The organism is Lentimicrobium sp. S6 (genome assembly GCF_013166635.1).
In the GTDB taxonomy this organism is placed as follows: Bacteria; Bacteroidota; Bacteroidia; order Bacteroidales; family UBA12170; genus UBA12170.
The window spans coordinates 1-57,671 of record NZ_JABKBZ010000029.1 but is presented as its reverse complement, the minus strand read 5'-3'; the positions used below and the strand labels follow the sequence as shown (position 1 = coordinate 57,671).

Here is a 57,671-nt window from a genome sequence, read left to right as displayed (position 1 = left end):
GATAGGGGCTGTTTGCCACATATCCAATGCTTTACCTTCGGCAACACCTTCTACTATGTCAACTAAAACTACTTCTTTTACAATGTCTTTATGAGCTATCACGTTGGCAGCAGTAGCTCCAACGTTTCCTGCCCCAATTACGGTTATTCTTTCCATTATTGTGGTTTTTATTAATGTTTATTATCAGGTTTTGGAGGGCAAATATATATAAAATAAAACTATGCTTGCATGGAATTTATTCGAGAAAGTCGAATTTTGAATATAATTAAGGAATTTTAAAGGTTATATATTTAAGCTGCATTATGCTAGTTGATTAAGTGCTTTTCTCTTCATCGAAATTGTTTCAGTAAAAGGAATTACATTTGCCAAAAATGATGATATGACTTGGATAGAAGGACTTATTTTGATTGGCTCAGGAATAGCAGTAGGTTTTGTAAATACTTTGGCCGGAGGAGGTTCCGCCATTAGTCTGTCAGTATTGATGATGATGGGCTTATCCCCGGCGATGGCCAATGGTACCAATAGGATTGCCATTATCATGCAAAATATAGCCGCAACAAGTAGCTTTAAAAAGCAGAAAGTTCTTGATTCAAAAAAGTCTCTTTTATTATCTATTCCTGCAATTATGGGTTCCTTTTTTGGCGCTTGGTTGGCAGTGGATATCCAGAAGGATATTTTTGAGAAAGCCATTGGGATTATTCTATTAGTCATGCTCTTTTTTATGTTCTATAAACCCAAAAGCTGGGTTAAAGAAAACACCGAATTGGTAAATAAACCACTAACTTGGAAACAATATGTTTTGTTCTTTTTTATAGGAGTCTATGGAGGATTTATTCAAGTAGGAGTGGGTTATTTTCTTTTGGCTGCTTTAGTTTGGGGAGCGGGTTACGAGTTGGTAAAAGCCAATGCTGCCAAGGTTCTAATTGTTGGAATGTATATGGTATTTTCTTTGGTGGTCTATATATATCACGATTTAATCAATTATGCTATGGGTTTCACCTTAGCTATTGGAACTGTGACTGGAGCTTTGTTAGCTAGTAAGCTAGCGGTAAAAAAAGGAGCCGGTTATATTCGTTGGTTTATCCTCGTGATTATCATTTTCACCAGTTTGCATTTGTTTGGAGTGATTGATTTGAGTTTTGTGAAGTAGGATGTTGATCAAATATCGATACCACAGCTGTTGATGATAATAGAGTTAGTCCTTTGTAATATTCACCTAGTATATATTTAAAAATTAGTTAGTTTTGTATGAGAATTTATACATATGGGAAAATCAGATATCAGGTGGATTCAAAGATTTGATAATTATACCAAAGCATTCACTCAATTAGAAAAAGCTGTACACTTAGCAAGTGAAAGGACCTTAAGTGAGCTTGAAGAACAAGGTTTGATACAAGCATTTGAATTTACTCATGAATTGGCCTGGAAAACGCTAAAAGATTTCTTGAATTACCAAGGAAATCATGAGATTTATGGGTCGAAAGATGCCACCCGTCAGGCTTTTAAATATGAGCTGATTGAGGCTGGAGATATTTGGATGGATATGATAAAAAGTCGAAATAATTCATCGCATACCTATAATGAAGTAGTTGCAGAAGAGATTTTAACATCAGTTATATCTGATTATTACTCTGAATTTAAAAAGCTTAAAGATAAACTGGAACAGATAAAATCTAAAGAAATTATTTAATGAAATTTGGATTAAAGAAAGATACTATTGATCTTATATGTAGTGTATTTGAAAAACACACTCCACTTGAAAAGGTAATTGTTTATGGCTCCCGAGCTAAGGGGAATTATCGCAATGGTTCAGATATTGATTTAAGCTGCTTTGGATATGATTTAACTCTTACTATTTTACATCAAATCGAGAATGATATTGACGATTTATTGCTTCCTTATTCTTTCGATATTTCTATTTTTTCTCATATCTCAAATGAGAGTCTTAAGGAGCACATAGAGAGGGTTGGACAGGTCTTCTATGAAGCAAAGAGAAACTAAATTTGTTTGTAGACTAATAGTACAAATAGTCTTTTCTTCTTATTGAACCAAAGTTTCTATCATTTCCAGTTCGCTCATAAATAAGTTCCGAAAGTTCTTTCTCGGATAGCGTTAATTTTTGTCGCGCTTGTAAGCGTTCCCATTCTTTTATCCGTTTTTCGATAAGTTCGAACTTACGTGTTTGCATTGCAAAGTAATTTTATGCAAATGAAATGCTTTCTTTACGAGTGTCGCCATTTTGAGCAATTAAGTAACAAGCATAACGAGTAAGCATTATGTCTTGAATTTCACGCTGAGTACCCGAGCCAATGGAGACCATTTTCCCGACGTCGGCAAAATGGTCTGATATACTGTTTTCGCTAGCTTCGCAAGCGGTCTTAGCTTTGATAATTGGTTTAATGAAATATCCCATTTCGAATAACCTAACAGATGCTGTAAATCGCGTGCGAACCAAAATTCTATGCCATTTTCGGTAGTGTGTGAATGGTCCTCAAAGTTATTTGATAGGGATTGTATGTTCTCGTTTTTCATAATCCTAATCTATTCATTATTTATATAGGGCATTGCTGCACCTTCATATTCTTCAATGGCTTTTTCTTCAGCTATTTTGGCTAGACCTAATAAATGCTAGGATTGTTTTTTTTGTGAAACTATCTTCAACAAATTCCTAAAACTTCTCATCATATTTAGTCCATAATTTATCGCCCAATTTCCAGGCATCATCCACTACTTTATTACCCCATTTATTGGTATAGTCTGTTAAGAATTCGCTACACTTTTCTGGAGATTTTTGATAGATCTTAAGGGCTTCTGCTTCAAAGCTGTTTTGATTTTGGAAGAGTTCTTCTTGCATAGGAACCCATACTTCATCAATATCATGGCGCATATCTCCCCAACGTTGAGAAGCTAAAGTGCCCATTCTATTAAAGGCCCACCAAGCCGATTCATGGGTGTATCCATTGGGGCGACCCGGAGTTTTATAACTTTTTGGCAAGTCAGTAGTTCCGGCATAAACAGGAATATAAATAGAGGAGGCTATATTATCCATGGCAAGCCATTCTACTCCGCCAATCATATTGGGTAACCAACTTCGGCACTGAATAATAGTTCCATACATGGTATACCAACGCGCAATGGTTCTTTCTCCTAACCATCCCCAGCCACCGTTTACTTTGTGAAGTTTGTTGGCATCATAGGGCATAAAAGGATTGGCTAAAGGGGATTTTACCATTTTGCCACTATCGTCAGCAACTAGCATATTTTTGCACATATCAAATGGAGTATCCTCATAATAATCCTTGAAGATTTCAACCATCTTTTCTAAAGAAACCAATGTGTCTGGTTTTATAGAGAAAGGAAAATCTTGTCCATTAGGATCTAATTTTAGCGAAGGGGCTGCCAACTCAAATACTCTCCACTCTCGTCTACGAGAAGCTAGAGATAATCTGCTCTTCGGAGCATAAACATAGTTGAATTTGAAGGGTTTAGACTCCTCCCAATACCCTTTTTCTTTGGCTAAGCTGAAAATGTTCTCACTGGCGATAAAGTCTTTGGTATTCTCTATATCAATTTCTTTTATTGTGGAAGCATTGGCGTTTACTGAAATATGATCGTCTGGAACTCTTTGAGCTACCCAAACCGCACCTGTTTTTCCTTTTCCAGGACCAACAATTTCCAAATGCCAAACTTCTTGAGGATCGGCAATGGTTAAACATTCTCCCACATCGTTCCAACCATATTTGTCTAATAAAGCTCCTCCTACAGTGATGGCCTGACGAGCAGTGGTGCATCTTTCCAGCATAATGATACAAAGTCTCTGACAATCGATTAACCCTTCATCACTTTGTAATTCGTCTCTACCGCCAAAAGTAGATTCTCCAATGGCCAATTGGTGTTCGTTCATACTAGCGTAAGCAGTATTTACATACTGATAGGTAGATTTAGCCGCAGGAATACTGCCTATTTCTTTATGTGCATAAGTGGGCATATTGAAAGAATCACAAGCCACTCTTTTATACATCTTCATTTCTTTTTGCGGATTCTTCTTTTGCGCAGGTTTAATATCCACCCATGAGCGTGTTCTGTGACTATCATCGGTATGAGAAGTCATTACTGAACCATCAAAACTGGCCAATTTCCCTACAGTTACTGAAGTACATCCTTCGGGGACTCCTCCTTTCCAATCGCTTTTATCGGCAGTTTGTGCCATTAACAATCCCGTAATAATGCTTAAAAAGGATAATAGTATCGTTCTCATGATTTGATTTTTTTTCTTGAATGGCCAAAGTTAATCTTTTTGATATAACCAATGATTTGGGGAGTATAAAAAAAGCGAAGCCTTTTGAAGCTAAGGATTTTTCAATTTAATAAGATTCCATTAATGACTCAGTTCTTTTAATTTCATAATGGTTTTCCAATTACGAGCGGTTGCTTTTACCTTAAGCTTTCTTTCTATTAATGAATGGGTCATTTTGGTCTCATGATATTTCCTTTCGCAATATAAATAGACGCATTTATCTATGATTTTAAGCTGGTCAGGGGAGAAGTCCATGCTTGATAACTCCTCTTTCAATTCTGGGGAGGGTGATTCAGAGAGAAAAGTTATAAATAGCTTATCAGTATTGCTTTCTTCATTAAGGAAGGGATTAGCTTTTATAGCCATTTCCCATTCTTCTGAGGTTCTAATAAGCACCGGTACTTCATGACCAAAAGTTTCTTTAATACTATTTTCGAGCAGCTTCTCAAGCTCTGTGGAACTCATTTTCTGATTCGACTCATATACCACATTACCACTTTGTATATAGCTCTTTACCTGGCTAAAACCCAGCTGCTCATACATCTTTCTAAGCTCAGCCATGATGATTTTTCTATGGCCTCCCACATTGATTCCTCTGAGTATGGATATATAAGTTGTCATCTCATGATTTATTCAATACGAATACCGTAACCCTGAAGTAATCCAGTGATATGTTCTAAGGAAAACCGGGCTCCTTTAATTCTATTGTGGTCGGGGCTAATTAAATAGTTTGTTGCGGATCTGAAATCTGCTTTCATGAGATTGGTATTCTCAAATACGGCACCACTCAATTCGCAATTGGGGAATTTAGATTCCTGCAACTGACAGCTGGTGAAATCCACTTCTTGTAGGCTACAATTTGTGAATTTTGTCTTGGTAATTTTGAGAGCATAAAAAGAGGAAAGATTAAGTGTGCAATTGGTAAATTGAAATTGCATAAGAAAAGCATTACAATCATCGAATAAAAGCCCAATCATTTTACAATCTTGGAAATGTACCCCTTGAATACTGGTGTTTAGTAGTTTAACATTGCTCAAGTCACAGCTTTTAAACTCGCAGCTTTCAAATTTTGCTTCGCTTAAATCCATATTCGAAAATTGACAGGAATCAAAAACACAGGATTCGAACTCCATCTTTTGTAGGTTTTTTTCAGTGAAATTTTCTCCTTTAAAACGAACTTGGCTATAATACTCTTCTTGCATTTTTACTCTTTTGACAGTATGTATACGATCACATCTCTTGCTGGAATGGTTAGGTCTAAAACGAACTCTGTATCTATCATTCCATCCTTTTCCCAAATGGGTTGAACGCTGTAAAGGCCTTCAAAATCCTTGATCGATATTTTTTTCCAATCTAATAGGAATTCTTTCTCACGATTTTCAAGGTTCAGCAAACATATTGCTATTTGTCCTTTGGCCAATGGTTTCTGCCATATTTCGAAATTCCCTTCATCATAAATTTTAAAACCCTGCTGACCCAGACGATCTTGATTGATAGCAATCATGTCTTTTTGCATGAGAATTGCTGCAATTTCAGGTGACATATTTTTTAAATCGTTCCCACAAATAAGTGGAGCTGCCAACATACACCACATGGTGAAATGTGCTTTTGCTTCATTAATACTCAATCCTGGATTTCCGACTTCTAGCATATCCGGATCGTTCCAATGACCGGGTCCCGCATATTTTTCTAAGCCATTTTGGTGCTCTAAAATTTCTGTCCATCCCAATTGATTTCCCCATCTGTTTCCATCCCAACGGTCGGTAATATCTAAAGTTGTTCTCCATAAATGACCTACAGTGTCGGCCCACAGCCAAGGTTTTGCATGTCCCCATTCACATAGGCTAAAAACAATAGGTCGACCCGCGTTATATAGTGCATCACGCATTAAAGTATACGATTCCACAGGGTCTTGACCTTCTGTATTACACCAATCGTATTTTAGATAATCTACGCCCCAATTGGCATAGGTTTGGGCATCTATTTCTTCGAAGGATTTGCTGCCTGGCCTTCCGCCACAAGTATGTGTACCGGCATCGGAATAGATGCCAAATTTTAGGCCTTTCGCATGAATATAATCGGCAAGATGTTTAATTCCTGATGGAAATTTCGCGGAATCAACTATGATAACACCATACTTATCTCTGGCTATTTGCCAACAATCGTCAATCACAATATATTCATAGCCCAGTTCATTCATTCCGGTGGAAACCATGGCATCGGCCATATCCATAATCACCTGCTCGTTTACGCTATCGCATTCGAAAAAGTTCCAGCTATTCCAACCCATGGGTGGGGTTTGTGCCATGTTGTCAAATTTTTGTGCAAAGCTATTTAAGCTGAGGAGGGCAAAAAGGAGGAGCAAGTATCTCATGTTTTCAATTTTATATCTTGTGTGATTTTCACTTCAGGCTTCCTACTTCGAACTTCAAGCCTCTTTCTTTATTTAATCAACGCCAAAGTTACCAAATAAGCACAATGGTCAGATGCAATCGTATCACAAATAGTTTCGCTTTTAAGTACTCTCCATTGATGAGCAGGCTGGTACATGATATAATCTATTTTTTCCTGAGGAGATGTGGCAGGATAAGTGGCTAAGGTTTCTGTGGAATGATAACTTGCAGTCCAAATATGTTCTAAAGTATTGATGCTTTTGCTATTTGGAGTGTCGTTTAAGTCTCCTGCTAAAATGCTAGGGTATCTGGTATTTGTATATATGCGATTGATTTCTATTGCTTGCAAAATTCTATCCGTATCTTCTTTTAAATGATCTAAATGTGTAGCAATAAAGGAAATGGTATCGCCAGTTGGAAGGATGATAATGGCTTCTAAAGCAGCTCTTGGTTCGTTGCCATCGGAACAAGGGAGTGCATGATTGATAGTTTTTAGAAAGCTATGTTTCGATAATAAACCCTCCCCATATTCGCCACCATCGTATTCCATGGCTTTGCCAAATATGCCTTGCACCTCACACCTCCAAGCTAGTTCTGTTACTAAATCAAGATTATGGGCTCGATTGGTTTTAAAGTCGACTTCTTGCAAGGCCACAAAATCGGCACCCGATTCATTGATCACTTTAGCAATTTTATCTAGGTCGAAATCATGATTCATGGTTTCTCCATGATAAATATTAAAGGTCAATACTCTAATAACAATGGCTTGCTCATTTGGGTTTTTTGCTATCAATGACAGCATCATGCATAATAATAGGAGTGTAAAACTAAATCGTAAAGGTTTCATTTTAAGTCTCCTCCATTTGAATGAGTTTATTCAGTATGGCATAGATAGTTAAGCCAGAAACGGTTTTGATTCCGAGTTTTTTGGTGATATTCTTGCGGTGGGTGATGACCGTATGGGCGCTGATAAATAAATCGTCGGCAATTTCTTTATTGGTTTTGCCTAAAGCAATTTCTCTCACGATATCTTTTTCTCGATCACTTAAACCAGAATCCTCAGAACCATTGTCTTTTGTATTTTCCGATAAGGCAATATTGCGTTTGATGTTTTTGATGATGTTCTGTTCCTCATCATTTAAATATAGAATATCTGTTTGAAAAGCCTCATCAGAAAGCTCCTCTGGTTTGAGATCGATGATGCGGATGACCTTACAAGAATCTTTTCGGTGAAAGGAAATGTGTAAGTTTGGAATGAAGCTTGAATGGGCATAAACCAAGCTGGGTTCCTGGGTTTTTATCCATTTATTTAGTTCCTCAATAGTTCCGGTACTCAAGATTTTCTTTTGGGTACAAAGTTCTCGAAACAAAGACTCTAATCCTTTGCGTGTGATAAAAGCAGGTAGGGCTAGAATAATCATATTAGCAGCTTTTTAAGAGTTCATTTTCCATTACAGAAATCATAGGGACTAAAACCATATTCTCTATTCTACTGTGGTCGTTTAAGTCGTTTTCCAGCTTAAATAGCGCATTTAAAACCTGATTTCTCAAGTAGCTATCTTTACTTTCTGGAAGATATTTGATGAGGATATTTTTTAAATCGAAAAGTTTGGATTCGATATCAGAGTGCTCCTCCGCGTAGCTATCTATGGGTTCTTTTTGTATTTGTTTTTTTAATTCAGGTTTAAGATTTCCCTCGTTTCTTGCTTGATTCACTTTCAAGGCATAAGGATATATGGATTGCTCTTCGTGCTTGATATGGGTATAGAATTCATTTTTATACTCCTCAAAGAAGTTTTTCACCAATAGGAACTGTTTTTGATTGATGTCGGAATGTTGAATTAAGGCATTAATTCTATTCTCTATTTCTGGAATTATCCGCTCCAAATAGTATTGATGGGTCGCTTTTAAATAGTTGACTACCTGTTCTACCGATACACTATCCAGCTTCATGGCTTTATTGATATCATGATCGAGAAAAGCATTGACTATCATCAAAAAGAAGTCGATATTTACTCCTTTATCCTCACAAAGCTGTTCTATGCTTTGGTCGCCAAATCCCAAATGAATACCCAGACGATTGATGACTGGCAATAAGAGGTGATTATGGTGAATGGCATCTGCCATCTTCATATTTCTAGTGATAAACATAGCTATTGATTTTATGCAAAGATAGTTTATTTGGAAATGTACCCCATTGAATGGTCATTCGATAACAGTGCTTTTTATTTTTTCTGCCTATTAGCACCTGTTTTTCTGGTGGTGATTAATAACATTGGCATAGTATGGGGCTAAAAAACCGCTATTGCTAACACACCAAAACCACAGTTCATATAAAAACCAACTTCTAAATAAATGAAGAACTAAGTGTTTTCATAACAGTTCATCATAAATTATTATTCATATATTAGCAGCACGCAAATAAAACAAATATGAAAACTCATTTGTCTATCCTTTCTATCCTCACAGATTAATTTTAGATAGTGAGTTTTCTATTACTGATTTTGCTTAAAAACATCATCAAAATGCGTTGAGAGTGTATAAGTGTTGTTATTCCTACTATTTGGGCTGATAAGAACACTTTTTAAATTAAGATAAAGTAGAAATAAAAGCAATGGTCTGTACACAGGCGTTGTGCGTCAGCTGAGAACCGAAGTACTAAATATTAAACACTGAGAAAAACAATATACTATATCGTGTTGACTTTATCTGGATTAGGGATTCCATTAAATATCTTTGGGATTTTTAATACAATGGTCAGCCTAAAATATGAAATTGATAATCCTGAAGATTGTATTTCATTAGTAACAGGAGTTGACTTATGTGAATCAATAACAACAATGAAAATTTGGATTCTGACTTGTGCTCTTCTGTTTACTGTTCTATTGATTTTCAAGAAACGGATATTAAAAAGAAATAACTCAAACCCAAAGCAATGAAAAAACTATTGATTCTTTTACTTACATTAATTTCTGGTATAACGTTCGGACAAGATAAATACAACTATGTGAGTTTCGATAAATTAACAGAAATAGAGGAGACTGAATATGTGATTGCTTCAATTCAGAATCGCGGAAAAATTGAGACTAAAAGCAAATATTTACTTTTCATTAATACAATTGATGGTAAAACGCAACAGATTGACTTGCCAAAAGATTCCTATATCATGTCGATTGAGCAAATACTGATTAAAGAGCTTGATGTTAACAAGATTGTTCTTGTTGCAAAGACAGTTAATCTTGATGGAGACAAAGAAATTGATTGGAGTGACCCTCAGCAGATTATTATACTTTCAACTGATGGGAAAGAAAAAACGCAATTGACTGATATTAGTTTCTTTGTTCGAACTTGGACAACTAATAAAATGACTGGCACAATAACAGTAACGGGACATTATGATTCAAACTCAAATGGAAAGTACGACAAGACGGATAAAAATGAGATACTGATATATGATTTGAAAGCAATGGAATTAAAGACTAAAATATAAAAGCCGAACGCATAACTTTGTATAAACATTGCAAGTAGTACCATGCCTTCAATATTGTGTGCCACCCAAGGTGAATTTAACCTGGTAAAAGGATAACCAACTTACAAAGCAAGAGTGTTCCAGCCCTTACCACTACCATCGCTTCGCTTCCTTATACTTGTTTTTTTGCCGACATTTTTAGAGAAAGGTATCTAACTTTTCTGATTACAGGATCTGATTTCTAAATTTTTTATTATTTTGTATGTATGCTAAAAACAAAACTAAATAAGCTAAACCCTACTTCTAAATTAATATTTAGGAAGGAACTTATCGATAAATTAGAAAGTGGTAAAGAAAAGAAATTAACTTTAGTTTCGGCTCCGGCAGGATACGGTAAAAGTACTTTAATAAGTCAATGGATTGACCATTGTAGTTTACCTTATTCATGGTATTCGCTTGACAAATCAGATAATGACATTGTTACTTATTTGAGATACATTATTGCAGGAATTCAATCAAACTATAAAAATCTTTGCTTAAAGGCAGAAAAATTACTGGAATCAAACAGTAATTCTTCATTCGAATCAGTAGCCACATATATAATAAATGATTTATACGAGATAAAGGATCGCTTATACCTCGTATTTGATGATTATCATTTGATTGAAAATAAAGATATCAATAATCTAATGTCCTTTTTATTGGAAAACCTTCCAGATAATATTCATGTTGTTCTAATAACACGCGCAGATCCTTCAATACCAGTAGCAAGATTTAGAAGTCAACATTTGGTTACAGATATCCGTTTATCAGATTTATGTTTTATCGCAAATAGTATTTACGATTTCTTTAAAAAATGTTTGAATATCAAAATATCTATTGAAGATGCCAAGATTCTTGAAATTAAAACCGAAGGATGGATTGCAGGGCTCCAGCTCACAGGTTTATCACTACAAGGGAAAGAAGATGTAAGTAGGTTTGTGGATAAGTTGAAAGGAGATAATCGTTATATAATGGATTACCTGATTGAAGAAGTCCTTCAACAGCAATCACTAGAATTAAGGAATTTTCTTTTGCGTACATCTATCTTAAAGCGTTTTAATGCCTCGCTGTGTAATTTTGTACTTGACATAAATAATAGTCAGGAAATAATTGAACATCTTGAAAATAATAACATGTTTGTTGTTCCCTTAGATGCAGAAAGGAAATGGTATCGGTATCATCATTTATTTGAACAGCTGTTATTAAATCGACTTGTAGGTAAAAATAATGAATCCTTTGCTTTACACAAAAAAGCAAGTAATTGGTACGAAAGCAAAGAAATGATTGAAAATGCAATTCAACATTCTATAGAAATAAAAGACTTTCAACGAAGCTTGGAACTGTTAAATCAAATTTCTGCCAATTTATGGGCCAAAGGCAAGCATAGTAGCTTGCTGGCTTATGGAAATTTATTGCCAGATGATGAAATATACAGCAATCCAGAGTTTTCTTTGTATTATTCATGGGTGCTTATACATTCAGGCCAGGCTCCCAATGCTCTACCCTATTTAAGTAAAGCCGAAATTGAAATTGAAGAAAAGTTAACAGACTCCCCCAAGGCAGAAAAGGTATTAAAATTGAAAGGCAGAATAGCGGTTGCTCAGGCAATTTTACAAAACACAATGGGTGAATTTGCAAAACTTGAAAGGTATTCATCTATTGCTATGGAATGTCTTTCTGAGGATGATTCGTTATGGTGTAGTTGGGCATGGTACTCAATGGGCTTAAAAGATATGGGGCTCTATAATCTTCCGGATGCAATAGAATCTTTTAAAATTGCTATTAATTATGGTAAAAAATCAGGGAATATATATCTGGTATCAACAATTGCCATTCAACTTGCATCATGTGAACATCGCATGGGTAGATATGTTTTATCTTTCAAAAATTGCACTGAACTATTGGAATATATTAAGGAACAGGGGTATTCTGAATTAACTAAGGTAGATTGGATATACTCTAGCTTATACACAACACTTTCGATGATATACTACTTGTGGGGGGATTTTGAAAAAGCCGAAGAGTATATTAAAATTGGTTATGAACTCTCTCTAAAAGAATCTAATATAACACACCAGTTTCTTGGTTTGTTTGTTCTGTCTTTTGTTCACCACGGTAAAAATGATTGGGTAAAATGTTTAAGTAAATTAAAGGATTTGGAAGAGTTAATGAGTAAGAATACGGTGCCACCAGGTTTTATAGTACTCTATCAGGTATGGAAAGGCTATATTCTTATTGAAACGGAGGATTCTCAGAAGGTTAACGCCTTTTTTCAAAAATACAATATAAACTCTGAAACTGAAATAACCTTATTTAACGAACATGCATTCATCCCTTATGTACATTATCTAATAACTATTGGTGAGATTAACGAAGCTAAAAATAAATTGGATGAGATTAATTATCTTGCTACAAAGGCTAATCGTTTGGAACGAATTATTGAGATTCAAGTGATTTATGCCTTAATATTTGACCAGCAGGGAAATGTTGAGGAAGCAAAAGAATGTCTTATAAAATCTATGGAAGTTGCTTCAGGAGAGAGAATAATGATGTACTTTTTATATTATATTGATAAAATTAAAAACCTCCTGCAGGATACTTTTAAAATTCTTGCAACACGAAAACATAATATACCCAAAGAATATATAGAAAAACTAAAAGTGTTAATTGCAAAGCATGAAAAAGCAATTAAGAACCAGAATTACTCCGATATAAGTAAACGTGAATTTGAGACTTTAAAACTTATTGCAGATAATCTCTCGAACCAAGAAATTGCAGATGAGTTGTTTATTTCAATTACCACAGTTAAAACCCATGTTAGAAATATACTTTTAAAGCTTGATGCAAAAAATCGCATTGAAGCAGTTGTAAAAGCCAAGGAGCAAGGAATATCGCTTGCTTCAAAATAAATCACATATAAAAAATCATCCTTCAAAATCATCCTCAGGGATGATTTTTTTTTGCTCACAACTCCCCAACTTTGTATCAGAAAATGATAAAAAAATATAATTATGAAAACGCCATGAAAGTTGAAATTATAATAAAGGGAAAAATCAGTCAGCAATGGGAAAGTTGGTTTGAAGGCCTTTCAATTACTAGAAAGGGTAACAATACTATTTTGAGTGGGAATGTTGTAGATGAATCGGCATTCCACGGCATTTTGAATCAAATAAGGGATTTAAATCTAAAGCTTATTTCGGCTCAGGTAATTCGATAATCAAATAACAATTTCTAGAAAATGATCAATAGATACCTAGCCAGAAAGCATTTCACCACAAACATGAACCATTTACCCCATGTTACAAACCACTTACTATAATTCTTTATGGCTTACTACAATAAATACAAGTGCAGCTATGAAGTAATTTACATTTGAATACAATTTAAAATGCATGAAAATACCATGGTAAAACACACAACAATAGGCAGAATAATTTACTGGATATGCTATGGCTTGCTATACTGGATTTATTTACTTGTGAAAGCTATTGACAGAAGAAGGTACTCCAAATTACAATTTTGAACCCAGTTTAAATTTTGGATTTAAATTCTAATTGCAGTTATCAGGACAACATTAAAAAAGATATTATAAATAACTGATCCAATAAAACTATGAAAAATTCAGAACAAAGTATCCGTGTCGAGAAGAAAGCATCACATACTGCATTAATGGCCTCAATTTACAGATTTCTTGCTACAAAGGATAAAAGGAGTGATTCTGTAGGATGTGACAATCTGGCTCGGGTATTCTTGCCCCCTAAAGCAAAGTTTTTTCTATCGTTTGGGTTTTTTAGAAATATTTTCATTAATAAGCTGCATGATAAAGTGCCTGGTTCTTACGAATATATTACCGCAAGAACCAAATTCTTTGATGAAATATTTGTTCAATCGCTAAAAGAAAACATACCTCAAATTGTTATTCTTGGAGCTGGTTATGATACACGAGCAATCAGGTTCCAAAATTTATTGCATGACACACAAATATATGAATTGGATGTGCCCACAACTCAAAACGAAAAGCTATCCTTTTTAAGAAATGCTGAAATTGAATCTCCAAAAGAGCTTACGTATGCTCCAATAAATTTTGATAAAGATTATTTATGGGAGGTTCTTTGCGATGCGGGATATACCCCTGCAAAAAAGACCTTGTTCATATGGGAGGGAGTGACTATGTATATTGAAGAATACGCGGTAAAGGAAATCTTAGACGTTGTACAACTAAAATCAAGAGCAGGGAATACAATAGCATTTGACTATTTTTATAAGTCCGTTATTGATGGTACAAGCAATTCATATGGTGCTGATAAACTTAGTGAATCGGCAAGTAATTTAGGTGAGAAATTCAAGTTTGGTATTGAAGAAGGAAAAGCGGAGGCCTTTCTTGAAGAAAATGGCTTATCCCTATCAAGACATTATACACCTGAAGAATTTGAAAAAGAATATCTATTCGACAAGGAAGGAAAGTTTTTTGGGAAAATGTATGGATTCGCAGGCCACGTTGTGGCAAAAGTTAACAAGCAATAATTGTAAAATAAAAAGAAACCCCATGATAAAAGCATTCGGATTAATCAAAAAGCCAACAATTGGTAATGTTCCTAACGAAATACGGGAAATAAACATCTCCTTTCCGAAATTGAAGAAAACGGAAGTTCTTGTAAAGATAATAGCATCAACACTGCATGCAGATGATATTGCAATGGCTCAGGGTACAGCAGCTGGTCGGTTTTTAGGACCAAAGAAGTATCTGAAGATAAACCCTATATAATGGGAACAAATTTCTCTGGTATTATAGAATCGGTCGGTGAGGCTGTAAGCCAATATCATATTGGTGATGAAGCAATTGGTATTCCAACCAATACAGGTGATAGTGGTTCATGGGCTACATATAGAAGCATAGATCAAAAGGATATTCTATTAAAACCTACAGAATTATCTCATCAGGTAGCTGTTTCAATGATTATTGCTGGCTGTGTGGCCTATGACATGATCCTTTCCTCGAAAGTAAAAAAGGGAGATAAATGCCTTGTAGTTGGAGCTTCTGGAGGTATTGGAAGTGTAGTTACGCAAATACTTAAGGCTAAAGGTGCGATTGTTACAGGCCTTTGTAGTACACGTAATATTATAGCGGTAAAGGCAAATGGTGCAGATGATACGATTGACTACACCAAGGAGAATTTCAGTGAGGTTTTGGCCGCTCGGGGGGTAAAAATGGATTTGGTATTCGACTCCGTTGGTGGAAAAGAAATAGAAAAGAAATCTGTCAATGTATTACATAAGAAGGGAAAATTTGTAACTGTTTGTGGTCCTGAAAAATACATTGGCTCTAAAAAAATGAGTTGGGGCGAAGTGATTAGTATGTTAGCTTATATTTTGAAACGTTCTATCTTTTCTAAATGGGTTGGCCCTTCCTATATATTTTCCGGAACAACACCATCAACCACTATTAATGAAATGCTTGAATTTGTAATTCAACATAACATTAAGGTTCCTTTTGATAGAGTGATTTCCTTACAAATTGATGAATTTAAAGACGCTTTAAGGCATCTCGGGAATCGGAAAACAGGCTGCTATACAATTATGAATGCTGGATTTCAAGTTATAGTGAGTGTTAGAAACCTTGAAAAGAGGTGGAAAAAGCACTTGAAGAAATCAGGATGAAAACATAAAAGCCGTTATGGAATTATCTATGAAGTATATTAAGGACAAGTAAGTATTATTACCATTTTAATTTTTGCCGTCCACTAAAAATCATCCTTAAGGATGATTCATTATTGACATTCACACCTTTATTTTGCAGCATCAATATTTTTTATCAAACAATTAATTTTTAAAGCAATGAAACGTATCTTAAATATTGTATTTACCCTCATAATTATTCATCCTATGCTAGTAGCCTCCGAACCCCTTGATTATTGGCCAACAAAAGCCTGGAAAACCTCCACTCCTGAGGTCCAAGGAATGGATTCTGAAAAGCTTTCCAAAATGATGGAGTACTATCAAAAGCATTTTGCTGAAGAAGAAAAGCAAATGATTGAGTCCGTCGCTATTATTAGAAATGGATACATCGTAGCAGATATCTATACTAACCCTAATTACAATGGAGAAGATGTTCATATCATTAACTCTTGTACAAAAAGCATTATGTCTGCCTTGGTAGGTATTGCTATTGAAAAAGGTTTTATTGAGAGCGTGAACACACCCATTGTGGAGTTGCTTGATACCACCGGCCTAGATTCTATTTCTCAGCAATTGCGTATGGTAAGCTTGAAAGATTTGCTAAGCATGCAAACAGGTTGGCACGCTCGTGATTCATATGTTTATCAATGGGTGGGGCTTTTCGAAATGCAAAAAACAAGCAATTGGACACAACATGTTTTGAATCGATCCTTTGAGACAAATCCTGGTGAACGATTTGAATACAGCAACATGGCCTCTTATATGTTGTCAGCCATCATTGCTAAAAACACTGGATTAAACACGCTTGATTTTGCAAAGAAATATCTCTTTTCTCCACTAGGAATAGATGAAGTACGATGGGATAAAAGTCCAGAAGGCGTCTATGTAGGCTTTGCAAGAATGTGGCTAAAACCTCACGACATGGCTAAGATTGGTCATCTCTATCTTCATAAAGGTTTGTGGGATGGGCAGCAAATCATTTCCGAGAAATGGATTGAAGAATCTACAACGGTACAAAGCTTCCCTAAAAAATACCGCTATGTGTACACTGATGAAATGAAAGTGGATTACGGCACTAGCGGTGGGTTGTGGCTAATGACACGCCTAGGAAGACCTTTTACTGATGGATATGGTTATCAATGGTGGTTAGGGAAAGATGGCTCATATGCCGCGGTTGGTGTAGGTGGCCAGTTTATTATGAATTACCCAAAGTACAATCTTACGGTTGTATTCACAAGTAAATTGAAAGGGGTAAAAACCTTCTTCCCTTATAAAATGTTCAAGAAGTTTATTGTTGCTTCCATCAAATCTGATTCTGAAATTGCTCCCAATTCAACTGCATATAACAAATTATTGGAGCTTTCTATGCCAATTAGATGCTCTAATCAACAAGTAAAAAAAGATAGCCTTCCTTCCATCGCAAAATCTATTTCTGGAAAGACATTTATTTTAGATACAAACCCTTGGAATTACAGCGATTTAGAATTTCAATTTAATGACAAGATGGATTATGCCAATATCAGATATTCCTACAAACATGGAGAAAAGGTATACTATCGGATAAGCTTAACAGATAGCATCCTAAAAACAAAATCTGGAGAAGAAATATTTATTGCCAGTGGCACTTGGACAAGTGAAACAACCTTTATCATTAATTACGAGCGTGTAGGATATTCTTCATTAGGCCAATGGGAGTTTACGTTCACAGATGAGAACACAGTAAACGTAAAAGAAAGTGGCCAAACTGGGGTTTATATCTACAAAGGTATTTGTCAAGTAAGATAAAGTCCAGCATTCAACCATATTTATATCCTAATACAATATTGTCAAAACATCACAAAAAAATAATCTTGATATTATGCAATCAATAAATTCTTCTATCAAAAGTCTAAACCTTCAAAAAACAAGATTAACTATAAAAACTAAATAATTTAAATCATGGGAAGCATATTAATATCATTAGCAATTTATTTCGGAATAGCCTCTGGTCTTATTGCAATTGATAAAAAGCCAGAAAATGAAAGTTTGGAACAAAATCAATTGGTGTTTGATGAGTTAGTAATTGATTATTCAAGTATTCCACCGCTTGACACATTTTTATGTAGAGATGACGTATATCTAGATTATAGATATTATCCATCCAAATCAGAAGTTGTTATCATTTTGCTACATGGCTCAGGTTGGCACAGTAAGTATTTTTTGCCTTTAGCTAATTATTTGAGTGAGCAGAGTCTGGCTCATGTTTACACACCAGATTTAAGAGGACATGGTATTAATCCTATGAAAAGGGGTGATATAGTTTATATTAAACAATACGAAGATGATTTAGCTGATTTGATTAAACTGGTAAAGAAAAAACATCCGGACTCAAAGATAATTTTAGGCGGACATTCATCAGGGGGAGGTTTGGCAATTCGTTTTGCAGGATGCAAATATGGTGATCAAGTTGATGCGCTTTTACTTTTAACACCATACCTTAAATATAATGCTCCTACAATTAAACCCGGATCAGGAGGTTGGACATCCGTGCATTTACCACGAATTATTGGCTTGTCAATGTTAAACAATGTATTTATAAAAAGATTTAATCATTTGCCGATAATCGATTTCAATATGCCAAAAAAACATCGGGATGGAACAGAAACCCTCACTTATTCTTATCGACTAAATACTGGATATGCACCTAAAAATTATAAAAGGGATTTTAAATCAATGAATCAGAAAGTATTACTTCTTGTAGGTAGCAATGATGAAGCAAATATTCCTCATGAATATGAACCAACAGTTTCACAATACAAAGAGGATGCAATTGTCAAAATTATTGATAATGTATCTCATATGGGATTAGTAATGGGTGAAGAGGTGAGACCTGTAATAAAAGAATGGATTATAAAACTATAAAAGAAAATATCATGAAAAATAAAACGTGTTTTATAACCGGAGCTAATTCCGGAATCGGGAAACAGGCCGCAATTCAATTAGCACGAGCCGGATTGCATATAATAATGGGGGCTCGTAATAAACAACGTGGTGAGAGTGCACTTTCTGAAGTTATAGAGAAATCAGGTTCGGGAAATGTTGAATTACTCGAGATTGATATGTCTTCCAGAAAATCAATTTTTAGTGCATCAGAATTACTACACCGGAAAATTGAAAGTCTTGATGTATTAATCCATAATGCCGCTGACTTTGATATTTCACATAAACAGCCAAAAAAGTCAGAGGATGGAGTTGAAACAATTTGGGCAACAAATCACATAGGACCAATTCTTTTAACAAATTCAGTGATGGATTTGATTAAGAACAGCCTTCAGGGAAGGATTATTACAATTGCCTCACAAGGATTAGTAATACATTCAAAACTTACTATAGACATACAGGATCCGGAATTTAAGAGTAGAAAATTTAGTGTAACAAAAGCTTATTATCAATCGAAACTCGCACAGGTAGTGTATACCTATTGGCTTGCCGAACAATTAAAAGATACTGCCATTACTGTTAATTGTATTCGGGTAACAAATGTGAAAGTCGACACAAGTCGCTACCCAAATATTTCAGGATTTATGAAATTTCTTTATTCAATAAAAAGTAGATTTTCAATTTCTCCTGAGGATATGGCAAAAACTTATGCTTATTTGGCGACATCAACAGATTTAATTAAGACAACAGGAAAATATTTTAATGAGAAAAATAATATGGTGAATTCTTCACCATATAGCTTGGGTAAACAAAATATTGATGCTGTACTGAATTTATCCATGAGCTATTGTGATTAAAAATCTTAAATCGTTTAATTAAAATTTTATAGTTATGATTACCAAAAAACATTTACCGATAGTCTATTTCCTACTGGGTTTCGGAATTTTCATGTTTACCCGATTAAGTAACCTTGTTCCATTTATAAATATTGCCATATTAATTGCTCCAATATTTATTCTACGATTTATACGAACTCAACCCAGAAAGAAAGGAGTATGGCTAACTCTTTTAGGTTTTATTCTAAGCATGAATATTGCGCTGTGGGGCTTATTCAATTTTGATGAGGTATGGATGACCATTGTTTTTGGTGGCATTAGAAGTACTTTGCTAGCCATTATTTGGTTTTTGCCTTTTATGATGGATCGACTGATCTACCCAAGGTATAAGAACAAGGGGATTATTTCAACCTTAATATTTCCAATAGTAACAACAGCAATGTTCTATATAACTTCTTTGGAAGGACCGTTTGATGATGGAGGAGGAACATTAAGTTCTTTTAGTTACGATTATCATTCATTGGCATTTAACCAGGTTCGATCTCTTTTTGGTGTTTGGATTCTTGTCTTTATTCACTCTTGGTTGTATGCCATGGTTAACTTTCTATGGGAAAATGAATTTAATTGGAAAGCTATAAGAATACCATCATTAGTATTTGCTATGGTATTTGTTGCGGTTTTTATATATGGAGGTGTGAAAATTTCAGATAACGCTGAAAAGGAAACAGTAAAGATTGCTGCCATAGTTCTTGTACCTGAAGACGGAGAGATAATTCCTATGTCGAGGATATTTGATACTAGAACCACGTCACCATTTGAGGAAACCATTTCAAAAATTGAGATGCTCACTAATAAAGCCGTTGGTCAAGGAGCAAAAATTGTTTCTTTTCAGGAATTTGCAATGGTTATTGAATATAAGGAAGAGGATAGATTAAAAACAGAATACCAACGTATAGCTATGGAGAGCAATGCCTTCTTAAGTATTACATATGCATATTTTGGTGACAATGAAAAAGGAGAGAACAAGCATTTATTTATTAATGGGAAAGGTGAGATACTATTAGATTATACCAAACGATATCTATTAGGTATTGGTGATTTTGGAGAAACAGCTGTTTTCAGAAAAGGAGCTGAAATTATCCAATCTGCGGAGACACCTTACGGAACCATTGGAATTACAATTTGTAAAGATATGGGGTATCCTTCTTTTATCCGTCAAGCGGGAAAACAAGGTGTAGATATAATGCTCAACCCGTCTTACGATTGGCCCAGGAGCTCCACTCCCTGGTATCTAACGGGAGCTATAGAAAATGGGTTCTCATTTGTTCGTCCAAGCTATAACGGTTATTCATATGCATCTGATTATAATGGCAAACTAATAGCTCATATGAATTTCAATGAAACAAAAGATGGAATAATGTATGCAGATGTGCCCACAAAGGGTGTTAAAGTTTTATATCCGAGAATCGGTGATTTGCTAGGTTGGACAAGTCTAATAGCAATGTTTTTACTTATTGGTTTAATTATTTTCACTGAAAGAAACTTAGCAAAAACATTGGAACCGACTGCTCAGAATAAAAACAAATGAATATGATAAAAAAGAGTAAAAATCATGAAAACAATTATATCTATACTTCTAATATTAAGTTTTAACCAGGATAGCATTTGGGGTTCAAGTTTTAATAAAACTAGTAGAAAACATTAAAAATTATGAAAAAATCAAATTTATACACAGAGGGTGTTGAACTTCAAAAAACAGTCAAAGTTGCAGGTATAGCCTACTTATTAATCATCATTGTGCCCTTATTATCAATGCTTATTATTGAACCAATAATCACAGTAAGTGGTGATATTGTAGCAACGATTAATAATATTATTGCAAACGAAGTATGGTATCGGGTAGATACTACCATTACCTTGCTAATGTATGTTGGGGTTGTACTTTTATCTTTATCACTTTACACCATACTGAAACCTGTAAATAAGCAACTTGCACAATTAGCTTTGCTTTGGCGTTTTGCTGAAGCTCTTGTAGGAATATTTGCAACGCTTAGTAGTTTTATTCTTTTACTATTTATCAAAGGAGAGAACAATATTGAAAAATTTGGCACAGACCAATTTTATGCCTTGGCTGAGTTTATCCATGGAATTCATTGGGAGGTAACCGTTAGTATCTTCGTTTTATTGGCTTTAGGATCCATTATTGTATTTTATCTTTTTTTAAAATCTAAACTTATTCCAAAAGCTTTATCTATTTGGGGAATTATATCCTATTCACTTGTACTTATTGGAGCGCTGATAAGTCTCATCTTTTCAGGAAATACCTATATGATATTAGGTTCACAGACGATCCTTTTTGAAATTGTGATTGGTTGTTGGTTGTTATTTAAAGGTTTAAATATTTCAAATAATTAAACTGATATGCTCGTTGAAACTATGAAAATGCACGAGCACACACACACACAATTTGTATAATTCATAAGGGTTTTCGAGCGTTTACGCTCGCCTCAGATTTGGCGGTTAACCAGATAAGTTTGAGCACCGTAATCCCTTACGACGCCATGCATGCAACGTTATGCGTCATGCTAAAAAAGAGATTCGTCCATAAAAAATGATAAAAATGTTTAAAGTAAAACCAGAAAAGATAAAGTACACTGATGTTTTTAAATTACCATCAAACTATACTGATAAAATGAATAAGGAGTATAACTGGATGGCGAAAGGATATGATGCTTTTATGACCATTTTTCCACTCTGGAAAAAATGGATTAAAAAAGTAATCCCCCATATTCAGGGGAATAAGATACTAGAAGTCTCCTTTGGAAGTGGATATTTGATGAAACAATATGCATCAGAAAAATATGAAATCCATGGTATTGATTATAACGATAGAATGCTTGAGATTACTCAAAAAAAAATGAAAAGAATAAATATTGATGCACATCTTTCAAAAGGTAATGTCGAAAAACTTCCATATGAAGATAATACTTTTGATACTGTAATAAATACCATGGCTTTCACAGGTTATCCAGATGGAGATAAAGCCATGCGTGAATTGGAACGAGTATTAAAACCTGATGGTAAATTATTGCTTGTTGATTTTAACTACCCAATCAATAGAAACCTATTTGGCTATTGGATTGTAAGATTATGGGAAAAATTTGGTGATATTATAAAGGATATTAACTCTTTATTGGTCAAATATGGTCTGGATTATGAATCTTTTAGTATAGGTGGATTTGGAAGTGTTCAATTATTTATCGCACGAAAAAAATGCTGATAATGAAAAATAATTAACTAGGTATGAACAAGAAGAATCAATTATGCAAATAAAGAAATTAAAAGTTCACGGAAGCATTAGCATGCTGCTGTTTTTTGCATGTATCGGAATTGCTGACTATGCACTTTTCAATTACTCGAAAATACTTGGATTAATATACTTAATGATTGTTATTGTTGGTTTTAGTTTTATAGCACTTACATACTGCACTAAATGCCCAATAAGAGAAAGATGCAATCACTTGATACTTGGGTTTGTCTCAAAACTTAGAGAATATAATTACAATAGCTACACAAATCTTGATATTATTTCAACATTATTTGCCGTATTGGTTATTGCTTTTCCACAATATTGGATGTTTGAAAGTTTCTATTTGTTTCTTATCTTTTGGATTCTAATGTTAATTGCAGGGGTTGAAATTTTCTTCGTTGTTTGTTCAAAATGCGGAAATAAGAAATGTGCATTATGTAGGGTTGATTGTGAAAAATATGATTGAATTATTATGACAGAATATTTTTAAAGAACAACTGAATAGTAAAGCACGAACGCACAACAGCGCATAAAAAATAATTGCCGTATGTCCATAATATCAAGGGTTGAAGCCCGCATAAGCTTTAGTGGTTTTGAGAGTTTTGAAACCCGAATTCGGCAACTATTCTTATGCAAACGTTAGCGGTCGTTTTACACACAAAAGGAAACATTGAAAAAAGTAATCAAAAAGGTCATTCTAGGTTGGCTAGCAGTTATTGGAATTGGCTGTTTGAGTTGGATAGTACTGTTAATAAATCCAAATCTTTCCTATGATCATCAAACACAATTTGATATAGTCACCATTTTTCATAACCAAGAATTAGAGGAGAAAACTGAAGTGATATTAAAAGGTGTAATAGAGATTTTAAAAACATCAGAGTTGTATGACGAGAGTTTAAATATTCAATTGTACTTAAATGATGATAGAATCTACACAAATCTATATCCAATATTTGGCACTCCAATAGCTTATGGCTTGTTAAATAAGACGATTGTCAAAAATGGCGATTTTAAATTTAATGAAAACATGATCGAAGTTCAATGGAAACCAAATAGTGCGCTTCAAAAGTATAATTTAACATGGCTATTGGCACATGAATTCACCCATAATATGCAGCAAATTAATAATCTAACTTATACCATTAGAACGACTTTCCCAGCAAAAATTAATTGGAAACTTGAAGGGCATGCTGATTACATAGCTAGAAGATTTAAAGAGGATGGAAAATTAAAAGGAAAAATTGGGAAATATTTGATTGAAGCAGATAGAGAATCCAATGGATTAGCCCCAATTAAAGATGAAGCAGGTACTTATTTGACTGATGGCAACTATATATATGCTCTGGTAATACAGTACTAAATGGAAGTAAAAGGAATGAACCTGAGTGAAATTTGCAAACATGAAACAGATTTTGATGAATTATTCTCACAGATGATTGAATGGAGTGAGCAATAAAAACGATCGCTAACATTGCTGCAATCAACATAAGTGCTTTAGAGGTTACAAGAAAGTTTTTTGCAAGAAATTATAAATACAATTAACTAGCATATTATTATTCCTTTGATCAAAATATTATAACAAAGCAATAAAAAATAATTTCACCAACCAGTGGTGTAAATAAAAGTGTAAATACAATATGTAACTGCTTTGTTATTAGGTAAAAAGATTATTTTCAGCAAACAGATAAAGTGATTCAAAAAATGCCGTCCTTGCATAAGATCCTCGATGTGCTTTGGCCCATTTAGGTTGATACTAAAAAACATATGATGGATGAGCAAGAGTTGCTGGAGCAAGGTCAGTTTGAGCAGCTGATTCAAGGGCTTTTAGATGACAATTATGGTTGCTGTGATGATTTTTACCCTGCGCAAATCATTGACGGTTTAAGAAATAACATGAAAGATTTGTATGCCGCAGGAAACATGAAGCATGCAGGTATTGGCCGTCAAAAAGATTTCCAAAAAGATAAACGAATTTGAGGTGATAAAGTTAGATGGATAGAACAAAACAGCACAAATCCATTTGAGGAGGTTTATTTAAGAAAAATATGGAGGTTTATCAATTATTTAAATATAACATGCTTTACCTCCATCAAATCGTTTGAAGGTCATTATGCCAATTATGAGTTGGGGAGCTTTTATAAAAGGCACCTCGATCAGTTTAAAAGTGAGAAGGGACGAAAATATACTTTGGTCTTTTATTTAAATCAGCATTGGAAAATAGAAGATGAAGGCCATTTGTCTTTATATTCACTATTGGGTGCTCAAAAAGATATTCTACCAATAGAAGGACGCATGGTGTTTTTTAGGAGCGATGAAATGGAGCATGAGGTCCATCCTTCATTAACCCGGGAAAGAAAAAGTATTACAGGCTGGCTGAAAGACTAAAAGATTTGAGGCTTTAAATGGTGGGCTAAGCAGTTATTCCGTCATTTCACCACGCCAGTCTTTTTCCATTCTTTTGGCGATTTCTTTTTTTGAAGAATATTTCCCAAGGGTGACCATTAGTTTGGTGATGGCAGCTTCTGTGGTCATGTCTTTACCATTGAGAAGTCCAATTCTTTTTAATTCGGAGCTGGTTTCGTATTTACCCATATCCACTGAGCCTCCTCGGCATTGACTGATATTAACAATGGTTATTCCTTTATCGATGGCCTGTTTGAGTTCATTTAAAAACCAATCTTCGGTTGGGGCATTCCCCGATCCAAAAGTCTCTAAAACCACTGCTTTCAAGCCTTCAGCATTTAGCATAGAATGAAGGATGCATTTAGAAATCCCAGGAAATAGTCGGATAATCAAAACGCCAGATTCTAAACTTCTATTAATTTTTAGCTTCTTGAAATTGGGTTTCCTGATGTTGTTCTTCCAATAGCGAATATTCACACCCACTTCGGCTAGAGGAGGGTAATTCACAGACTTAAAGGCTTCAAAATTCTCCGCATTAAACTTATAGGTTCTATTGCCTCTAAATAATTGATTCTCAAAATAAATAGCTACTTCTGGAATGATAGGCGTTTCTTCGTCTTTGGCAGCAGCAAGTTCTAAACTGGTGATGAAGTTTTCGCGACCATCGGTACGTGGAATTCCAAGTGGAAGCTGGGAGCCAGTGATTATAACCGGTTTATTCAGGTTTTCTAGTATAAAGCTCAATGCCGAAGCCGTAAACGACATGGTATCGGAACCATGAAGAATAACAAAACCATCATAATTCTCATAATTCTCCTCAATCACCTCACCCAATTTCACCCAAAGCTCAGGTTTCATATTGGCGGAATCAATAATGGGGTCAAAAGAATAGGAGTCAATTTTAAAGTTGAATAAATCTAAAGAAGGAATGTGGTCGTGTAATTCGTTGAAATCTACCGGAATGAGTGAGCCAGTGGAAGGATCTTTAAACATTCCTATGGTACCTCCTGTATAAATCACTAAAATTGAAGCTTGATTTTCCATCGTCTAAATATTTTCAAAATTAAATAAATCCATTGCATTCTTGGTGGTGATATCGGCCACTTCTTCTATCGAAATTCCTTTTAATTCTGCGAGTTTTTGCGCTACTAATGCTACATAAGCCGACTCGTTTCGCTTTCCTCTATTGGGGACTGGAGCTAAAAAAGGAGCGTCAGTTTCCAATATCAGGTGAGATAAACTAATATCTTTAATTTCTTCTCGAAGAGTAGAATTCTTAAAAGTTAAGACTCCTCCGATTCCAAGTTTAAAATGGTAATCATTGATGATTTTCTCAGCTTGGGCCTTGTTGCCACTGAAACAGTGAAAAACACCTCTCAGTTTTGGGTTCCAAACTTCATCCATCAATTCAAATATCTCATCAAAACTATCTCTGGAGTGGATAATGATGGGCAAATCGAATTCTAAAGCCCAATCTATTTGTTTCTTGAAAGCGATTTTTTGTTGCTCATAAAAACTCTTGTCCCAATACAAATCGATACCCATTTCCCCAATAGCCATATATTGACCGTTTTTCAACTCCTCATAACAAGCTTTAAGCTCCTCCTCAAAATTCTCTTTAACAGAAGTGGGATGCAAACCCATACTTGCTACACAATAATCAGGAAATTCCCTCCTCATTTTTTGAATCTTAGGAATAGATTCGCTGTCGATATTAGGGAGTATCATTTTTTGAACGCCCTGTTGAGAAGCCCTTTCTAGCATTTCTGCACGGTCTTCATCAAATTCTGGAAGATATAAATGAGTATGTGTATCTAGTAAAATCATGGAGGCAAAGATAATATTTTTAGGAGGCAGAGTTATAGGTGAAAATTGGATTTTATTTTGATGAAACAACCTTTAGCAAGTGGTTTAATCCTTTATAATTTTTGGAGGTAGATACTTTGTTGGACTTTGTTCACAGTATCTATCGAAGTGGCTATAATAATAACAGTATTTGACCTTTTCTAGAAAAGACCAGCTTATTTCTTCCATCTTGAAATAAAACCTAGCCTCTTTTGATTCTATTTTCTATTTTTGCACTTCATTAAAATAATAAGACGATGAAACGCACGGAGATTAAAGCCCTGCTACAAGAGGCAGAGGTAGGAAAAAAGGTGAACGTAAAAGGTTGGGTACGTACCAAAAGAGGTAGTAAAAATGTGGCTTTTGTAGCCCTTAATGATGGTTCTGTGATTCATAATATCCAGATTGTGGTGGATTTGGAAAAATTTAATGAAAATGATTTGGCACAAGTAACTACTGGAGCATCTATTTCGGTAGATGGTGAAGTAGTAGCTTCGCAAGGAAGCGGACAAAAGGTTGAGGTTGTTGCAGAGAAACTAGAGGTTTTAGGTGCTGCAGATCCTGAAAAATATCCACTTCAAGCTAAAAAACATAGCCTAGAGTTTTTACGCGATATCGCACATCTTCGATTTAGATCCAATACTTTTGGTGCGATTACTCGTATTCGCCACTCCATGATTTTTGCTGTACATAAATTCTTCACCGAAGAAGGATTCTATAATATTCACACACCTATTATCACTGGTAGTGATGCTGAAGGCGCTGGAGAAATGTTTCATGTTTCTACCCTAGATCCTAAAAGCCCTCCTCTAAACGAAGAAGGAAACATAGATTATAAAAAGGATTTTTTTGGTAAGGAAACCAACCTAACTGTTTCAGGGCAATTAGAAGTGGAAACAGCATGTATGGCTATGAGTAAGGTTTATACTTTTGGTCCTACTTTTAGAGCTGAGAACTCTAATACTACACGTCACTTGGCTGAGTTCTGGATGATTGAGCCAGAGATTGCTTTTGCCGATTTAGAAGAAGATATGGATTTGGCTGAAAAGTTCATTAAATACCTACTTCAGTATGCTCTTGACAATTGTATGGATGATTTAGAATTCCTGAGCAAAAGATTAGAGGAGTCTGAAAAAGGTAAAAAAGCTGACGAGAAATCAATGGAGTTGATTGAGAAATTAAGATTTGTTTTAGCCAACGATTTTGAAAGAGTAACCTATACTGAAGCCATTCAGATTTTAAGAAATAGCAAGCCCAATAAGAAAAAGAAATTCCAATATCTAATAGATGCTTGGGGTGCTGATTTACAAAGTGAACATGAGCGTTTCTTAGTAGAAAAGCATTTCAAAAAGCCTGTTATTCTTACTGATTACCCCATGAATATCAAAGCTTTTTATATGAAGCAAAACGATGATGGAAAAACCGTAAGAGCCATGGATGTTCTTTTCCCACAGATTGGTGAAATTATTGGTGGTTCTCAGCGTGAGGAGAATTTGGAAAAACTTACAGAGAGGATGAAAGCCATGGATATTCCAGAGGAAGAAATGTGGTGGTATTTAGATACTAGAAAGTTTGGCACTGCAGTACATAGCGGATTTGGATTGGGTTTTGAAAGACTCATGTTATTCGTTACGGGAATGGGCAATATCCGCGACGTGATTCCTTTCCCAAGGACTCCTCAAAATGCAGAATTTTAGATTGTTCTAAAACGATATTTTAATTGCTATCCGAAATAAATCTTAATATTAGAAATGCCTTCGGATAGCGTTTTTTTTATACCTTTACCTCAGTATTAAAACGAAAAATGCAACAACTAAGACTATCGCAAAAGCTGCTTCAAAAATTGTCACCACAGCAAATTTTATTAATGAAATTGCTGCAGGTTCCTTCTGTTGCATTGGATCAAAGAATAAAGCAGGAGATTGAAGAAAATCCAGCCTTGGAGGACAATAGCCAAGAAATGGTAGACGAGCATGCTCCTTCTGATAATAATGACGATAATAATGATGATTCAAGTTCTGATGACGAATTTGACATTACAGATTATGTGGATGCAGATGATATTCCAGACTATAAATTAAGCTCTAATAACTACCCAGAAGAGGATAAGAAATCCATTCCTTTTGCCAATACCATTTCGTTTTACGAGATGCTAAGAGCTCAATTAACAGATGCCAGTTTTAATGAAAGACAACATGTAATAGCAGAAACCATTATCGGAAATATTGACGATTCTGGTTATTTGGAAAGAGATGTGGAGTCCATGGTGGATGATCTGGCTTTTACTCAAGGTTTATCAGTAACTGATGAGGAAGTGGACCAGGTTTTAAAAGGGATTCAGAAGTTTGAGCCCGCAGGAGTTGGGGCAAGAAACCTACAGGAATGTTTAATCATTCAGTTGAAGAGAAAAGACACGTCAGATCCATTTATCTTTATGGCAATTAAAATTTTAGAAAGACATTTCGATGCCTTTACTAAAAAGCATTATGATAAGATTCTGAAGAAATTAGAAATAAGTGAGGAGGCTTTGAAATCATCTGTAGATGAGATTCTGAAATTGAATCCTAAACCCGGAAATTCCTTATCTGAAACAGCAAAAACCAATCATTATATCATCCCCGATTTTATTCTTACAACAACTGATGGAGAATTGATCTTGAGTTTGAATTCGAAAAATGCACCTGAACTCAAGTTGAGTAGGACTTATAAAACCATGTTGGAGAATTATTCTGTATCGGGTAAGAAATCCAAGAAGGATAAAGAAGCCATGCAGTTTGTGAGGCAAAAGATAGACTCCGCAAAATGGTTTATCGATGCCATTAAACAGCGTCAGCATACCTTATATACTACCATGCAAGCTATTTTGGAGTTTCAGTATGATTATTTTCTTACAGGAGATGAAACCAAGCTTCATCCCATGATTTTGAAGGATATTGCAGATAAAGTAGGCCTAGATATTTCAACCATTTCGAGAGTGGCCAATAGCAAATATGTGCAAACTAGCTTTGGCACCATTCTTTTGAAAACCTTATTCTCTGAATCCTTAAAAACAGATAGTGGAGAAGATGTTTCTACTAAAGAAGTGAAGCAGATTCTTAGTGATATGGTGGATGCTGAAGATAAGCAAAAACCAATGACTGATGAACAATTGGTTAACTTCCTCAAAGAAAAAGGTTATCAAATTGCCCGTAGAACGGTGGCTAAATATCGGGAACAGCTTAATATTCCGGTAGCACGCCTTCGTAGGGAATTATAGAGGTCTAAATGACAGAATAGTTTAATGCTTTAAAGATTGAAATAGGGTGTTTTGCCGACTCCTCAATTCTCTCACTCGCCAATTCAATATTGGTTTTTGAAATCCCATATTCCACTATATCTTCATGTTTTTTAAGCGATCTCCAATCATGAAATCACGCATTTGCTTGTCCAACTCCCGAAACTGATCCTTCCTTACTCTCTGCACAAACTCACCTTCTTTTAGAAGATGAATCTCGTGGCAAGTCTCCTCCAAAGTAGAGAAAATATGAGAGGAAATGAATAATGTTTTTCCAGCGTTTTTCCATTTTTTTATCATCTCTAAAATGACCATATTGCTATGGATATCAACACCATTAAAAGGTTCGTCGAGAATGAGAACATCATTATTTTGAAGCAGTAAAGCCGTTAAGGCCAATTTCTTTTTCATCCCCGTGGAATAGGTATCGGCATATTGATTTAAGGGTAAATCGAAAATGTTTCTCTCCTCAAAATCTTTCACCAAAATATCTCTAGCATTACATATCAATTGAAGGTGTTCTTTGGCGGTAACTCTCGATAGAAAATAGGGATTGGTTTCCATTAAGCCGACATGATTTTTTAGGATGTCAAACGGACTATCTATTTCTCCACTAAAGCTTTCCAATCCAGCAAAACATCTGAAAAGAGTGGTTTTCCCAGCTCCATTTTCTCCAACAATTCCATAGGCTTTTCCCATTTCAAAACCCATATTTATCGATTTTAAAACGTCTATTTTTCCATAGCTTTTTACTAAGTTTTGGATTTGTATCATTTAAGAATAGGATTTAGGTTTTTTAAAGATTGTTTATAGAAATAGATGATAGCGATAATAAGAATGGGAGGAAACCATAAGCTAAGTCCAAATAATACCATTTGAGGCAAATTAATTTCTTTAGGATACGCAGAGTATTTAGCCAAAATAATGGTCGTCATGAGGAGGGCATTCATAAAAAATATTCCCATTAAAATAATATATCGCTCCGGAAAATAGATGCTTAAAAGCACTAAAATTGGTAAGAGAGCTAGACTTGAGTTAATTAGGTTTTCTTTTATCTTCTGCCAAAGAAATGCTTTAGGGTTTTTAGCGAATATCCAGACGAAATATTGGTGTTCCGGCTTGAAATAATAGGACATATGAGTGATGACAAGGACGCCTATGGCAAAGATTCCCAAATTGAAATTCCCTACTCCTATAGATTTGTAAACAAGGAAATAAACCATTGGATATATTAAGAATAGCTTTCTAAATCCCATAGTAAATTCAAAAGGGAGTCGTGAAAATGGACTTGGGAGACTCACCGACCATTTGTTTTGTAATGGAACGAAAACTAAAATTAATGAAAGAATGAGGATAGAAATGGCCATGATAAAATCCTGATGGTATAGTAAAAATAGCACAAAAGGACTAATGTGTAATAAGTTTTCAATAAGTCTAATTCTATAAAACTTGGATTTGGAAAAACAAAGATTCAGGAATTCGTTTCTCTGCTTTTCGTTAAATCCGCTTGCAATAGAGAGGCCAATAAAGCCAAATATATAATTGGCATAAATGGTCTTTTGAAATAGAAATAATGTTCCAAATATCAAGGCCAATAACATAATGCCCATCCCTAAAAAAGGATGGATTCCCATTTCCGCTATTTTGCGATAATATCTTTTATACTGGATTTGAAAATAGAATTTCATTGCTGCTAAATTATAACAAATGAAATTATTGGTTTGTTAAAAATCCCTAAGACTTGTTTCTAAATGATAAAACCTTGTTCTTTGAAATTAAAATCCACATATAATGTAAATATGAAACGCATCGATATATTTAATTCATCACCTTTATTCATTACAGCGAGATTAGTGATCAAACCTTGGCAGGTTTTGGAGAAAAAAGCACTTTCTAAACAGATATTGTTGGAGGAGGTGAATAATATTCTTTCACCAAATGTGATCAAAGATTTACCTGATTCATGGCAGAATTTAAATAGTTTAGAAGAGATAGAAGAGTGGGTAAATGATCGAAATCAAGAAGGTTATTTTTATGGAATAGAATATTTAGAATCCAATGAGCTAGTGGGTTTGTTATTTCTATATGCAGAAAATACAACTTTAATAGACGACACTATTGCTTTACGCTTAGGTTATCTTTTAAAAGAATCGAAATGGGGAAAAGGATTGGCCAGTGAGATGATAGCAGCGCTCATTTTATGGAGTAAGGACCAAATGTCAATTCGCTCTATTTCTGCTGGTGTAGAAGTTGGAAATATTGGCTCCATTAAAGTACTTGAAAAGAATGGCTTTGTCAAGTCAAACCACGAAATGCCCATTGGAGTTCTTCTTTATGAATTGAGATAAAGAGATTGAAAATATGTCTAAACACCTCTAAATATTGTTATTTTTGTGAATCATCAAAAAAAAACTGAATTTCTACCTATGAAATTAAGGTTCACCATATCATTATTTGTTATTCTTTTAACGAATGTTTTATCGGCCAACTCTTTTCAGCCCAATAAAGATTCCATACTCAAAGTCTATCAAGGCTCTAATAATGATAGTATTAGTGTTTACGCTTTAGTGGAATTGTCACGTGTGTATAGTTCTTCGGATATTGAAAGGTGTATATTGTATGCGGAGGAAGCTGTGGATGTTGCCATTCATAGTGCCAAGGAGCCATTGAATGCTTATGCCATGTTCAATGCTGGTAATGCTTATTTCTATCAGGGAATGTACGAAACGGCTACCAATTATTTTTATAAATATCTAGATATTCAAATTAAGAACAACAATAAACCTGGTAAAGCTTACGCTTATTCAAACATTGGAGCCATTAGAATTAAAATGGAGGATTTTGATGTGGCCAAGCAGAGCTTTGTTAAGGCGTTAAAAATTCTTCAAGAACTATCCTTAGAAAGTGACAAAGTAGAATACAAATTACAAATGCCCAATATTCTCAATAATTTGGGAATTGTCCACCAAAATTTGCAAGACTACGATTCAGCATTGTGGTATTATAGAAAAGGTTTGAGTTTGGCTAGATTCTCTACTGAAGAACAGTATTTTAAAGCTTCAGCCTATAATAATATAGGTGGTTTGTTTCTCGACTCTGGGAATGCTGATAGTGCCTACCTTCCTATAAAGAAGGCCATAGAGATTAGAGAAAATTTAGGGGATTTGTATGGCCAAGCTGCATCGCATAATCGTTTGGCTCATTATTTTCAAAGGAAAGAAAATCATGAAAAGGCCAGATTTCACCTTTATCGAGGCTGGGACTTGGCAAAAGAGATAGGAAGTATCGATCTTCAAAATACCCTTTCCGAAAATATCTATCTTTATTATGATGAGTTGTTAAAACCTGATTCAGCATTAGTATATTACAAAATTCATAATCAGTTAAAAGAGGTGATTAATAATACAGAAACACTCAAGCAGCTCACACGTCTTGAATTAACTATAAAATTTAAGGAGAAAGAAAAGCTTGCCCATATAGAACAGGAACGACTGAATTCCATTTATCTATTCACAGCATTTATCTTAGTGCTCTTACTATTGGTTTTTATCCTCCTCTATTTTTTCCTCAATAACCGAGTGAGAAGGTTGAATCTAGAAAAACACAATATGGCACTTACTGCCAAAAACTCCAATCTTGAGAAAGAGAATCTTAAAAAAGAGTTAGAGATTCGAAACAAAGAATTAACTACTCATGTGATGAGTATCATTCGTAAAAATGAACTCATAGGTCAAATAGTTCAATTATTATCCGGTAAAATGAATTCGGATAATGAATCCTATCTTCATCAAATCATTAAAGATTTAAACGATATTCAAGACGAATCGATATGGAATGAATTCGAAATCCGTTATCAACAAGTCTATAACGAATTCTATGAAAAACTTCAAGAAGTGAGTCCAAATTTAAGTATCAATGAACGAAGACTTTGTGCCTTTCTACGATTAAACATGACCACCAAAGATATAGTGTCCATCACCGGCCAAAGCCAGAGAAGTGTCGAAGTGGCCCGCACCCGATTGAGAAAAAAACTTCAAATCACCAATTCTGATATTAGCTTAATAGAATTTCTTACCTCTTTATAACATTCTTTAAATCAGTATTTAAATCCTTATGTAGCAGTGATGTAGTAGTGATATTTCTGTGCGTAGTAGCTATGTGCTAGCGCTTTCTTTTTCAGCCTTCCTCAACTTATCTAATATTGCGCAATCAATTTTTTCAGCTTTATGGAAAGTAATAAAACAATGAGTAATAGGGAGTCCAATGAAAATCCAAACATCAATGAATTTTTAGATAGGAAAGAATTGGAAAATAGAGTTTTGAAAAAGCTTTTGCTCGCTATAGAAAAAGATCAAGAAAAGAAATCACAACAAATTAAAAAAAGTATTTAATAAATTAAATGTCAAATCTTATGAAAAATAGAGTTACTAATTTAATGACCGTATTAGGAATGACCTTCCTTATTATTATGGCATCTAGTTTTCAATTATCAGCACAGCAAAAACAATCTTGTGAAGATGTGAAAACATGTAATAATAAGGAGTGGAGTTCTCAGAAATCGGCAGATGAATTCAAAACTAAACAATATAAAGACGGGAATGTGGTGCTTACCGAAATGATAGGTGAATATCTTTTTCCGTCAGGAATTGATGCTACTGGGAAACATGTCATCATTCAAACATTTGGATCCGGTGAACAAAGCTTTTATTGGAATGCGCAAGAAGGAGTGACTGCTTTCGAAGGTAAAGGAACTAAAATGGCCGCTAATGGAAAAGTTGCTGGTGATTTTCTCAATACTGATTTTCCACAAGGAACCGCAGTTACAGGTGGATATTATAGTCTAGATGATCAAGAATGGACTTTCCTCGGAATTAACCCAGAATATCCAAACTTAACATCAGAAGATTATAATAGTGTTTGGGGACAAAGTGATGATGGTTCAACTTTAGTTGGACTACAATTATTTGATGGTTGGTCAGCTACCGCTTTTAAATGGACTGAGGATGGTGGATATGAAAATATTGGAGACGATTTGCCTTTAGATTCACGTGCTTCAGGAATAAGTAGAAATGGAGAAGTTATTTTTGGTTGGACCAGTCATGAATTTGGTTATTGGATGCCAGTGATTTGGTCTAATGATACTTATACACTAATCAATGGTGAAGAATCTGGTGAAGTAATGGCTGCATCTGCTGAAGGAAACATTGTAGTAGGGAAAGCCGATGAAAGTGCTTTTTCTTGGAGTGAAGCGAGTGGATATGAAACTTTTGGTTCTTATGATGACTATCCAACTATTGTAATGGAAGACGGCAGTGCATTTGGTTTTACTGGTGTATTCCCTCCTCCAGTTAGAAGAGCATTTTATAAAAGCCCTGAAGGAAGCATGGGAACTTTCAACGATTATGCAGAGGCACGAGGAATGGAAAATGCACAAGCTTGGACTTTCTATAGCGTTAATGATGTAACCCCTGATGGTAATGTGTTTATTGGAGCGGCTATTAATCCCGATGGAAATGATGTGTCATTTATTCTAGATTTTAATGCCAGTTCTAATCCTGAATATACCTTAAACCTAAGTGTTGAACCGCAAGAAGCTGGTGAAGTAACAGGGAGTGGTGTTTATGAAGAGGGATTAAGTGTAGAGATTTCTGCCACAGCAAATGAGGGTTATTCTTTTGTAAACTGGACTAGAGAGGATGGAACTCTTGTGTCTTCTGAGGCAACAACAAGTATTATCATGCCAGCAAATGATTATTCCCTAATTGCAAATTTCTCTGTGGATATAGTTTATTATACTTTGATATTAGAAATGGATCCTGAAAATGCAGGGGAAGTAACTGGGGCTGGCTCTTATGAAGCTGGAGAAGAAGTAAATATTACCGCTGAAGTAACAGGTTATTTTGCCTTTGATAACTGGACCAATGAAATGGGAGATGTGGTTTCGGAAGATGTAAACACAATCATTATCATGCCATCCCAAGATTTAACTTTAACAGCAAACCTTCATTCAACAGTTGGAATTTCTGATGTGTTATCCAATAACATTTTTGTTTATCCAAATCCAGCCTGGGAAAGTATAACAATAAAAGGAATGAGTGAAAAGATGACTCATTTAAATATAATTAATGCAATGGGACAAACTGTATTGCATTCAGTATTGACAAGTGAAAAACAAACACTCGATATTTCTGAATTATCCTCTGGAATTTATATGATACAAATTACCGATGGTTTAAGAATTATTGAAAATAAAAGACTCCTCATTAAATAGATGGTTTTTTTTATGTGTTAGAATAATTTGAGTTGTGAACGGGTGGAGGTTTTCTTTCGCCCGTTCTTGTTTTTAAACTCATTTTTTATTCACCATAAGTCAATCCAATTTGAGACCGAATTCTATCTAAAGTTTTAATAAGATCTAAACTCATCTGATGTGGCATTTTGGAACTTTCTGTTTTATAATTCCTCAAACAGGATATCACTTCCCTGATTTCGTGGTAATATCCATGGCCAATATAATCTATTTGAATAGTTTCGTTTTTTTGGCCGTTTAGTTTTATGGAGAGCTTTTTGCTATGATGAAAATTCTTATGCATTTTTATGCTCCCCTTAGTTCCATAAATATATGCTTCCACAGGGGTGGCGGATTCAATACTAGATTCTAAAATGGCCTTTTCACCATTTGGGTAGTCAAAAAGCATAGCACAATAAGAATCTACTTGTGACTTGGTCATCTGTGCTTTTGCTATTATTTCTTTGGGGAGGCCCAAAAGTAACAAACTGAGATATACAGGGTAGATACCCACATCTAATAAGGAGCCCCCTCCAAGTTTTTTATTGAAGAGTCTTCTGTTTGGGTTTTTGTCTGCAATAAATCCAAAATCGGCTCTAATATGTTTGATTTCTCCTAAGGTGTTTTGGTCAACAAGTTCCAGAAGCTTTTCAGTAGCTGGAATAAAACGAGTCCATAGCGCCTCCATCAAGAATAAGTTTCTTTTTTTGGCTTCAGTTATCATGTTTTCTACTTCTTTGGAGTTCATGCCAAATGCTTTTTCACATAAAACCGATTTCCCCGCCTTTAAGCACATCATGGTATTCTCATAGTGGAAAGTATGAGGAGTAGCGATATATATAATATCTACTTCGGAATCATCGGCCAAGTCTTGATATGAGGAATAGGCTTTTGCTGATTGATATTGTAGCGCAAAATTCCCAGCATTATGGGGGTCTCGAGATGCAACAGCTTCTAAAGAGCTACCATCGTCTAATAATAAATCTGAAGCGAATTTATGTGCGATATTTCCTAATCCTAATATGCCCCATTTTATAATTTTGGCCATGCTTGTTGTGTTTTGTAGTTTTATTTAGTTCTAAAATTTAAAAATAGCCAAATTTTTTAAACAAGGGAATAGAGCTTGATTTAATCCCTGATGGGAATTGATGGGAGATAAATGACAGGGCAAACGCGTACTTTTATTTTTCTAATTATTTTTAACAAAGCTAACGCGGATTTGGTGTGATTTAAATACATTCCTTAATGTTAATATTTCCGCGCTGGCATTATACCTATAGATTAAACTATTTTCTTCTAAATATAGCTTTTTAACAAAGTATGCGTTTGCCCTGAGATAAATGAGAATGATTTTTATTTTTTCTGTATTTTTGGGGAAATTATTAATTGATGCAAATTTTATTCTCCCTTTTTAGGAAATTGATATATATATCTACAATTTTATTATTTATTGTATTGGTATCTTCGGCTTGTTCCTCTTCTGGAAAGTCGTCACGCTCTGATAGTCAAGCACAAAAAGAAATGGTTAAAAGACAAAATAAGGCCATTGATGAGGAGGTAGAGAAATATGATAAAAAGTATAAAGAGCAAACAGAACGGCAAGGGAAAAAGCAAAGAAAGAGAATTGAGAAAAGCAGAAAAAAACCAAAACATATGCGTCGACATGAAAGGAAGTTTTTCCTGTGGCGATGGCTGGGGATTTAGTTAAAACGTTAGAAAATTTTTAGAACTAAAAATATTCAAGTAATTGGTCAACATTTGTTATAAAATGCCACGACCATTTTTACCAGCTTGATATCAGATATTTGTCGCTTTTAACAAGATACATATATCCAGTTTTTTCCTATCTTTACCCTCTAAAAATATTTCCCATGGATGATTTATTATATACACTTTTAGTTTTTGGTTGGATAGCCTTTGGTATCTATAAAGGCATTAAAAAGAACAAAGCAACTTCCACAAAAACAAGCCCAATAATCGATCAAGATTTAAATCCCAGTTCTGATAAAAAAGCTAGTCCCTTAAGTGCCATTTTTAGTGAGGTTTTTGATCTTGCAAATGACGAACACGACGAAATAGACCATCCTTACCAAGCCGTTGAGTCTCCAAAAACACCTGAAAAACCTGTGTATTCCGAGAATCACCTAAGCGTAAATCGCCTAGATTCCTACTCAGGAAGCGATGCCATTTCTTCCGTTTTCGAAGATGAAAATCAGTCAGAAGATTCTTTTTACGAATCTAACGAGATAACTGATTATCAGCATGAAACGGACTCTGATATACATGAAGAGCGCGTAGTAGACTTGCGTCAAGCCATCATTCATCAGGTTATACTTGAGCGTCCATATTAATCGGATAGTTAACAAACGTTAATTTGTCTTAAAATTTCTTTTGGTTTTCACAGCATTATTTCGTTATTTTACCTGCTTTTATAGCATATTGAAAAATATAATAAAATTTCAAGGTATGATAAGAAATTTACTATTAACAACTGGAATAGTTTTATTCGCAAGTTTAATGGCTTTTGCTCAGCCAGGCACTCTGAAAGGAGTACTCCTAGATAAGGATAGCAAAGAGCCAGTCCCATTCGCCAATATTATATTGGAAGTGGGCGGTACCCAAGTAGGAGGTACTTCATCTGACTTTGATGGTAATTATACCATCAAGCCAATCCCTCCTGGTACCTATAATTTAAAAGCTTCTTCTGTTGGCTTTCAAGCCGTGCAGATTAACGGAGTAATTATCAAAGCAGGAACCATAGAGTTTCTCAATGTAGAGATGAGTTCTGGGGCTTTGAATTTGGACGAGGTCGAAATTACAGCTTATACGGTTCCTTTGATTTCTAAGGATCAAACTACCTCCGGAGCAACAGTAACTAAAGAAGAGATTGCAAAGATGCCTAATAGAAATGCATCTTCTATTGCAACCACCGTTGGTGGTGTATTCTCCTCCGATGGTGAAAGAGGAAGTGTAAGGGGGGCGAGATCTGATGAAACGGTTACTTATATTGATGGAGTAAAAGTTATTGGGTCTTCAAGTTTACCTGCATCAGCTCTAGAACAAGTAAGTGTGATGTTGGGTGGTACTCCAGCCATGTATGGTGATGTTACTGGTGGTGTGATTTCGATTACCACTAAAGGACCATCTCGTACCTTTGGTGGAGGTCTTGAACTTCAAACCTCTCAGTTCTTAGATGCCTTTGGTTATAATAATGCTGAATTTAACCTCACTGGTCCGTTATTTAAAGGTAAAGAAGAAAGTTCAACAGCGCTGTTAGGTTTCTTTTTAGCAGGTAGTGTTACACATGCTCAATCGACTTCTAATTCTGCAATTGGAATAAATAAAGCCACTGATGATTTTCAGAGTTATTTACATGGTACTCCAGTTCGTCCTGCAGGTATTGGTTTTGGTATTTATCAGAATGCAGAATTTACTACTGCAAATGATGTGGAAAATGTAAAAAACAATCCTAATACTGATAATTTAAGTGCTAACGTATCTGCAAAGCTTGATGTTAAGACCTCAGATAATACTACACTTACATTTGGTGGTTCTTTTAATTATAGTAAAGGAAAAAATTATAGCTACAGGAACACTATGTTTAACTGGGATAATAATTCAGTATCTACTGATTATACATGGAGAGCTTATGGTCGTTTTACTCAGAGGTTTCCTTCTAAAAAGGAAAGTACTAGTATCATGAAAAATTTCTTCTATTCTGTACAAGTGGATTATTCTCAACGAAAATTTAAAAATGAATCAGATAAGTTTAAAGACGATTTGTTTAAATATGGTTATTTAGGTAAGTATGAGTCATTGAAGTCTTCTTCTTACGAGAATCGCTTCGATACCATTACCAATACTCCTAATGTGAAACATTTGAATTCTTGGGATTTTGATACCTTAGTTTTATTTACCCCATCTCAAGAGAATATCGCTTTAGCAAATCATACCGCTCAGTATTATGATTTATTTCCGAATCCCTTTTTCCATTCTAACCTTGATATGATTTCGCTAGGTAATGGACTTTTAAATGGTCAGACTCCTGGTTCTCAGGGTCTTATATACGGAATGTTTACTGCCCCTGGTATTGTTTCTAATGGATATCAAGAATTTGAGCAAACACAATTAGGAGTAAATGTTGCTGCTGCTTTAGATATTGCTTCTCATGAAGTGAAGTTTGGTTTCCAATATGAGCAACAGTCTTCACGCTCTTTTAATTATGGGCCAAGAGGTTTGTGGACCTTGATGAGAGGTTTAACCAATTTCCATATTGGTGAATTAGATACTGATAATCCTTATTTGGTATATACCGATGGTATTTATCATGCTGATGATGCCCCAAGCGGACAATTTCTCGATACTGTGCTTTATTATAGAAAGTTCGATGGTGGAAGTCAAAGAACATTCGATAGAAACCTAAGAGTTAAATTGGGTCTGGATCCTGCTGGAGTCGATTTTATTGATATCGACTCATATGATATGGAGAATCAAACCATAAATGTTTATGATAGAGATGGAAAGATGACAACTATTTCGGTTGGTTCAGATCTTTATGATATCAATATGTTTAGTGCAGATGAGCTTTATCAAGAAGGTGGAAATACTTCTTTAATGGGTTCTTATGGATATGATTATACTGGTGAAAAATTAACTGGTAAACAAAGTTTTGATGATTTCTATACCAAGCAAGATGATAATGGCGATTTCTTGCGTCATGCTGGCGCTTATGAGCCTATTTATATGGCAGGTTATATTCAAGATAAATTTGACTTTAATGGTGACTTGGTTGTAAACGTTGGTTTACGTGTGGATAGATTTGATGCGAATCAATTAACATTAAAAGATCCCTATTTATTTTTCCCTGCAAGAACTGCTGGAGAATTAACCCAAGCCGATTATAACAAAATGAATAATGGTGATTCTAGACCAGGTAATATTGGAGAAGAATATGTTGTTTATGTTGATAATGTGGCTAATCCTACAAGTATTACTGGTTACCGTAATGGCGATACTTGGTATAATGAATTAGGAGCTGTTATTCAGGATCCTGCTCAACTTGATCAAGGTTCAGGAGTTTCTCCTTATTTACAGAATACCAATACCAATCAAGCTTTAAGTAAAGATGCCTTCCAAGATTATGAACCACAGTGGGCTTATATGCCACGTATTTCGTTCTCTTTCCCAATTTCTGATGAAGCTTTATTCTTTGCACATTACGATATCTTAACTCAAAGACCATTAGGAAATATTCGTTTTGATCCCGCTCAGTATTTATTCTATACTCAGACTACTACATTCAATAATCCTAATTTGAAGCCAAAGAAAACCATTGATTATGAATTAGGTTTTACTCAGAAGTTAACCAATACTTCTTCTTTAAGTATTGCGGCTTATTATAAGGAAATTAGAAATTTGGTTCAATACTCACGTTATGCTGGTGCTTATCCAAAGGATTATTATACTTATAAAAATATTGACTTTGGTACCGTTAAAGGTTTAACCTTAACTTATGACTTAAGAAGAACAAAAAATGTTAGAGTTAGAGCGGCCTATACTTTACAGTTTGCTGAAGGTACAGGTTCTTCTACAACTACTGCAGCAGCATTGGTAAACTCAGGTTTACCAAATCTACGTTCTGTGAATCCACTTGCTTGGGATAGACGCCATGCCATTAACTTAGTATTAGACTATCGTTATGGTGGTGGAAAGACTTATGACGGTCCTGTTATAAGCAGAGATAAATCTGGTAAAGCTCCCGTACAATTATTAGCAAATACTGGTGTTTCTCTTACCTTTAATGGTGGTAGTGGTACTCCTTATACCAGATCAGAAAATGTTTATGCTGTTGGTAGTGCAACATCGAATATCTTAAAAGGTACTTATTTTGGTTCTAGGATTCCATGGACATTCCGTATGGATTTACGAATTGATAAGGATATCAAATTCAAATTAAAAGAAGGTGGCAATGGTCGTCAGGCTTATATGAATATTTATTTTTCAATCAATAATATATTGAATTCTCAAAATATTCAATCAGTTTATTCATACACTGGTAACCCAGATGATGATGGTTATTTAACAGCACCTCAGTGGCAAAGTGAAATTTCTCAGCAGTTAAATGAGGAATCATATAGATTATTGTATGAGTCTTTTGTAAATAACCCTGGTAATTATAGCTCTCCACGTACTATTCGTTTAGGTGTAATGTTTAACTTTTAATTAGATGCTGAACTATATTTTGGAAATGAAAAAAAATAAAGAAATGAAAAATATATACAGGTTATTATTGATTTTATTGAGTTTCTCAGTTCTGGCACCTGTTAATGCAAGAGAGCATCAAGGAACCAATAAGTCAGCAAATCATGTTAAATCCACAGCGGCAGGTTGTACTCAAGCTACCAGTTATAGATTTTTGGATGTCAATAATGTGAGAGCCAGAATTAATACTGGCGGAGATATGTGGTGGGATCTTCCAGGAGGTATCGGATCACAATATTTTATTCCAGCAGCAGGAACTGCTACATCTTTATTCGCAGGAGCCTTATGGATTGGTGGACTGGATGTTAATGGTCAGCTAAAGTTAGCTGCTCAGAAGTTTAGACAAGATGGTATCGATTACTGGACTGGTCCACTTACTGTGGATGGAACAGCAGCTATTGATTCAGAAACTTGTGCTGAATACGACAAGCATTTTAAGGTAACTCGTGAGGAAGTGGATTTATTCCTAGCTTGGTGGGCTTCTGAAAATAAAGAAGAAGATTTCCCAGGTTATGCAATACCAGAATCTTTTTATGAGTGGCCAGCCCATGGTGATGTTTCATTGAATCAAAGTTATTACTTAGCTCCATTCTTCGATATGGATAAAGATGGTGATTATGACCCTGAAAATGGTGATTATCCTTATTATGATGTATATAATGAACTTTGCCCTATCAATTTTAAAGATGATCCAAATTATGTGCCTGCTCAAACTAGAGAGTCTGAGATAGGTATTGTAACTGGTGGTATTTTGGTTGACCAGGTTTTAAAAGGTGACCAGACTTTATGGTGGGTGTTCAACGATAAGGGTAATGCACATACCGAATCTGAAGGTGCAGCTATTGGTTTAGAAATTAGAGGTCAGGCTTTTGCCTTCGCGACTAATGATGTAGTCAATAACATGACTTTTTATAGTTACGAAATTATTAACCGTTCTACATTTAGATTAACGGAAACTTATTTCTCACCATGGGTAGATACCGATTTAGGTAAAGCTGATGATGATTATGTAGGTTGTGATGTTGGTCGTGGATTAGGTTATTGTTATAATGGTAAAGCTGTTGATGGAAACAATGAGCCAGAATCTTATGGTTCTCAACCACCTGCAATTGGTGTTGACTTCTTCCAAGGACCTTATTTAGATCCTGATCAAACGGATAACCCTAAATATACCTATATTACTGATATTGTAACAGGTGATACTATCGAAGAAGTTCAAATCGTTGATGAGAGTATCAATGGAGTGAATTTTGGTAATGGTATTGTTGATGATGAACGTTATGGTATGAGACGTTTTGTTTACCATAATAATGGTGGTGCAGCCTATATGAGTGATCCTAGTTCAGCTCCTGAATATTATAACCTACTTAGAGGTATCTGGAAGGATAATACTCAAATGATGTATGGTGGTAATGCTCACGTTTCTTCTGGTGCTGTTGGTCCTGAAACTAATTTTATGTTCCCTGGCAATTCTGACCCTTGGAATTGGGGTACTGGTTCTCTTCCTCCTAATGGTGGATATAACCAAGATGGTAAATATTGGACAGAAGAAGAAGCTGGTAACCAACCTGCTGATAGACGTTTTATGCAATCTGCTGGTCCTTTCGTACTAGAGTCTGGTGCTGTCAACTATATTACTGTTGGTATTCCTTGGGCACGTGCTGCTTCAGGGGGGCCATTTGCATCTGTTGAATTACTGCGTGTAGTTGATGATAAATGTCAAGCGCTATTCGATAACTGTTTTAAAGTTATTGATGGTCCTAATGCTCCAGATTTAACCTTTAGTGAATTAGATCAAGAAGTTATCTTTTATATCTCAAATAGAGAGACCAGTAATAACTACGGTGAAGCTTATAGAGAAAAAGATCCTAATATTAACTCTCCTGATACCGTAGAATGGGATGAGTATTATTCTTTTGAAGGATATCAAATTTATCAACTAAGTGATGCTTCTGTTACTGTTGAAGATTTCCGTGATGCAGATAAAGCCCGTTTAATTGCTCAGTACGATATTAAAAATGGTATTGGTCGTTTAATTAATTATGAGTTTGACGAGTCATTAAGTGCATCCGTACCTGTTTTGGCCGTTGATGGTTCTGATAATGGAATTAGCCACTCTTTTATGCTTACTGAAGATGCCTTTGCAGAAGGCTCTAAAGAATTGGTAAATAATAAGCAGTATTATTTCTCTGCCTTAGCTTATGCTCATAATAATTTTATGACTTATACTCAGGAACCAGGTGTATTGAATGGCCTTTATGGTCAAAAACTTCCTTACTTGTCTGGTAGAAAAAATATTAAAACTTATACCGTTATTCCTCATCGTCCAGTTAATGGTGCTGTTGTGAACTCCTCTTATGGTGACCAACCTCAAATTACTAGAATAGAAGGAAAAGGTAATGGTAATATGATTATTGAGTTAACTGATGAAACTATAGATGAAATAATGTCTCGTCCTCCTGCTGATTCTATTAATCATTTGGGAACTGATACTTATCCTATTGCTTATGAAGCTAAATATAAACGTGGTTATGGTCCAGTTGATATTAGAGTGGTTGACCCATTAAATGTTAAAGGTGGTCAGTTTGAGCTTCGTTTCGATTCTATGTATAGAGAATTAAATTATGATGTTACTGGTAACCTCGCTATCATTAGTGGTGGTGATACTGCTTCGATGTATGTTTCAGGCTGGAAGTTGAAAGATGTAGAAACTGGTGAAATTTACAGAAGTGAAACTAGTATTATCACAAGAAATGAACAAATTATCGGAGACCTAGGATTTGCAGTTAATTTAGAACAGATTTATTATTCTGGTCCTTATTTAGTTGGTAAGCGTCCCGATGGTACAGATCAAATATCAGTTTATGATGTTTTAGCTCCAAATAATAATGTATTATCTAGCGAAATTTTATTTGCCGATAGTTCAAACCAGTGGTTTGGTGGACAAAGAGATTTTGATTTCCCTGGTACTGCATTCGATTGGATTCGTGCTGGTTCATCATTTGCTGGTGATGTTGGAGATGCGGCTGACGATGATATGAATGGTCAATCAAATCCTTGGGATCCAAATGCCAATTTTGAAGGAATTGTTGGTGGTACTTGGGCTCCTTATTCTATGACAGCTGCCTATAATCAAAATGATTATGGTCCTGCATTTGATAAAGATTCTAGGGCAGATAATCCGCTATCAAATATTTCAAGTATCGATTTTGTAATCACATCTGATAAGAGTAAATGGACACGTTGTCCTGTTATTGAAATGCAACATGATAGAAGTTTATCTGAAGGTGGTGTAGAGCGTTTTGGTCTTAGAGCAAGCCCTTCTATTGATAAAGATGGAAACTTTGCTGAGCTTGGTGCAGAGCCTTCAGATAATGAAGAAGATGCCAATTATATTAGCTCTCATGGTATGGGTTGGTTCCCTGGATATGCTATTAATGTGGAAACAGGTGAACGATTGAATATCATTTATGGTGAGAACTCTTGGTTATCAGCAGAAAATGGACGTGATATGAAATGGAATCCAACTGCGAGTGTAACTAGCAATATTGATGGTAGTATTTTATTTGGAGGGATGCATTACGTATATGTGATGAGACCTGGCCAATTTGAAGGCAATCAACAAGTAGCTTCAATGACTTTCCCTGCCTATGATGCTGGAAAATCTTATCGTGATGAGTTGGAAGCAGCTGTTACATCTGTATTCCCAATGTTTGCCTATAGTCAAATATTTAGTACTGGTATGTGGACTACTATTCCTTATGCAGATCAGAATAGCTTCCTTAATAATGATGTGAAAGTTAAAATCAGAGTGGCCAAGCCCTATGCTCGTCATTATACTGGAATCCCTATTCCTGATACTGTTGAAACTGTTTATGGGAAAGTGAATAATAATTATCCATTATATCAATTCTCTACACGAGAGGATGCTACTGATTATGGTGTAGAAACTGCTTACGATGAGGATATGGACATGATTAGAGCGGTACCAAATCCATATTATGCATATTCAACTTACGAAACAGTTCCTCTTGATAATAGAATTAAAATTACCAACTTGCCAGATAAATGTTCGGTGACCATTTATAATTTGGCTGGTACCAAAATACGTGAGTTCCAAAAAGACAATGCTGTAACATCTGTTGAATGGGATTTAAAAAACTTTGCTGGTGTTCCAATTGCCGGAGGTATGTATTTAATACATGTTGAAGCTGATTTCAATGGAACTAAAAAAGAACGTGTTATTAAGTGGTTAGGAATGTTACGTAAATCTGACTTGAACACATTCTAATTTAATTTTAAGGCAAATAATTTGATTATAGAAAAAATAAAAATACATAGTATGAAAAGTCTATATAAAATCTCAATAGCGGTATTATTCATTGCATCAATCATACTGCCCCATCAGGAGGCCTTTGCCGGGAATAAAGACCGTTCAGGTCAGGCTGGCGCTTCAGAGCTCCTGATCAATCCATGGGCAAAAACAACTGGTTGGGGTAATGCAGGTTCGGCTACAGTAACTGGACTCGAAGCCATCTTTGGTAACGTTGGTGGTTTAGCTCAAACTAAAGGTTTAGATGTTGGTTTAACATATACAAACTATCTAAGTGCTGCAGACATTGGAATTTACTCCTTTGGTCTAGCCTCCAAGGTTGGAGAATCTGGTGCTTTCGGATTAAGTATCATGAGTATGAATTTTGGAACCATTGATCGTACAACAACACAGCAACCAGAAGGAGGAGCGGGTACTTATACTCCCTCTTCTATTAATATTAATCTAGCTTATGCTAAGTCATTTTCTAGTAGTATTCATGGTGGTTTAGTAGTGAAGATTATTTCTGAATCTACTTCCGATGTTTCTGCTCAAGGTTTAGCTATTGATGCAGGTATTCAATACATCACTGGACCAAACGATAACATTAAATTAGGTGTAGCTTTAAAGAATATTGGTACTCCAATGATTTATTCAGGAGATGGTATCTCAGTTAAATCTTTTCTTCCAGGTCAAGCAAATGCTTTTACAACAGAATGGAGAGGTGAGAAATTTGAATTACCCGCTCAGTTGAATATCGGTTTAGGTTACGATTTCCTTATTGGTGAAGTAAGTAAATTTACCCTTGCAGGAACTTTCGTTTCTAATTCATTCACCAATGACCAATATATTCTAGGTGGTGAGTTTTCACTTAGAGAAATTGTGTTATTACGCGCTGGATACACCTATGAGGATAAAATAAATGATGAACTTGAGAGTTTAACTCTTCATAGAGGTTTTAGTGGTGGTTTTAGTGTTCAAGTGCCATTAAATAAAGAAGAAGGTACACATATTGGTATTGATTATTCTTATCAAGCAACTAAAGTTTTCGACGGAATACACCGTATTGGTATTCGTTTAGACCTCTAAAGAATTACGCTATCTTATTAGCGTGATGATATTAAGAAATTTTGTTTCTTTGTAAAAAGAAAGGACTCTTATGAAAATAAGGGTCTTTTCTTAGTTAATGAATCAGATAAAAAATAATAAAATGTCAGAAATAAAATATTTTACAGAAGAAGGATTAAACAAGCTAAAAGCTGAAGTTAATCAATTGATCACTGTAGAACGCCCTTCCATTTCTCGTCAAATTGCTGAAGCTAGAGATAAGGGAGATTTGTCTGAAAATGCTGAATATGATGCTGCAAAAGAGGCTCAGGGCATGCTGGAAATGAGAATTTCTAAAATGCAAGCCGTAGTTAGAAATGCACGCATTATCGACGAATCAAAGATGGATTCTTCTAAAGTATTAATCTTATCTAATGTGAAGATTAAGAATCTTAAAAATGGCGCTGTAATGGCTTATCAATTGGTTCCTGAAAATGAAGCCGATTTAAAAAAAGGAAAAATTTCTGTTAGTTCGCCAATTTCTAAAGGATTGCTTGGAAAGAAAGTGGGAGATATTGTTGATATTAATGTTCCTGCAGGTACCATTCCATTCGAAATAATTGAAGTATCAAGATAGATAGCCTTATGAGTTCCATATTTGTAAAAATAGTAAATGGAGAAATTCCTTCTTATAAAATAGCAGAGAACGACAAGTTTTATGCTTTCCTCGACATCAATCCTCTTGTAAAAGGTCATACTCTAGTAATACCAAAAGTAGAAACAGATTATATCTTTGATATTGAAGATGAAGATTTGGCCGAGATGATTGTTTTTGCTAAAAAGGTTGGCTTAGCAGTAGAGGCTAATGTGCCTTGTAAGCGGATAGGTATGGCTGTACTTGGCTTAGAGGTTCCTCATGCTCACATTCATCTTATTCCTATTAATACGGTATATGATATCGATTTTAAACAGCCAAAGCTTAAACTGGAAACCTCAGAATTTGAAGAAATAAGTAAAAATATTAGAAAGACCTACCAAGGTCTGTAAAATATAGTTCTATGAAAAAGTCATTATATCTCGTTTTATTTAGTTTAATTTTCTGTGTTTCTATCGCACAAGAGACTCGCATAAAATTTATTATAGAAACTCCTTATGGAAATATGAAAGGAGAACTTTATAATGAAACTCCCGCCCATAGGGATAACTTTATTAAACTAGTTAACGAAGGATGGTATGAGAACTCTCCATTCCATCGTGTTATAAAAGATTTTATGATACAGGGTGGGGGAAATGAAGATGGGAGGCCTGACCCAGGTTATAAAGTCCCAGCTGAATTTTTACCTCAAAAATATGTCCATAAAAAAGGCGCTTTATCTGCTGCTCGTATGGGCGACAATGTGAATCCTACAAAAGCATCTAGTGGCTCTCAATTTTATATTGTTCAGGGGAAACCGGTGAGTGATGCCATGATGGATAATATGGAACAGCGTATGAATCAGGGTGCTCAGATGGGAATCATTAGGGAGTATTGTACTCGTCCTGAAAATGCAAAGGTTTATAAAACCATCGATTCCTTGCAAAGACTTAGAGACCGTGCTTATATCAATGCTTATATGCCTAAGTTAATTCAGCAAATGGAATCGGAAGGTATAGATATGAGCGGATATAAATATTCAGAAGAACAAAGAGCGGTTTATCGTACTCTTGGTGGTACGCCACATTTAGATGGTGGATATACCGTGTATGGTGAAATTACAGAAGGATTCGATGTAATAGATAAAATAGCATTAGTGCAAACTGGTGGAGCAGATAAACCCTTGGAAACAGTGAGCATGAAAATTAAAATAGTGGAGTAGCAAACAATGATTGACCAGGTAAAAGAATATATTAAAGAAGTGGAGGCGCTCAGCCTTCAGAAGATGGAGGATTTAGAAGCCTTCAGAATAAAGTATGTAGGTAAAAAAGGAATTATTCCTGCTCTTTTTGGTGAGTTTAGAAATGTGGCGAAAGAGGATCGTAAAGAAATGGGTGTACTCTTAAATAATTTAAAAAATGCTGTACAGGATAAAATCACTGAAGTTAAAGAGCAACTGGAGAGTCTACAAGTAGAATCTGGTGACTATTTAGATTTATTTATGCCGGTTAATGCTGAAGTGGGTAGTCGTCACCCCTTATCATTAGTGCGAAATGAAATAATAGAAATATTCTCTCGCATTGGTTTTAATGTGGCCGAAGGACCAGAAATAGAAGATGATTGGCATAATTTTACGGCGCTAAATTTCCCTGAAGAACATCCAGCACGCGATATGCAAGATACTTTCTTCATCGAGAAAAATCCAGATATCGCCTTGAGAACTCATACTTCTTCAACTCAAGTAAGAGTGATGGAGAATCAAAAGCCTCCTATTAGAAGTATTTTCCCCGGTCGTGTTTTTCGTAACGAAGCCATTTCTGCTCGTGCACATTGTATCTTTCACCAAGTAGAAGGTTTATATGTAGATAAGAATGTCAGTTTTGCCGATTTAAAACAGACCCTCATGTATTTTGCAAAAGAGATGTTTGGAGAGGAGACAGGAATTCGTCTTCGACCTAGTTACTTTCCGTTTACCGAACCTTCTGCCGAAATGGATATATCTTGCCACATTTGTGGTGGAAAAGGCTGTAATATATGTAAATACACTGGCTGGGTAGAAATCCTAGGTTGCGGAATGGTGGACCCTAATGTTTTGAAAAGCGCTGGAATAGATAGTGAAGAATATACTGGTTTTGCTTTCGGTATGGGCATTGAAAGAATTACTATGCTCAAGTATCAAATTAAAGATTTACGACTGTTTTTTGAGAACGATTTGAAGTTCCTACGACAGTTTGAAAACGTCATCTAAATTATTAAAGCTTCTTAACAGAAGCTTTTTTTTGTAGCTGAGCTTTTTTATTTATCTTAGCAATAGAAAGAAAAACAAAAATTATGAGCAAGATCAAAGTCTTGCTGGTGGATGATCACCAGATAGTTAGAGATGGTATTTTTGCCCTTCTCATTAAGGAACACGATATAGAAATTGTTGGGGAAGCTTCCAATGGTGATGAATTATTTGAAAAGCTTAAATTTATAAAGCCTGATATTATCATATTGGATATTTCATTACCCAAAATGTCTGGAATAGAGATAGCAGGTATTTTAACCAAAGATTTTCCTCAAATAAGAATCATTGTTTTCTCTTCTTACACTGATGAAGAGACTATCTTTAAAAGCATTAGAGCTGGCGCAAAAGGCTTTCTTCCTAAAGATAGCATGAGAGAAGATTTAGTGGAGGCGATTAAAAAAGTCAATCAAGGATTTGAGTATTTGAGTGAGAAGATTCCCAATACTATTTTAATGGATTACATTAAAAAGGCAGGCAATCAGGAAGAGAAATTCAATAACTCAAGATTAGGTAGCCTAACCAAAAGAGAGCGAGAAATTCTAAAACTTATCGCAGATGGAATGTCATATAAAGAAATCGGAAACGAATTATTTATTAGTGTTCGTACTGTGGAGACTCACAAGAATAACATCCTCCAAAAATTGGAACTTAAATCCACTATCGATTTGGTAAAATTTGCTATTAAAAACGATTTGATAGATCTATAATAGGGCTGGAATCTATTAATTGATGATGCTTCTTGAAAAATGTATAAGCGAGGAAATAGAAAATAGTATTCATTAGATATAAAAAAACAGGCTGTTCAATTCATTTGAACAGCCTGTTTTTTGTCATCCAAAATCTAGAAAGCATAGATTAATGATAAGGTGAATCTTAAATTACCTACTTCATAAGTATCATTAACTTTCCCATAAGAATCTGGTGTTCCATAGGCAGCTACCGTGTATTCCCATTCGTTGGCGATGGTTAGGTTTTTGACTGTATAATACCACTGTGGGCTTACACGGTAAACATAATCTATATCTGTTCCTCTTGCGTAAACAGGACCTGTGATTTCTTTAGGGCTTCCTTGGTTTTTAGCTATTCCTCCAAAAACACCAACTTTCAATTTGCCAAACTGATAATAAATAGTAGACCAAGCCGAAATGGCGGTCATATTCGAATATTCAATCTGCGCATTTAAACTATCCACTGAAGCAATGGCCGTTCCTCCAAGCATTAAATGGTCGTATAAATTCTCGCCCCAAACTCCTTGCAACCTAATATCCCATTTCTTATGTTTCACCTTAATAAAAGCCAAAGCGGATAAAGCTGGAACATCATCGGTCATCAATTGGTTGTCTAAGGTCATGCTTCTAAAATGAAGTCTTTTGTAATTTACTCCAACACCAGCAAAGACGCTTTTATGTGTCCAATGGGCTTGTAAACTTAAATCAGGAACTATACCTTCTCTTAAATATTTACTACTTACTCCTTGAGGACCCGTACTCGTGAAATCTCTCTGAGCATAAGCAACAGCTATCCATTTAATAGGTCCCATATTTTGAGTGAATCTAATTTGTGGTCCACGAGAAAAGGAGTGCATGGGGGCACCAGTATTTAAAGAAAGAATTTTGGGAATCATTTCAGGCACATCATTTGGATGCCAATATTGACCCACCAATAAACTATTGCTTTTCCAATCGAGTTTGATATAAGCATGGCGTAGACGTAAGGTATTATTGTGTGCATTGCTAGGGCCAGTAAAATCACCTTCAATATAAGCCATGCTTTTCGCATTCAATACAGTAATTCCATCTGTTTTAAAACCTAATCTTGAGGTCATTCCATATTGATTGCTCGATGGATGGTTGTTGATATCAATCCCATTGGCATCATATACTTTAGGTTTTGGATAGGCAATATAAAAGCCTTCACGGCCTTCTATATTTTGGCGGCTATCGAAAATATAATCGGCCTTAACAAAGCCACTTAGGCTAATCTTGGCCTTTTCTTTTTCTCCTTCTTGAGCCCAGATAAATACAGGTATTAATAAGGCGATTAAAATAAATTTAAATCTCATTTGATTGATCATTTGATTGATGTGATTTTTCGGCTGCAAAAGTAAAACGCAATCTAGTTTATATAGTCTTTATTTAAAATTCGCTTGCTTATTTAGGATGATTTCATTTTAGTTCATAATATCAATTGTGTCCTAATCATTATAAAAGATTCCTCGCTGCGCATCGGAATGACTATTGTTTTGGCAACGGAATAGTAAGAAGGGTTTTGCTTTTGGCATTGAGAAAAGCAAAACCCTTCTTACTCCATATCACCTCCTACGACACTGTCTTTCTGAACGAAATGCAATGAGGTGAAGAATCTTATTTAAAATGGAAGATGTATTGGACAGTATTGTTTTAATATTTAACTTTCCTTAATAAACACATGGTGATAATTAAATGAATTATAACGTTTAATATGTGTTATGGCATACTTCTTGTAATTATGCCTCTTGGATATCCAAATATCATTTGATTTATTAACCAACCTATTAAAAACGATTACAATGAAAAAAATAATTTTATTGATGGTCATATCCATGGCCATATTGTCTGTTACTGCCCAAGAAAAGGTGAAACAGAAAGAATTGGGGCTTGTATTTCGAAATTTCAACAACTTTGGATTAATGTATAAGTTCGGGGATCAAAATTCTATGTGGAGATTGAAGTCTGTATATATCCGTACAATGAAGGATGAAATAAAACAAGTTTTGTATAATCAAGATCAGTATCAAAATGAAATAATTCATAAAGGGACTAGTCTTGGACTTAGTTTTGGTAAGCAATACACTGCTCCTATTGACGAAAGAATTAGTTTTATTTATGGAGCAGATATTGAGGCTTCTTATGGTTATTACTTTAAACAACAAGAATATGATCAAAGTGATTTGTATACCACAGAAAGGAAAATATTTGGTTTTGGCCTCAATTGTATTTTAGGATTTAATTATTTAATAGGAGAAAGCTTTGTGTTTGGTTTTGAATTATTGCCAGGTGCTTCCTATTCAATAGGAAAACGTCTGGAAGAATCAAATCAAGAGTCTTTTAATCATAAAGAGTATGACCTCTCATATTTTCAAATTGGATTATCAAGCTCATCAGCATTATTGAATTTTGCTTATAGGTTTTAATTATAAAAATAAAAAAACTTAATCTATTTAAGTATTATCACCCAATAAAACATTAAAATGAAAAAACTAATTATATTAATAGCAGTTTCAGTTTCTATATTAACTGCATCTGCACAAGAAAAAATAAAGCAACAGGAATTAGGTCTAGTTTTTCAAAATTTAGATAATTTTGGAGTCATGTATAAATTTGGACATCAGAAATCAATGTGGCGACTGAAGTCAATATACGGAACTACAACTAACTATAAAGAAAAAGGTGAGTATGAAGAAAACTCGCACAAGTATAATCGATTTGGAATAGGATTTGGAAAGCAGTGTAATGCCTCAATTGATGAGCATCTTAATTTCATTTATGGAATGGATATCACTGGCACGTATTCAAGTAGTTTGGATGAGGAGTTTGATTCAGAATCTGAATTAAGAAGAACTATAGAGGATAAAAGGTATAGTGTTGGTTTGAATTTTGTTTTAGGTTTTAACTATGCACTCAATCAACGATTTGTTTTTGGAGTTGAGTTATTACCAGGTGCAGACTATTATACTAGTTCTACAAGTACAAAATACGAGAAATATGAAAATGATGATACTGAAATGGATGAGTCAGGATTAAATATAGGATTATCTAGCTCATCAGCTTTACTAAGTGTAGCATACAGATTTTAAAAGCATCTGAATTAAATAAAAGCAGGAATTTGATGATTCAAATTCCTGCTTTTACTTTTATCACAACAGATAATCTAATCTAGTTTCTTAAAATCCAGATTAAAGAAGTGGAAATCATTGCTTTTTAAGTCAATTTTAAATCCTTCTATATTTCTTCTGGAATCAAAATCGAAGCTCATATATCCAGCTGGTAAGAAGGGGTCGGCAAAATGAACCTTGAAGGTATCGAAATGCCAATGCTCCATATCAGAATAAAACATTTCTTTGGCAGGCTCAAAAACTAAATGAAGTTGCTTATCTTTCAAAGAAATGATGGCTTTACCATACATTTTGTCTTCATATGTTCCTAAATATTTCTCAATCTCTAAACTGGGCTCTGTGTCCAGTACTCTCGATTCTTCTCGTCTTACTAAAGCTTCTTTTTCAGCCTTTTCTCCTCTGGTTTTGAATCCAACAAACATAGATGCCCAATCAGTGGATTCCTCTTTTAGATAAGAATCAAGGATATAAAGTTCCATAGCTGTGGGTGCGCTAGTTAATGTATTGGTCAAAATAATGATTCCTAAGTTTTCTTGAGGAACAAGAGTCACTTGAGAAATATATCCTGGCATTCCACCTGCATGCTCCACCACCTTTTCACCATTATGATCCCAAGCATTCCAGCCTAAAGCATAGGTACTAAATTGGGCACCAGTCATTCTTCTTAATCCATTAACCGATTTCATGGTTCTTGGAGCCATCATATCTCTAATCACATGAGCAGGGAGGATGGTATCTTCTTCAATGATGCCATTATTTAAAAGCATCCTTACCCATAAACTCAAATCTGCTGTACTGGAAAATATAGAAGCAGCAGCATGATGTCTTTTCATACTAAAACCTATTTCTTTATCATCAATCATAGGATATGCAATATTAGAGCCCTCCTCTAGTTTATTTCCACAAGTTACAGTAGATTCCATTTTTAAAGGATCAAGTAGATTTTCTTGAATATATTCTTCCCAAGTTTGTCCTGTTACCTTTTTCAAAATCTCACCTGCAACCATATACATGGTGTTTTGATAGCCATATTGATCGCGAAAACGATTCGTGATGGGTAAATATTGAAGCCTTTCTATCACATCTTCATCAGTTCTATTGGTTTCGTACCAGAGTAAATCACCATAAAAAGTACCCAAGCCACTTCTGTGAACTAATAGATCTTCAATGGTTAAATGAGTGGTGATATAGGGGTCGGCTAATTTAAACTCAGGCAAATAATCTATCACTAAATCATCCCAGTGCAAAAGGCCATCATTAACTAATTTTGCCATGGCAGCACCTGTAAATGCTTTGGTACATGAGGCGATATTATAAAGGGATTCGCTACCTACATCTTCACCATAACCAGCAGTACCCCAGTTTTTGTCAAAAACTACTTTATCGTCTTTAATAACCATCACCGATAATCCATGAAGTTCGAAATCTGTGAATGCCTTTGTTAAATAGGTATCTAAAGTATCAGGATGATTGGCGGGGTTTTGGGCAAATCCATTTAGAAATAGGAGGCTGATGCATACAGTCAGAAACCCTCTGTTTAAATTATATAAATTCATTTTTGCATGTGTTTAATTCGGAATCAAAAGTAAAAAAATAAACCCGAAATAAATATTCCGGGTTCTCCTCATCTTCACTTTCCAAAGCAATCCTTATTGAATGTACTGCGTTTGGGCTTATCTTACATAAAAAGACTTGATTATAGGGTCTTTCTCGGTGTCTAAAATTTTTATTTCTACTTCGTAATCTCCTATTGGCCAACCGTTATTAGGTCGGTTTAAAGAGGAATACATATCTACATTTCCTATTTCATCACCATTAGTCAAAACAACTGCGTCAATTTCTGTTCTACCATTTTTTAAATAAAACCATGAAAACTGAACCTGCGTTTCCCCAGGAGGATTCTTTAACTCACAACTCACATAGATTTGTGGGGTATTGGTTTCGAAAATGGGTTTGTCTATCTGGCAGATACTACCATTTATTTGATCACAAACTTTCACTTCTTCAATATGTGCAGAATTAAGATCAAAAAAGAAGGACAGTCCAATGATGATGATAATGACAAGAATTAAATATTTAAAAAACTTTTTCATAGGTTTTTATTTTATTGATGTATTTCGCAATGGGGATGAGCTAAGCTAAAAGCCTCTATTTCTTCTTGTGGAACCTTGGTTTTGCCTAAACTAATGATGGAGAGTTTGGGCAGATTCATAATGGGTTCTAGTGAAGTAATTCCTGTTTCATGAAACATAATCACCTGTAAATTTATAGCTTCCGATAATGGTTTTAGATCTGATATTTGGCTTTGTTGAATATAGATCTCTTCTAACCCGAGTTCGATTATAAAAACAGAGCTAATTGATCGTCTTTCTCCAAATCATATTTTATAGAAGGTTTTTTAGCAAAGAATGAATATGCGATAAGAGCGGCGATAATATTGGAGATAAAATTTTCAAAACTTCTGTGCCTAGAATGTTCAATTTGGCACATGTTTTTTAGTTCA

At 35.0% G+C, this 57,671-nt stretch carries 57 protein-coding genes and 1 pseudogene (1 of these 58 running past the window's edge); 37 read left to right on the top strand and 21 right to left on the bottom strand.

Annotation, left to right across the window (positions count from 1 at the left end):
• Positions 1–156, bottom strand: partial view of a malate dehydrogenase gene (mdh, locus tag HNS40_RS11255; protein ID WP_172280820.1) — the start only. The gene continues 783 nt to the left of window position 1, outside the view; only the first 156 of its 939 coding nucleotides appear in the window; its start codon is at positions 154–156; the stop codon falls past the left edge of the window.
• A 223-nt stretch (positions 157–379) separates the two neighbouring features.
• On the opposite strand from mdh, the gene HNS40_RS11250 reads away from it, so the two are divergent.
• The 3 genes from HNS40_RS11250 (at position 380) to HNS40_RS11240 (ending at position 2,001) form a co-directional block, all read left to right on the top strand.
• A complete protein-coding gene (locus HNS40_RS11250; RefSeq protein ID WP_172280818.1) occupies positions 380–1,150 on the top strand; it encodes a sulfite exporter TauE/SafE family protein in 771 nt (256 codons plus the stop codon).
• Positions 1,151–1,264: 114 nt separating this feature from the next.
• Positions 1,265–1,690, top strand: coding sequence for a nucleotidyltransferase substrate binding protein (locus HNS40_RS11245; protein WP_172280816.1), 426 nt, complete (start codon positions 1,265–1,267; stop codon positions 1,688–1,690).
• Positions 1,690–2,001, top strand: coding sequence for a nucleotidyltransferase domain-containing protein (locus HNS40_RS11240; protein WP_172280814.1), 312 nt, complete (start codon positions 1,690–1,692; stop codon positions 1,999–2,001). Before HNS40_RS11245 ends, HNS40_RS11240 begins: the two co-directional genes overlap by 1 nt.
• Before the next feature lie 13 nt (positions 2,002–2,014).
• Here HNS40_RS11240 and HNS40_RS22930 read toward each other — a convergent pair whose 3' ends face one another.
• From HNS40_RS22930 to HNS40_RS11195, 10 genes are all read right to left on the bottom strand, one after another.
• Positions 2,015–2,188, bottom strand: a complete 174-nt coding sequence (locus HNS40_RS22930; protein WP_216664171.1) for a hypothetical protein — start codon at positions 2,186–2,188, stop codon at positions 2,015–2,017.
• A 12-nt stretch (positions 2,189–2,200) separates the two neighbouring features.
• Positions 2,201–2,455, bottom strand: coding sequence for a hypothetical protein (locus HNS40_RS11235; protein WP_253916321.1), 255 nt, complete (start codon positions 2,453–2,455; stop codon positions 2,201–2,203).
• Positions 2,456–2,668: 213 nt separating this feature from the next.
• A complete protein-coding gene (locus HNS40_RS11230) occupies positions 2,669–4,258 on the bottom strand; it encodes a dipeptidase (protein WP_172280812.1) in 1,590 nt (529 codons plus the stop codon).
• A gap of 120 nt (positions 4,259–4,378) precedes the next feature.
• The gene (locus HNS40_RS11225; protein WP_172280811.1) at positions 4,379–4,918 is read right to left on the bottom strand and encodes a DUF1697 domain-containing protein; all 540 of its coding nucleotides are present in this window, start codon (positions 4,916–4,918) and stop codon (positions 4,379–4,381) included.
• Positions 4,919–4,926: 8 nt separating this feature from the next.
• A complete protein-coding gene (locus tag HNS40_RS11220; RefSeq protein ID WP_172280809.1) occupies positions 4,927–5,499 on the bottom strand; it encodes a pentapeptide repeat-containing protein in 573 nt (190 codons plus the stop codon).
• 2 nt (positions 5,500–5,501) lie between these two features.
• Positions 5,502–6,671 (bottom strand): glycoside hydrolase family 27 protein, encoded by a 1,170-nt coding sequence (locus tag HNS40_RS11215; RefSeq protein WP_172280807.1) that lies wholly within the window; start codon positions 6,669–6,671, stop codon positions 5,502–5,504.
• Positions 6,672–6,739: 68 nt separating this feature from the next.
• Entirely contained in the window at positions 6,740–7,537 is a 798-nt protein-coding gene (locus HNS40_RS11210) for an endonuclease/exonuclease/phosphatase family protein (protein ID WP_216663749.1), read from the bottom strand.
• A 1-nt stretch (position 7,538) separates the two neighbouring features.
• Positions 7,539–8,111, bottom strand: coding sequence for a LuxR C-terminal-related transcriptional regulator (locus tag HNS40_RS11205; RefSeq protein ID WP_172280805.1), 573 nt, complete (start codon positions 8,109–8,111; stop codon positions 7,539–7,541).
• Position 8,112: 1 nt separating this feature from the next.
• A complete protein-coding gene (locus HNS40_RS11200; protein WP_172280803.1) occupies positions 8,113–8,841 on the bottom strand; it encodes a hemerythrin domain-containing protein in 729 nt (242 codons plus the stop codon).
• Positions 8,842–9,379: 538 nt separating this feature from the next.
• Complete coding sequence (locus HNS40_RS11195) at positions 9,380–9,586, bottom strand: hypothetical protein (protein ID WP_172280801.1); 207 nt, start codon at positions 9,584–9,586, stop codon at positions 9,380–9,382.
• A 39-nt stretch (positions 9,587–9,625) separates the two neighbouring features.
• Between HNS40_RS11195 and HNS40_RS11190 the strand changes: the two genes are divergently transcribed.
• The 16 genes from HNS40_RS11190 to HNS40_RS23710 all read left to right on the top strand — a co-directional run bounded on the left by HNS40_RS11190 (position 9,626) and on the right by HNS40_RS23710 (position 25,327).
• On the top strand, positions 9,626–10,180 hold the full coding sequence (locus HNS40_RS11190; protein WP_172280799.1) for a hypothetical protein: 555 nt from the start codon (positions 9,626–9,628) through the stop codon (positions 10,178–10,180).
• A 245-nt stretch (positions 10,181–10,425) separates the two neighbouring features.
• Positions 10,426–13,110, top strand: coding sequence for a LuxR C-terminal-related transcriptional regulator (locus HNS40_RS23130; RefSeq protein ID WP_172280797.1), 2,685 nt, complete (start codon positions 10,426–10,428; stop codon positions 13,108–13,110).
• Between the two features lie 83 nt (positions 13,111–13,193).
• A complete protein-coding gene (locus tag HNS40_RS11180) occupies positions 13,194–13,418 on the top strand; it encodes a hypothetical protein (RefSeq protein WP_216663750.1) in 225 nt (74 codons plus the stop codon).
• 395 nt (positions 13,419–13,813) lie between these two features.
• Positions 13,814–14,725, top strand: coding sequence for an SAM-dependent methyltransferase (locus tag HNS40_RS11175; RefSeq protein ID WP_172280795.1), 912 nt, complete (start codon positions 13,814–13,816; stop codon positions 14,723–14,725).
• Positions 14,726–14,747: 22 nt separating this feature from the next.
• Positions 14,748–14,966, top strand: coding sequence for a hypothetical protein (locus HNS40_RS11170; RefSeq protein WP_172280793.1), 219 nt, complete (start codon positions 14,748–14,750; stop codon positions 14,964–14,966).
• Positions 14,966–15,859: an NAD(P)-dependent alcohol dehydrogenase gene (locus HNS40_RS11165; RefSeq protein ID WP_172280826.1), complete on the top strand. Its 894-nt coding sequence runs from the start codon at positions 14,966–14,968 to the stop codon at positions 15,857–15,859. Before HNS40_RS11170 ends, HNS40_RS11165 begins: the two co-directional genes overlap by 1 nt.
• A 177-nt stretch (positions 15,860–16,036) precedes the next feature.
• Positions 16,037–17,662, top strand: a complete 1,626-nt coding sequence (locus HNS40_RS11160) for a serine hydrolase (protein ID WP_172280791.1) — start codon at positions 16,037–16,039, stop codon at positions 17,660–17,662.
• A 153-nt stretch (positions 17,663–17,815) separates the two neighbouring features.
• On the top strand, positions 17,816–18,778 hold the full coding sequence (locus HNS40_RS11155) for an alpha/beta hydrolase (RefSeq protein ID WP_172280789.1): 963 nt from the start codon (positions 17,816–17,818) through the stop codon (positions 18,776–18,778).
• Positions 18,760–19,653, top strand: coding sequence for an SDR family NAD(P)-dependent oxidoreductase (locus HNS40_RS11150; RefSeq protein ID WP_172280787.1), 894 nt, complete (start codon positions 18,760–18,762; stop codon positions 19,651–19,653). Before HNS40_RS11155 ends, HNS40_RS11150 begins: the two co-directional genes overlap by 19 nt.
• Positions 19,654–19,687: 34 nt before the next feature.
• On the top strand, positions 19,688–21,220 hold the full coding sequence (locus HNS40_RS11145; RefSeq protein WP_172280785.1) for a carbon-nitrogen hydrolase family protein: 1,533 nt from the start codon (positions 19,688–19,690) through the stop codon (positions 21,218–21,220).
• A gap of 122 nt (positions 21,221–21,342) precedes the next feature.
• Positions 21,343–22,047: a DUF4386 domain-containing protein gene (locus tag HNS40_RS11140; RefSeq protein ID WP_172280783.1), complete on the top strand. Its 705-nt coding sequence runs from the start codon at positions 21,343–21,345 to the stop codon at positions 22,045–22,047.
• A gap of 205 nt (positions 22,048–22,252) precedes the next feature.
• On the top strand, positions 22,253–22,912 hold the full coding sequence (locus HNS40_RS11135) for a class I SAM-dependent methyltransferase (protein WP_172280781.1): 660 nt from the start codon (positions 22,253–22,255) through the stop codon (positions 22,910–22,912).
• Between the two features lie 43 nt (positions 22,913–22,955).
• Positions 22,956–23,408 carry a hypothetical protein gene (locus tag HNS40_RS11130; RefSeq protein ID WP_172280779.1) on the top strand — a complete coding sequence of 151 codons (453 nt, stop codon included), beginning with the start codon at positions 22,956–22,958 and terminating at the stop codon, positions 23,406–23,408.
• Positions 23,409–23,612: 204 nt separating this feature from the next.
• Positions 23,613–24,302: a hypothetical protein gene (locus tag HNS40_RS11125; protein WP_172280777.1), complete on the top strand. Its 690-nt coding sequence runs from the start codon at positions 23,613–23,615 to the stop codon at positions 24,300–24,302.
• Positions 24,303–24,709: 407 nt separating this feature from the next.
• Complete coding sequence (locus HNS40_RS22920; protein ID WP_216663765.1) at positions 24,710–24,919, top strand: hypothetical protein; 210 nt, start codon at positions 24,710–24,712, stop codon at positions 24,917–24,919.
• A gap of 18 nt (positions 24,920–24,937) precedes the next feature.
• On the top strand, positions 24,938–25,327 hold the full coding sequence (locus HNS40_RS23710; RefSeq protein ID WP_371742937.1) for a 2OG-Fe(II) oxygenase: 390 nt from the start codon (positions 24,938–24,940) through the stop codon (positions 25,325–25,327).
• Between the two features lie 33 nt (positions 25,328–25,360).
• Here the strand turns inward: HNS40_RS23710 and HNS40_RS11115 are convergent, their stop codons facing one another.
• Positions 25,361–26,389: an asparaginase gene (locus tag HNS40_RS11115; protein WP_172280774.1), complete on the bottom strand. Its 1,029-nt coding sequence runs from the start codon at positions 26,387–26,389 to the stop codon at positions 25,361–25,363.
• Positions 26,390–26,392: 3 nt separating this feature from the next.
• Positions 26,393–27,172, bottom strand: coding sequence for a TatD family hydrolase (locus tag HNS40_RS11110; RefSeq protein WP_172280772.1), 780 nt, complete (start codon positions 27,170–27,172; stop codon positions 26,393–26,395).
• Positions 27,173–27,447: 275 nt separating this feature from the next.
• Here HNS40_RS11110 and asnS point away from each other — a divergent pair, with 275 nt between their 5' ends.
• A complete protein-coding gene (gene asnS, locus HNS40_RS11105) occupies positions 27,448–28,887 on the top strand; it encodes an asparagine--tRNA ligase (protein WP_172280770.1) in 1,440 nt (479 codons plus the stop codon).
• A gap of 107 nt (positions 28,888–28,994) precedes the next feature.
• Positions 28,995–30,446 (top strand): RNA polymerase factor sigma-54, encoded by a 1,452-nt coding sequence (gene rpoN, locus HNS40_RS11100; protein ID WP_172280768.1) that lies wholly within the window; start codon positions 28,995–28,997, stop codon positions 30,444–30,446.
• A gap of 114 nt (positions 30,447–30,560) precedes the next feature.
• Here the strand turns inward: rpoN and HNS40_RS11095 are convergent, their stop codons facing one another.
• Entirely contained in the window at positions 30,561–31,238 is a 678-nt protein-coding gene (locus HNS40_RS11095) for an ABC transporter ATP-binding protein (protein ID WP_172280766.1), read from the bottom strand.
• Positions 31,235–32,152 carry an ABC transporter permease gene (locus HNS40_RS11090; protein ID WP_172280764.1) on the bottom strand — a complete coding sequence of 306 codons (918 nt, stop codon included), beginning with the start codon at positions 32,150–32,152 and terminating at the stop codon, positions 31,235–31,237. The genes HNS40_RS11095 and HNS40_RS11090 overlap by 4 nt, the downstream gene beginning before the upstream one ends.
• Before the next feature lie 111 nt (positions 32,153–32,263).
• Here HNS40_RS11090 and HNS40_RS11085 point away from each other — a divergent pair, with 111 nt between their 5' ends.
• The 4 genes from HNS40_RS11085 to HNS40_RS11070 all read left to right on the top strand — a co-directional run bounded on the left by HNS40_RS11085 (position 32,264) and on the right by HNS40_RS11070 (position 36,735).
• Positions 32,264–32,812 carry a GNAT family N-acetyltransferase gene (locus HNS40_RS11085; RefSeq protein ID WP_172280762.1) on the top strand — a complete coding sequence of 183 codons (549 nt, stop codon included), beginning with the start codon at positions 32,264–32,266 and terminating at the stop codon, positions 32,810–32,812.
• Positions 32,813–32,890: 78 nt separating this feature from the next.
• Positions 32,891–34,549: a tetratricopeptide repeat protein gene (locus tag HNS40_RS11080; protein ID WP_172280760.1), complete on the top strand. Its 1,659-nt coding sequence runs from the start codon at positions 32,891–32,893 to the stop codon at positions 34,547–34,549.
• A 141-nt stretch (positions 34,550–34,690) separates the two neighbouring features.
• Positions 34,691–34,855 carry a hypothetical protein gene (locus HNS40_RS11075; protein WP_172280758.1) on the top strand — a complete coding sequence of 55 codons (165 nt, stop codon included), beginning with the start codon at positions 34,691–34,693 and terminating at the stop codon, positions 34,853–34,855.
• A 20-nt stretch (positions 34,856–34,875) separates the two neighbouring features.
• Complete coding sequence (locus tag HNS40_RS11070; protein WP_172280756.1) at positions 34,876–36,735, top strand: T9SS type A sorting domain-containing protein; 1,860 nt, start codon at positions 34,876–34,878, stop codon at positions 36,733–36,735.
• 85 nt (positions 36,736–36,820) lie between these two features.
• Here HNS40_RS11070 and HNS40_RS11065 read toward each other — a convergent pair whose 3' ends face one another.
• Positions 36,821–37,801 carry a Gfo/Idh/MocA family protein gene (locus HNS40_RS11065; RefSeq protein ID WP_172280754.1) on the bottom strand — a complete coding sequence of 327 codons (981 nt, stop codon included), beginning with the start codon at positions 37,799–37,801 and terminating at the stop codon, positions 36,821–36,823.
• 473 nt (positions 37,802–38,274) lie between these two features.
• Between HNS40_RS11065 and HNS40_RS11060 the strand changes: the two genes are divergently transcribed.
• The 10 genes from HNS40_RS11060 to HNS40_RS11015 all read left to right on the top strand — a co-directional run bounded on the left by HNS40_RS11060 (position 38,275) and on the right by HNS40_RS11015 (position 52,001).
• Positions 38,275–38,457, top strand: a complete 183-nt coding sequence (locus tag HNS40_RS11060) for a hypothetical protein (protein ID WP_172280752.1) — start codon at positions 38,275–38,277, stop codon at positions 38,455–38,457.
• A gap of 167 nt (positions 38,458–38,624) precedes the next feature.
• The gene (locus tag HNS40_RS11055) at positions 38,625–39,104 is read left to right on the top strand and encodes a hypothetical protein (RefSeq protein ID WP_172280750.1); all 480 of its coding nucleotides are present in this window, start codon (positions 38,625–38,627) and stop codon (positions 39,102–39,104) included.
• 115 nt (positions 39,105–39,219) lie between these two features.
• Positions 39,220–42,975 carry a TonB-dependent receptor domain-containing protein gene (locus HNS40_RS11050; protein ID WP_172280748.1) on the top strand — a complete coding sequence of 1,252 codons (3,756 nt, stop codon included), beginning with the start codon at positions 39,220–39,222 and terminating at the stop codon, positions 42,973–42,975.
• A 43-nt stretch (positions 42,976–43,018) separates the two neighbouring features.
• Positions 43,019–47,305 carry a T9SS type A sorting domain-containing protein gene (locus HNS40_RS11045; protein ID WP_172280746.1) on the top strand — a complete coding sequence of 1,429 codons (4,287 nt, stop codon included), beginning with the start codon at positions 43,019–43,021 and terminating at the stop codon, positions 47,303–47,305.
• 51 nt (positions 47,306–47,356) lie between these two features.
• The gene (locus HNS40_RS11040; protein WP_172280743.1) at positions 47,357–48,415 is read left to right on the top strand and encodes a PorV/PorQ family protein; all 1,059 of its coding nucleotides are present in this window, start codon (positions 47,357–47,359) and stop codon (positions 48,413–48,415) included.
• 130 nt (positions 48,416–48,545) lie between these two features.
• Positions 48,546–49,010 carry a transcription elongation factor GreA gene (gene greA / locus HNS40_RS11035; RefSeq protein WP_371742936.1) on the top strand — a complete coding sequence of 155 codons (465 nt, stop codon included), beginning with the start codon at positions 48,546–48,548 and terminating at the stop codon, positions 49,008–49,010.
• Positions 49,011–49,018: 8 nt separating this feature from the next.
• Entirely contained in the window at positions 49,019–49,420 is a 402-nt protein-coding gene (locus HNS40_RS11030; protein ID WP_172280739.1) for an HIT family protein, read from the top strand.
• An 11-nt stretch (positions 49,421–49,431) separates the two neighbouring features.
• Positions 49,432–50,229 carry a peptidylprolyl isomerase gene (locus HNS40_RS11025; protein WP_172280737.1) on the top strand — a complete coding sequence of 266 codons (798 nt, stop codon included), beginning with the start codon at positions 49,432–49,434 and terminating at the stop codon, positions 50,227–50,229.
• A 6-nt stretch (positions 50,230–50,235) separates the two neighbouring features.
• Positions 50,236–51,255 carry a phenylalanine--tRNA ligase subunit alpha gene (pheS, locus tag HNS40_RS11020; protein WP_172280734.1) on the top strand — a complete coding sequence of 340 codons (1,020 nt, stop codon included), beginning with the start codon at positions 50,236–50,238 and terminating at the stop codon, positions 51,253–51,255.
• Positions 51,256–51,338: 83 nt separating this feature from the next.
• Positions 51,339–52,001: a response regulator transcription factor gene (locus HNS40_RS11015; RefSeq protein ID WP_172280732.1), complete on the top strand. Its 663-nt coding sequence runs from the start codon at positions 51,339–51,341 to the stop codon at positions 51,999–52,001.
• Between the two features lie 134 nt (positions 52,002–52,135).
• Here the strand turns inward: HNS40_RS11015 and HNS40_RS11010 are convergent, their stop codons facing one another.
• Entirely contained in the window at positions 52,136–53,356 is a 1,221-nt protein-coding gene (locus tag HNS40_RS11010; protein ID WP_172280730.1) for a hypothetical protein, read from the bottom strand.
• 486 nt (positions 53,357–53,842) lie between these two features.
• Here HNS40_RS11010 and HNS40_RS11005 point away from each other — a divergent pair, with 486 nt between their 5' ends.
• Both HNS40_RS11005 and HNS40_RS11000 read left to right on the top strand, forming a co-directional pair.
• Positions 53,843–54,466 (top strand): hypothetical protein, encoded by a 624-nt coding sequence (locus HNS40_RS11005; RefSeq protein WP_172280728.1) that lies wholly within the window; start codon positions 53,843–53,845, stop codon positions 54,464–54,466.
• A gap of 57 nt (positions 54,467–54,523) precedes the next feature.
• A complete protein-coding gene (locus tag HNS40_RS11000) occupies positions 54,524–55,129 on the top strand; it encodes a hypothetical protein (protein WP_172280726.1) in 606 nt (201 codons plus the stop codon).
• 74 nt (positions 55,130–55,203) lie between these two features.
• On the opposite strand, the gene HNS40_RS10995 is transcribed toward HNS40_RS11000, so the two are convergent.
• The 4 genes and pseudogenes from HNS40_RS10995 to HNS40_RS23125 form a co-directional block, all read right to left on the bottom strand.
• Complete coding sequence (locus HNS40_RS10995) at positions 55,204–56,724, bottom strand: serine hydrolase (RefSeq protein WP_172280724.1); 1,521 nt, start codon at positions 56,722–56,724, stop codon at positions 55,204–55,206.
• Between the two features lie 117 nt (positions 56,725–56,841).
• Positions 56,842–57,261 carry a hypothetical protein gene (locus HNS40_RS10990; protein ID WP_172280722.1) on the bottom strand — a complete coding sequence of 140 codons (420 nt, stop codon included), beginning with the start codon at positions 57,259–57,261 and terminating at the stop codon, positions 56,842–56,844.
• A gap of 11 nt (positions 57,262–57,272) precedes the next feature.
• On the bottom strand, positions 57,273–57,419 hold the full coding sequence (locus HNS40_RS10985) for a hypothetical protein (protein WP_172280720.1): 147 nt from the start codon (positions 57,417–57,419) through the stop codon (positions 57,273–57,275).
• An 89-nt stretch (positions 57,420–57,508) separates the two neighbouring features.
• Positions 57,509–57,671: pseudogene (locus HNS40_RS23125) on the bottom strand (IS982 family transposase); the annotation flags it as partial.

Coding starts and splice junctions, on each gene's coding strand:
- HNS40_RS11250 (WP_172280818.1), top strand. CDS start 380: ATGACTTGGATAGAAGGACTTATTTTGATTGGCTCAGGAATAGCAGTA.
- HNS40_RS11245 (WP_172280816.1), top strand. CDS start 1,265: ATGGGAAAATCAGATATCAGGTGGATTCAAAGATTTGATAATTATACC.
- HNS40_RS11240 (WP_172280814.1), top strand. CDS start 1,690: ATGAAATTTGGATTAAAGAAAGATACTATTGATCTTATATGTAGTGTA.
- HNS40_RS22930 (WP_216664171.1), bottom strand. CDS start 2,188: ATGCAAACACGTAAGTTCGAACTTATCGAAAAACGGATAAAAGAATGG.
- HNS40_RS11230 (WP_172280812.1), bottom strand. CDS start 4,258: ATGAGAACGATACTATTATCCTTTTTAAGCATTATTACGGGATTGTTA.
- HNS40_RS11225 (WP_172280811.1), bottom strand. CDS start 4,918: ATGACAACTTATATATCCATACTCAGAGGAATCAATGTGGGAGGCCAT.
- HNS40_RS11220 (WP_172280809.1), bottom strand. CDS start 5,499: ATGCAAGAAGAGTATTATAGCCAAGTTCGTTTTAAAGGAGAAAATTTC.
- HNS40_RS11215 (WP_172280807.1), bottom strand. CDS start 6,671: ATGAGATACTTGCTCCTCCTTTTTGCCCTCCTCAGCTTAAATAGCTTT.
- HNS40_RS11210 (WP_216663749.1), bottom strand. CDS start 7,537: ATGAAACCTTTACGATTTAGTTTTACACTCCTATTATTATGCATGATG.
- HNS40_RS11205 (WP_172280805.1), bottom strand. CDS start 8,111: ATGATTATTCTAGCCCTACCTGCTTTTATCACACGCAAAGGATTAGAG.
- HNS40_RS11200 (WP_172280803.1), bottom strand. CDS start 8,841: ATGTTTATCACTAGAAATATGAAGATGGCAGATGCCATTCACCATAAT.
- HNS40_RS11190 (WP_172280799.1), top strand. CDS start 9,626: ATGAAAAAACTATTGATTCTTTTACTTACATTAATTTCTGGTATAACG.
- HNS40_RS23130 (WP_172280797.1), top strand. CDS start 10,426: ATGCTAAAAACAAAACTAAATAAGCTAAACCCTACTTCTAAATTAATA.
- HNS40_RS11180 (WP_216663750.1), top strand. CDS start 13,194: ATGATAAAAAAATATAATTATGAAAACGCCATGAAAGTTGAAATTATA.
- HNS40_RS11175 (WP_172280795.1), top strand. CDS start 13,814: ATGAAAAATTCAGAACAAAGTATCCGTGTCGAGAAGAAAGCATCACAT.
- HNS40_RS11170 (WP_172280793.1), top strand. CDS start 14,748: ATGATAAAAGCATTCGGATTAATCAAAAAGCCAACAATTGGTAATGTT.
- HNS40_RS11165 (WP_172280826.1), top strand. CDS start 14,966: ATGGGAACAAATTTCTCTGGTATTATAGAATCGGTCGGTGAGGCTGTA.
- HNS40_RS11160 (WP_172280791.1), top strand. CDS start 16,037: ATGAAACGTATCTTAAATATTGTATTTACCCTCATAATTATTCATCCT.
- HNS40_RS11155 (WP_172280789.1), top strand. CDS start 17,816: ATGGGAAGCATATTAATATCATTAGCAATTTATTTCGGAATAGCCTCT.
- HNS40_RS11150 (WP_172280787.1), top strand. CDS start 18,760: ATGGATTATAAAACTATAAAAGAAAATATCATGAAAAATAAAACGTGT.
- HNS40_RS11145 (WP_172280785.1), top strand. CDS start 19,688: ATGATTACCAAAAAACATTTACCGATAGTCTATTTCCTACTGGGTTTC.
- HNS40_RS11140 (WP_172280783.1), top strand. CDS start 21,343: ATGAAAAAATCAAATTTATACACAGAGGGTGTTGAACTTCAAAAAACA.
- HNS40_RS11135 (WP_172280781.1), top strand. CDS start 22,253: ATGTTTAAAGTAAAACCAGAAAAGATAAAGTACACTGATGTTTTTAAA.
- HNS40_RS11130 (WP_172280779.1), top strand. CDS start 22,956: ATGCAAATAAAGAAATTAAAAGTTCACGGAAGCATTAGCATGCTGCTG.
- HNS40_RS22920 (WP_216663765.1), top strand. CDS start 24,710: ATGGATGAGCAAGAGTTGCTGGAGCAAGGTCAGTTTGAGCAGCTGATT.
- HNS40_RS11115 (WP_172280774.1), bottom strand. CDS start 26,389: ATGGAAAATCAAGCTTCAATTTTAGTGATTTATACAGGAGGTACCATA.
- HNS40_RS11110 (WP_172280772.1), bottom strand. CDS start 27,172: ATGATTTTACTAGATACACATACTCATTTATATCTTCCAGAATTTGAT.
- asnS (WP_172280770.1), top strand. CDS start 27,448: ATGAAACGCACGGAGATTAAAGCCCTGCTACAAGAGGCAGAGGTAGGA.
- rpoN (WP_172280768.1), top strand. CDS start 28,995: ATGCAACAACTAAGACTATCGCAAAAGCTGCTTCAAAAATTGTCACCA.
- HNS40_RS11095 (WP_172280766.1), bottom strand. CDS start 31,238: ATGATACAAATCCAAAACTTAGTAAAAAGCTATGGAAAAATAGACGTT.
- HNS40_RS11090 (WP_172280764.1), bottom strand. CDS start 32,152: ATGAAATTCTATTTTCAAATCCAGTATAAAAGATATTATCGCAAAATA.
- HNS40_RS11085 (WP_172280762.1), top strand. CDS start 32,264: ATGAAACGCATCGATATATTTAATTCATCACCTTTATTCATTACAGCG.
- HNS40_RS11080 (WP_172280760.1), top strand. CDS start 32,891: ATGAAATTAAGGTTCACCATATCATTATTTGTTATTCTTTTAACGAAT.
- HNS40_RS11075 (WP_172280758.1), top strand. CDS start 34,691: ATGGAAAGTAATAAAACAATGAGTAATAGGGAGTCCAATGAAAATCCA.
- HNS40_RS11070 (WP_172280756.1), top strand. CDS start 34,876: ATGAAAAATAGAGTTACTAATTTAATGACCGTATTAGGAATGACCTTC.
- HNS40_RS11065 (WP_172280754.1), bottom strand. CDS start 37,801: ATGGCCAAAATTATAAAATGGGGCATATTAGGATTAGGAAATATCGCA.
- HNS40_RS11060 (WP_172280752.1), top strand. CDS start 38,275: ATGGTTAAAAGACAAAATAAGGCCATTGATGAGGAGGTAGAGAAATAT.
- HNS40_RS11055 (WP_172280750.1), top strand. CDS start 38,625: ATGGATGATTTATTATATACACTTTTAGTTTTTGGTTGGATAGCCTTT.
- HNS40_RS11050 (WP_172280748.1), top strand. CDS start 39,220: ATGATAAGAAATTTACTATTAACAACTGGAATAGTTTTATTCGCAAGT.
- HNS40_RS11045 (WP_172280746.1), top strand. CDS start 43,019: ATGAAAAATATATACAGGTTATTATTGATTTTATTGAGTTTCTCAGTT.
- HNS40_RS11040 (WP_172280743.1), top strand. CDS start 47,357: ATGAAAAGTCTATATAAAATCTCAATAGCGGTATTATTCATTGCATCA.
- HNS40_RS11030 (WP_172280739.1), top strand. CDS start 49,019: ATGAGTTCCATATTTGTAAAAATAGTAAATGGAGAAATTCCTTCTTAT.
- HNS40_RS11025 (WP_172280737.1), top strand. CDS start 49,432: ATGAAAAAGTCATTATATCTCGTTTTATTTAGTTTAATTTTCTGTGTT.
- pheS (WP_172280734.1), top strand. CDS start 50,236: ATGATTGACCAGGTAAAAGAATATATTAAAGAAGTGGAGGCGCTCAGC.
- HNS40_RS11015 (WP_172280732.1), top strand. CDS start 51,339: ATGAGCAAGATCAAAGTCTTGCTGGTGGATGATCACCAGATAGTTAGA.
- HNS40_RS11010 (WP_172280730.1), bottom strand. CDS start 53,356: ATGAGATTTAAATTTATTTTAATCGCCTTATTAATACCTGTATTTATC.
- HNS40_RS11005 (WP_172280728.1), top strand. CDS start 53,843: ATGAAAAAAATAATTTTATTGATGGTCATATCCATGGCCATATTGTCT.
- HNS40_RS11000 (WP_172280726.1), top strand. CDS start 54,524: ATGAAAAAACTAATTATATTAATAGCAGTTTCAGTTTCTATATTAACT.
- HNS40_RS10995 (WP_172280724.1), bottom strand. CDS start 56,724: ATGAATTTATATAATTTAAACAGAGGGTTTCTGACTGTATGCATCAGC.
- HNS40_RS10990 (WP_172280722.1), bottom strand. CDS start 57,261: ATGAAAAAGTTTTTTAAATATTTAATTCTTGTCATTATCATCATCATT.
- HNS40_RS10985 (WP_172280720.1), bottom strand. CDS start 57,419: ATGTTTCATGAAACAGGAATTACTTCACTAGAACCCATTATGAATCTG.